Annotated in this window: 47 protein-coding genes (2 of these 47 cut by a window edge); 19 read left to right on the top strand and 28 right to left on the bottom strand. The window is 69.7% G+C overall.

Annotation, left to right across the window (positions count from 1 at the left end):
* From DVW87_RS06155 to DVW87_RS06130, 6 genes are all read right to left on the bottom strand, one after another.
* On the bottom strand, positions 1-138 hold the start of the coding sequence (locus tag DVW87_RS06155) for a glycoside hydrolase family 35 protein (protein WP_114686797.1). Its footprint begins 2,886 nt before the window's first position; the window shows 138 of its 3,024 coding nt (coding positions 1-138); the start codon lies at positions 136-138; its stop codon lies beyond the left edge, outside the window.
* Positions 131-442, bottom strand: a complete 312-nt coding sequence (locus tag DVW87_RS06150) for an L-rhamnose mutarotase (RefSeq protein WP_420822319.1) — start codon at positions 440-442, stop codon at positions 131-133. The genes DVW87_RS06155 and DVW87_RS06150 overlap by 8 nt, the downstream gene beginning before the upstream one ends.
* Before the next feature lie 77 nt (positions 443-519).
* Complete coding sequence (locus DVW87_RS06145) at positions 520-2,031, bottom strand: rhamnogalacturonidase (RefSeq protein WP_114686795.1); 1,512 nt, start codon at positions 2,029-2,031, stop codon at positions 520-522.
* Position 2,032: 1 nt separating this feature from the next.
* Positions 2,033-2,794: an L-rhamnose 1-dehydrogenase Lra1 gene (locus DVW87_RS06140; RefSeq protein ID WP_114686794.1), complete on the bottom strand. Its 762-nt coding sequence runs from the start codon at positions 2,792-2,794 to the stop codon at positions 2,033-2,035.
* 27 nt (positions 2,795-2,821) lie between these two features.
* Positions 2,822-3,637, bottom strand: coding sequence for an IclR family transcriptional regulator (locus DVW87_RS06135; protein WP_114686793.1), 816 nt, complete (start codon positions 3,635-3,637; stop codon positions 2,822-2,824).
* Positions 3,638-3,786: 149 nt separating this feature from the next.
* Entirely contained in the window at positions 3,787-7,089 is a 3,303-nt protein-coding gene (locus DVW87_RS06130) for a TonB-dependent receptor (protein WP_239017778.1), read from the bottom strand.
* Positions 7,090-7,092: 3 nt separating this feature from the next.
* Here DVW87_RS06130 and DVW87_RS06125 point away from each other — a divergent pair, with 3 nt between their 5' ends.
* The 3 genes from DVW87_RS06125 to DVW87_RS06115 are packed head-to-tail and all read left to right on the top strand — an operon-like array spanning position 7,093 to position 10,215.
* Positions 7,093-7,353 carry a hypothetical protein gene (locus tag DVW87_RS06125; RefSeq protein WP_114686792.1) on the top strand — a complete coding sequence of 87 codons (261 nt, stop codon included), beginning with the start codon at positions 7,093-7,095 and terminating at the stop codon, positions 7,351-7,353.
* Positions 7,354-7,413: 60 nt separating this feature from the next.
* Positions 7,414-9,339 (top strand): rhamnogalacturonan lyase, encoded by a 1,926-nt coding sequence (locus tag DVW87_RS06120; protein WP_476712793.1) that lies wholly within the window; start codon positions 7,414-7,416, stop codon positions 9,337-9,339.
* 54 nt (positions 9,340-9,393) lie between these two features.
* A complete protein-coding gene (locus tag DVW87_RS06115; protein WP_114686791.1) occupies positions 9,394-10,215 on the top strand; it encodes a hypothetical protein in 822 nt (273 codons plus the stop codon).
* A 3-nt stretch (positions 10,216-10,218) separates the two neighbouring features.
* Here DVW87_RS06115 and DVW87_RS06110 read toward each other — a convergent pair whose 3' ends face one another.
* The 5 genes from DVW87_RS06110 to DVW87_RS06090 all read right to left on the bottom strand — a co-directional run bounded on the left by DVW87_RS06110 (position 10,219) and on the right by DVW87_RS06090 (position 16,970).
* Positions 10,219-12,567: a glycoside hydrolase family 2 TIM barrel-domain containing protein gene (locus tag DVW87_RS06110; protein ID WP_114686790.1), complete on the bottom strand. Its 2,349-nt coding sequence runs from the start codon at positions 12,565-12,567 to the stop codon at positions 10,219-10,221.
* Between the two features lie 95 nt (positions 12,568-12,662).
* Positions 12,663-13,964, bottom strand: a complete 1,302-nt coding sequence (locus DVW87_RS06105) for an oligogalacturonate lyase family protein (RefSeq protein WP_181814732.1) — start codon at positions 13,962-13,964, stop codon at positions 12,663-12,665.
* Positions 13,965-13,981: 17 nt separating this feature from the next.
* Positions 13,982-14,965, bottom strand: a complete 984-nt coding sequence (locus DVW87_RS06100; protein WP_114686789.1) for an alpha/beta hydrolase — start codon at positions 14,963-14,965, stop codon at positions 13,982-13,984.
* A gap of 2 nt (positions 14,966-14,967) precedes the next feature.
* Entirely contained in the window at positions 14,968-16,179 is a 1,212-nt protein-coding gene (locus tag DVW87_RS06095) for a rhamnogalacturonan acetylesterase (protein ID WP_114686788.1), read from the bottom strand.
* Positions 16,170-16,970: a rhamnogalacturonan acetylesterase gene (locus tag DVW87_RS06090; RefSeq protein WP_114686787.1), complete on the bottom strand. Its 801-nt coding sequence runs from the start codon at positions 16,968-16,970 to the stop codon at positions 16,170-16,172. The genes DVW87_RS06095 and DVW87_RS06090 overlap by 10 nt, the downstream gene beginning before the upstream one ends.
* 168 nt (positions 16,971-17,138) lie before the next feature.
* Between DVW87_RS06090 and DVW87_RS06085 the strand changes: the two genes are divergently transcribed.
* Positions 17,139-17,768, top strand: a complete 630-nt coding sequence (locus tag DVW87_RS06085) for a DUF6250 domain-containing protein (RefSeq protein ID WP_114687106.1) — start codon at positions 17,139-17,141, stop codon at positions 17,766-17,768.
* Between the two features lie 11 nt (positions 17,769-17,779).
* Positions 17,780-20,500, top strand: coding sequence for an exo-rhamnogalacturonan lyase family protein (locus tag DVW87_RS06080; protein WP_239017777.1), 2,721 nt, complete (start codon positions 17,780-17,782; stop codon positions 20,498-20,500).
* A gap of 3 nt (positions 20,501-20,503) precedes the next feature.
* Here the strand turns inward: DVW87_RS06080 and DVW87_RS06075 are convergent, their stop codons facing one another.
* Positions 20,504-22,918, bottom strand: a complete 2,415-nt coding sequence (locus DVW87_RS06075; RefSeq protein ID WP_181814731.1) for a glycosyl hydrolase 115 family protein — start codon at positions 22,916-22,918, stop codon at positions 20,504-20,506.
* Positions 22,919-23,017: 99 nt separating this feature from the next.
* Between DVW87_RS06075 and DVW87_RS06070 the strand changes: the two genes are divergently transcribed.
* From DVW87_RS06070 to DVW87_RS06055, 4 genes are read left to right on the top strand one after another with little or no spacing between them, the layout of a single operon-like run.
* Positions 23,018-24,028: an alpha/beta hydrolase fold domain-containing protein gene (locus DVW87_RS06070; RefSeq protein WP_239017776.1), complete on the top strand. Its 1,011-nt coding sequence runs from the start codon at positions 23,018-23,020 to the stop codon at positions 24,026-24,028.
* A 49-nt stretch (positions 24,029-24,077) separates the two neighbouring features.
* On the top strand, positions 24,078-24,836 hold the full coding sequence (gene modA / locus DVW87_RS06065) for a molybdate ABC transporter substrate-binding protein (RefSeq protein ID WP_114686784.1): 759 nt from the start codon (positions 24,078-24,080) through the stop codon (positions 24,834-24,836).
* On the top strand, positions 24,833-25,513 hold the full coding sequence (gene modB / locus DVW87_RS06060) for a molybdate ABC transporter permease subunit (protein WP_114686783.1): 681 nt from the start codon (positions 24,833-24,835) through the stop codon (positions 25,511-25,513). Before modA ends, modB begins: the two co-directional genes overlap by 4 nt.
* Entirely contained in the window at positions 25,510-26,286 is a 777-nt protein-coding gene (locus tag DVW87_RS06055) for an ATP-binding cassette domain-containing protein (protein WP_114686782.1), read from the top strand. The genes modB and DVW87_RS06055 overlap by 4 nt, the downstream gene beginning before the upstream one ends.
* A gap of 107 nt (positions 26,287-26,393) precedes the next feature.
* On the opposite strand, the gene DVW87_RS06050 is transcribed toward DVW87_RS06055, so the two are convergent.
* Both DVW87_RS06050 and DVW87_RS06045 read right to left on the bottom strand, forming a co-directional pair.
* The gene (locus tag DVW87_RS06050; RefSeq protein WP_114686781.1) at positions 26,394-26,987 is read right to left on the bottom strand and encodes an exopolysaccharide biosynthesis protein; all 594 of its coding nucleotides are present in this window, start codon (positions 26,985-26,987) and stop codon (positions 26,394-26,396) included.
* A gap of 63 nt (positions 26,988-27,050) precedes the next feature.
* Positions 27,051-27,608: a TlpA family protein disulfide reductase gene (locus DVW87_RS06045; protein ID WP_114686780.1), complete on the bottom strand. Its 558-nt coding sequence runs from the start codon at positions 27,606-27,608 to the stop codon at positions 27,051-27,053.
* A gap of 19 nt (positions 27,609-27,627) precedes the next feature.
* Here DVW87_RS06045 and argH point away from each other — a divergent pair, with 19 nt between their 5' ends.
* From argH to DVW87_RS06025, 4 genes are read left to right on the top strand one after another with little or no spacing between them, the layout of a single operon-like run.
* Positions 27,628-28,992, top strand: coding sequence for an argininosuccinate lyase (gene argH, locus DVW87_RS06040; protein WP_181814758.1), 1,365 nt, complete (start codon positions 27,628-27,630; stop codon positions 28,990-28,992).
* Positions 28,992-29,234: a hypothetical protein gene (locus DVW87_RS06035; protein WP_114686778.1), complete on the top strand. Its 243-nt coding sequence runs from the start codon at positions 28,992-28,994 to the stop codon at positions 29,232-29,234. The genes argH and DVW87_RS06035 overlap by 1 nt, the downstream gene beginning before the upstream one ends.
* Before the next feature lie 5 nt (positions 29,235-29,239).
* Complete coding sequence (lysA, locus tag DVW87_RS06030) at positions 29,240-30,535, top strand: diaminopimelate decarboxylase (RefSeq protein ID WP_114687104.1); 1,296 nt, start codon at positions 29,240-29,242, stop codon at positions 30,533-30,535.
* Positions 30,532-31,284, top strand: a complete 753-nt coding sequence (locus DVW87_RS06025) for a precorrin-2 dehydrogenase/sirohydrochlorin ferrochelatase family protein (RefSeq protein ID WP_114686777.1) — start codon at positions 30,532-30,534, stop codon at positions 31,282-31,284. Before lysA ends, DVW87_RS06025 begins: the two co-directional genes overlap by 4 nt.
* Before the next feature lie 820 nt (positions 31,285-32,104).
* On the opposite strand, the gene DVW87_RS06020 is transcribed toward DVW87_RS06025, so the two are convergent.
* The 7 genes from DVW87_RS06020 to DVW87_RS05990 all read right to left on the bottom strand — a co-directional run bounded on the left by DVW87_RS06020 (position 32,105) and on the right by DVW87_RS05990 (position 40,959).
* Positions 32,105-32,884, bottom strand: a complete 780-nt coding sequence (locus DVW87_RS06020; protein WP_114686776.1) for a 3'(2'),5'-bisphosphate nucleotidase CysQ — start codon at positions 32,882-32,884, stop codon at positions 32,105-32,107.
* Complete coding sequence (locus DVW87_RS06015) at positions 32,877-34,223, bottom strand: TldD/PmbA family protein (RefSeq protein ID WP_114686775.1); 1,347 nt, start codon at positions 34,221-34,223, stop codon at positions 32,877-32,879. Before DVW87_RS06015 ends, DVW87_RS06020 begins: the two co-directional genes overlap by 8 nt.
* Positions 34,224-34,254: 31 nt before the next feature.
* The gene (ubiA, locus tag DVW87_RS06010) at positions 34,255-35,178 is read right to left on the bottom strand and encodes a 4-hydroxybenzoate octaprenyltransferase (protein ID WP_114686774.1); all 924 of its coding nucleotides are present in this window, start codon (positions 35,176-35,178) and stop codon (positions 34,255-34,257) included.
* A gap of 81 nt (positions 35,179-35,259) precedes the next feature.
* Positions 35,260-36,579, bottom strand: coding sequence for a methyltransferase family protein (locus DVW87_RS06005; RefSeq protein ID WP_114686773.1), 1,320 nt, complete (start codon positions 36,577-36,579; stop codon positions 35,260-35,262).
* 908 nt (positions 36,580-37,487) lie between these two features.
* Entirely contained in the window at positions 37,488-38,780 is a 1,293-nt protein-coding gene (locus tag DVW87_RS06000; RefSeq protein ID WP_114686772.1) for a PQQ-dependent sugar dehydrogenase, read from the bottom strand.
* Positions 38,780-39,247 (bottom strand): DUF2231 domain-containing protein, encoded by a 468-nt coding sequence (locus tag DVW87_RS05995; protein WP_114686771.1) that lies wholly within the window; start codon positions 39,245-39,247, stop codon positions 38,780-38,782. Before DVW87_RS05995 ends, DVW87_RS06000 begins: the two co-directional genes overlap by 1 nt.
* 71 nt (positions 39,248-39,318) lie before the next feature.
* Complete coding sequence (locus DVW87_RS05990; protein WP_114686770.1) at positions 39,319-40,959, bottom strand: inorganic phosphate transporter; 1,641 nt, start codon at positions 40,957-40,959, stop codon at positions 39,319-39,321.
* Positions 40,960-41,090: 131 nt separating this feature from the next.
* Between DVW87_RS05990 and DVW87_RS05985 the strand changes: the two genes are divergently transcribed.
* Entirely contained in the window at positions 41,091-44,180 is a 3,090-nt protein-coding gene (locus tag DVW87_RS05985; protein WP_114686769.1) for an autotransporter outer membrane beta-barrel domain-containing protein, read from the top strand.
* Here the strand turns inward: DVW87_RS05985 and DVW87_RS05980 are convergent.
* The 4 genes from DVW87_RS05980 to DVW87_RS05970 all read right to left on the bottom strand — a co-directional run bounded on the left by DVW87_RS05980 (position 44,111) and on the right by DVW87_RS05970 (position 48,238).
* Positions 44,111-44,380 (bottom strand): hypothetical protein, encoded by a 270-nt coding sequence (locus DVW87_RS05980; protein ID WP_114686768.1) that lies wholly within the window; start codon positions 44,378-44,380, stop codon positions 44,111-44,113. The genes DVW87_RS05985 and DVW87_RS05980 overlap by 70 nt on opposite strands.
* Positions 44,381-44,665: 285 nt before the next feature.
* Positions 44,666-44,803 (bottom strand): hypothetical protein, encoded by a 138-nt coding sequence (locus DVW87_RS18030; RefSeq protein WP_181814730.1) that lies wholly within the window; start codon positions 44,801-44,803, stop codon positions 44,666-44,668.
* Positions 44,804-45,306: 503 nt separating this feature from the next.
* Positions 45,307-47,142, bottom strand: a complete 1,836-nt coding sequence (gene typA / locus DVW87_RS05975; protein WP_114686767.1) for a translational GTPase TypA — start codon at positions 47,140-47,142, stop codon at positions 45,307-45,309.
* Between the two features lie 82 nt (positions 47,143-47,224).
* Entirely contained in the window at positions 47,225-48,238 is a 1,014-nt protein-coding gene (locus tag DVW87_RS05970; protein ID WP_114686766.1) for a zinc-binding alcohol dehydrogenase family protein, read from the bottom strand.
* A gap of 143 nt (positions 48,239-48,381) precedes the next feature.
* On the opposite strand from DVW87_RS05970, the gene DVW87_RS05965 reads away from it, so the two are divergent.
* Both DVW87_RS05965 and DVW87_RS05960 read left to right on the top strand, forming a co-directional pair.
* On the top strand, positions 48,382-49,593 hold the full coding sequence (locus DVW87_RS05965) for a toxic anion resistance protein (protein WP_114686765.1): 1,212 nt from the start codon (positions 48,382-48,384) through the stop codon (positions 49,591-49,593).
* Between the two features lie 3 nt (positions 49,594-49,596).
* Positions 49,597-50,301, top strand: coding sequence for a hypothetical protein (locus DVW87_RS05960; RefSeq protein WP_114686764.1), 705 nt, complete (start codon positions 49,597-49,599; stop codon positions 50,299-50,301).
* Between the two features lie 120 nt (positions 50,302-50,421).
* On the opposite strand, the gene DVW87_RS05955 is transcribed toward DVW87_RS05960, so the two are convergent.
* Entirely contained in the window at positions 50,422-51,009 is a 588-nt protein-coding gene (locus tag DVW87_RS05955) for an NADPH-dependent FMN reductase (RefSeq protein ID WP_114686763.1), read from the bottom strand.
* Between the two features lie 150 nt (positions 51,010-51,159).
* On the opposite strand from DVW87_RS05955, the gene DVW87_RS05950 reads away from it, so the two are divergent.
* The 3 genes from DVW87_RS05950 (at position 51,160) to DVW87_RS05940 (ending at position 54,796) form a co-directional block, all read left to right on the top strand.
* Complete coding sequence (locus DVW87_RS05950) at positions 51,160-53,274, top strand: transglycosylase domain-containing protein (RefSeq protein ID WP_114686762.1); 2,115 nt, start codon at positions 51,160-51,162, stop codon at positions 53,272-53,274.
* A 13-nt stretch (positions 53,275-53,287) separates the two neighbouring features.
* The gene (locus DVW87_RS05945) at positions 53,288-54,298 is read left to right on the top strand and encodes a threonine aldolase family protein (protein WP_114686761.1); all 1,011 of its coding nucleotides are present in this window, start codon (positions 53,288-53,290) and stop codon (positions 54,296-54,298) included.
* Positions 54,299-54,415: 117 nt separating this feature from the next.
* Positions 54,416-54,796, top strand: a complete 381-nt coding sequence (locus tag DVW87_RS05940; RefSeq protein ID WP_114686760.1) for an endonuclease domain-containing protein — start codon at positions 54,416-54,418, stop codon at positions 54,794-54,796.
* Positions 54,797-54,907: 111 nt separating this feature from the next.
* Here DVW87_RS05940 and DVW87_RS05935 read toward each other — a convergent pair whose 3' ends face one another.
* Both DVW87_RS05935 and DVW87_RS05930 read right to left on the bottom strand, forming a co-directional pair.
* A complete protein-coding gene (locus DVW87_RS05935) occupies positions 54,908-57,070 on the bottom strand; it encodes a TonB-dependent receptor (protein WP_181814729.1) in 2,163 nt (720 codons plus the stop codon).
* Positions 57,071-57,152: 82 nt separating this feature from the next.
* A protein-coding gene (locus DVW87_RS05930; protein WP_114686759.1) for a phosphatase PAP2 family protein crosses the window boundary here: on the bottom strand, positions 57,153-57,534 show its 3' portion. 311 nt of this gene lie beyond the right edge of the window; the window shows 382 of its 693 coding nt (coding positions 312-693); its start codon lies off the right edge, out of view; it ends in the stop codon at positions 57,153-57,155.

Below are 57,534 nucleotides of genomic sequence, written 5' to 3'. Positions count from 1 at the left end.
CAGCGAGCGCGCATCGTAGCTGACGCGGCCGAACGTCTTCACCGGCGCCTGCAGGTTCTGCGTGACGCGGGCCACCTGCGCCGATGCCGGGATAGCAAGCGCGCTGGCGAGAATCGCGGCGAGCGCGATCCTACGCATGGTGGAAGATCATCGGCAGCGGGATCTCGACCGGGCGGTTGTCCGCCTGCACTTCCATCAGCGGCGCCATGTGATCCCACCAGCGCTTCATCACGGGATGGTCGGGCAGCTGGTCGCGCGTGCTGTTCTCGTCGGCCTTGAGCACGGCGAACAGCGACAGCGTATCCTCGTCCAGGAAGATCGAATAATCATGGATGCCCGCCTCGGTCAGCAGGGCGGAGAGTTCGGGCCAGATCTCGTCATGGCGGCGGCGATACTCGTCCACGACGCCGGGCTTCAGCTGCATCTTGAATGCATGGATCATCACGGCAGCCCCTCCCGACCATTATGTGATACTTGGTCGGAAAATGTGGTACTAGCGTGCGGTCGTCAGGTCAAATCCTAAGCGCGCCAGTGCGGCGTGTCGCGTACCCGGATGTCGGCCACATCCTGCGCGACGAACGGCGGCCGCGCGTCCGGCGCGGCGGCGGTCAGGCGCAGGCCGTCGATCGTCACGCCGCGCGCATGGCGCATCCACAATCCCCAGGCGGGCAGGGTGCCGAACATGCTGGGTTCGGGATAGGCGGAGGCGAGTTCCTCCGGCCGGCGGGCGGCATCCTCGGCCGTGCCGCCGCCCCGATAGACAAGGCGGATGTCGCGCAGGACCACCTGTTCGATCGGGTGATCGGGCAGGCCGGCGATCGCCGCAGGATAGCGATGGTCGATGCCGCTCGCCTCCACATCCTCGATCGCCACGCCGCGGATCGCGCCTATGCCGGTGCCGGGCGGGCCACGCCGGCGGTCGCCCAGCCGCAGGAAGATCGGCGCGGTGGTCACGTCCGTCATGCGCAGCCGGCGCACGCGCACATTCTCCATCGCGCCGCCGTCCACCGTCTCCAGCGCGAGGCCGCGGCAGTGCGTGAAGGTGCAGTCCTCGATCAGGATGTTGCGATAACCGCCATTGCTCTCGGTGCCGAGCTTGATGCGGCCGGTCACGCGGTCACGGTCGGGGGCGAGGGCTTGCGTGGTGCGGCGGGTGCCGTCGAGCATGGTGCCGAGATCGAAGCCGGACACCGCGCATTGCCGGATCACGATATTTTCCGCCGCGACCGCACGGCCGAGCGCGAAGCTGCTCTTCACCACGATGGCGTCGTCGTTGGGCGTGTTCACGCGGCAACGTTCGACCAGCACGTCGCGAACGCAGTCCAGGTCGATGCCGTCGCGGTCGCTGTCGATGGCGAGGTCGCGGATCACCATGTCCCGCGTGCCGGTCGCGAGAATGGCGAAATGCCCGCATTTCAGCACGGAAAAGCCGGACAGCACGATGTTGCGGCCGTTCTTCAACGCGATGGCCTTGTTGCCCAGGCCGTCCATCGCGCGGGTCGCGGGCTCGAGTTCGTCGATCTGGCGCTGGCTCATGCCCTGCATCGACAAGGGCCGCTCGCCCGTTTGCGCCTTCCAGCGCGCGCCGGGGCCGTTGCGGGTGAGGCCCGCCCCATGGATCAGGCCGGGGCCGGTGATCGCCACGTCCTCCACGCCGTCGCCCCAGATCAGGCTGTTGCGCCAGTGGCTGTGCCCGAAATCCTGGTAGAGTTGTTCAACTCCGCTTTCGGGAAGGTCGTAGCGACCGCCGTGGCGAGCCGGGTCCGCCGCCTCGATCACCGCGCCCGTGGCGAGCTGGATCGTCACGCCGCTTTGCAGGCGGATGGAAAAGCACAGGTACCGCCCGGCCGGCACGATCACCGTGCCGCCGCCGGCCGCCGCGGCGATGGCGGCGTTGAGTGCATCGGTGTCCAGCGTGCGGCCGTCGCCCCGCGCGCCGTGGTCACGCACGTTCACCAGCCGCGCGGCATGGGCGGGGAAGGGCAGCGCGGCGGCCATCAGGCCCAGCCCGACCTGCCGCCGCGTCCACATCCTATTGCAGGTTCACGTACGCGCCGCCATCGACCAGCAGCGAGGCGCCGGTGACGTACTGCGCGAGGTCGGAGGCCAGGAACACGGTCGGGCCGACGAGATCTTCCGGCTGGCCGAGGCGGCCGAGCGGGATGCGGCCTTCCATATATTCGCGCTTCTTCGTGTCGGCGAGATCCTCCTTGTTGATGTCGGTGAGGATGGTGCCGGGAAACAGCGAGTTGCAGCGGATCTTGTGCTTGCCGAGCGCGATCGCGACCGATTGCATCAGCGAGTGGAGGCCCGCCTTGGTGGGCGTGTAGTGCGTCTGATACTCGCCGCCGACCAGCGCCGAGATCGAGGACATGGCGATGATCGAGCCGCCGTCCCCCTGCTCGACCATCTGGTTCGCCGCCGCCTGCACCATGAAATAGGCGCCGTGCAGGTTCACCTGCATTGTCCGCTCGAACGTCTCCACCGGCATGTCGAGAAAGGCATGGAACGGGCAGATGCCGGCATTGTTGACGAACACGTCCACCCGGCCGAGCGCGTCCACGGCCTTTGCCACGAAGTCCTTGGCGGTTTGCGGATCGGCGACGTCGCCCTGAATGGCGACGCCCTTGCGGCCGAGCTTCTCGATCTCCGCCACCGCGCTTTCCGCCCCGGCCACGTCGCGCGCGAAGTTCAGCGCCACGTTCGCGCCGTGCCAGGCGCAGCCGATCGCCACCGCGCGGCCGATGCCGGCGGAGGCGCCGGTCACGAGCACGGTCTTGCCGTCGAGAAGCATGGGTTCAGTCTCCTGGGGAAGGGATGGTCAGTTGGCCGCCGGCTCGAAGCCGAGCTCGCGGCTGATCGCGTTGGCGGTGGCGCGCACGTCGTCCGACAGGGTCGTCATGCGATCGTCGCTCATATATTGCGCCGCGCTCGACACGCTGATCGCGCCCACCACATGGCCGCCGGCATCGCGCACGGGGGCGGCGACGCAGCGCACCTGATCCTGGTTCTCCTCCAGGTCGTAGGCGCGCCCGGCCCTGGCATAGGCGACCATGCGGCTTTGCCACACGTCCGGATCGGCGGCGGGCGCGCCGGCCTGCTGGTCGGCGACGAACCTCCGGTGCCAATAGTCGGCATCGAGATCGAGCATCAGCGCCTTGCCGAGCCCGGTGCAGGTAAGCGGCTGGCGATCGCCCACCCGGCTGGAAATGGTGATGCGGCGGCGGCCGGGCACCTTGTCGAGATACAGCGCGCTGTCGCCGTCGAGAATGCCGAGATGCACCGTATCCTCGGTGGCGGCGGCGAGTTCCTCCAGATAGGGGCGCGCGACCTGCACGAGATCGGCCTGGGCCTGCGCCAGCGTGCCCAGCAGCAGCAGCTTGGGGCCGAGGCGATAGCCCGCGCGCGGAGTGAAGGCGAGATAGCCACGATCCACCAGCGCGGACAGCAGCCGGTGCGTGGTGCTCTTGGTGAGGTCGAGCTTCTGCGCCAGCTCGGACAGGGTCAGCACCTCCTGGCTCACCGCCTCGATGAGGTCGAGTCCGCGCATCAGCGTCTGGCTGCCGGCGCCCACGGCCGCCCCTGCGATATCGGGCTTGCTGATGTCCGGCGGGGAGGCGGCGGCGGTGGCGCTCATGTCCGTCCTTCTAAGATGTAATATACGTGGCTGGCAATCGACCGCGGCCACTTCCCGAAACAAGCGGCCGCAGAAACAAGCGGCCGGCCATTCGCAGCGAAATGGCCGGCCAGGGGAGGAGGCGGTGCGGCGCTACCGGCGCCGGATGCTCAGAACTTGAACTGCACGCCCGCGAAGAAGCGCTGGCCCGGATAATAGACTTCCGAAGTCGCCAGTCCCTTCACGTAGGAGCGCGAATATTCTTTGCCGATATTCTGCATCTCCATGAACAGGCTGTAATGCCATTCCGGGAAGCGGAAGGTGATCTTGCCGTCCAGATAGCCTTCGCCCTGCCGGTAAATCGGCAGGTTGCCGTTTGTCGAGTCGGCGATCGTCACCAGCCAGTCGGAACGATAATTGTAGCTCAGGCGGGCATTCAGGAAGCCCTTGTCGTAGAAGATGGAGGCATTGTACGTCCACTTGGACAGGCCGGGATACTCGTCCAGCGGCGCGCCCGTCGCGGCATTGGTCAGGTTGGTGCGGATCGCCCGGGCCCAGGTGACGTTGCCCGAGGCGCCAAGGCCATCGAACGGCTTGGGCAGCCAGGTGAAAGCGGTCTGCGCGCTCGCCTCCACGCCGTCCAGCAGCGCGCCGAAGCCGTTGATCGCCTGGCGCACGGTGAACAGGTTGCCGTCGCGGAACAGGTCGACGTTCGAGCGGGTGACGTTGTTCACGACGAAGCTCGACTCGTACTTCTTGTAATACCCCAGGCTGACCAGCGTATCCTTGTTCGGATACCAGGAGAGGTTCGCTTCCCACTGATCGGCCCGGTACGGCACGAGGTCCGGGTTGCCTGCGGTGCAGACCTGCTCGCCGGCGACGGCCAGCGTCTGGTCGTCCACGCAGTTGATGTTGGGCACCAGATCGGTCGGGCGCGGGCGGGCAAGGTTCTTCGCCCAATTGCCGCGCAGGACGAGGTCCGGCGTGATCTCCAGCGCAAGGTTGAAGGCCGGCAGCCAGTCCGTGTAGCTGTTCTTCAGCGACAGCTGCTGCGCGGCGAGCACCACCGTCTCGTTGCCGGTGTTCGCGGCATTGCGGCGCGTCACGCGGCTGATGTTGGTCCCGGTGCCCTCGTCAGTGGTGTGCAGGTAGCGCACGCCGCCATTGCCGGTCAGGCGCATGCCGAGCACTTCGGTGTCGAGGTTGAACTTCAGATAGGCCGCGGCGACCGTTTCGTTGATCCTGACGTTGGGGATCTGCGGCAGGCCGTCCGAAAAGCGGATCAGATCCTGGTTGAAGCGTGACAGATCGTAATATTGACCGAGCACGGATTCGTCGAAGTTCGGGACCGCGATGCGGCTGGGTGCGTTCGCCGGGACCACGCTGAGTCCGGTGAACAGCGGTGCGCCGCCCGAGATGCCGGTGTTGCTCGCGATGAGCGACTGATACTCTGCAGGGGTCAGGTAGAAGGTGTTGCCGACCCGCCGGTTCGTGACCGTTGGCTGGATGACAGTAGTGAAGGATTGATTGTTGTCGGTTTGATAAACGAGCGGGGTGACGCCCGGTGCCGACAGCAGGCGCGAGCCGCCGTTCAGGTAATTGAGGAACTTCTGCTCGCGATATTGGCCGCCATATTCGATGCTCTTGAGCGGACCGTAATCCATCTCCCAATCGACATCGAGCTTGAGCTGGTTCTCGGTGTTGTTGAGATCGGACGGGCGATACTGCACCGTCGGTCCCGACGGTACGAGCAGCTGGCCATCCGCGCCGCGACGTGTCAGGTTCGAATAGATGCCGGGATCGGCGGGGTCGATGCTGCCGGGATAGACGAATACCGGCAGGCCGAGATCGTTGCGACGGTCAACGCCGATGCCCGACACGCCCGTCGAATAGGAAACGAGGTTGGTGTTGTTGATCGTCCGCGCAGTGGCGTGGCTGGCGAGGAACTTCACCTGCACCCGATCGAGATCCCAGTCGAACCCGCCGAGGAAGTACTTGGACTTCTGATCGTAGTCGAAGTCGCGGCGCTGCACGCCCAGGATGTTGCTGGCGCCGTTATAGTTGGGGGCAGCCGCGCTGCCGATGTTCACGGTGTTGAGCGCGTTGGTCCAGCTCGTCACCACATGGTTGCCATCCACCGTCGCGGTGCCCGGCAGGATCTGCGGGCGGGAAGTCGCACCGTTCGCAGCGGCGGCGAGTGCCGGGCTGGTCTGGAACCGCTCGAACCGCGACGTGTCGATCGAATAGTTGGTGTCCGACAGGTTCTGGTTGCGATTGTTGATCTGCGCTTCGGCGAAGGCCCGGAAATTATGCGCGAACTCATACTGGACGGTGAAGTCACCGGACAGGCGCTTGTCGCGGCGCACAAGGTTGCGATAGCGCACCGACGTCGGGATCCAGTCGAAGAACTGGGTTTCGCAGGCGAGGCGATTGGCGGTGGCGTTGGCGGCGTTGTTGCCGGTGACGCCCGCGCAGCTCGCATAGGTGTTGAAGTTGGCATAGGTCGGGTTGACGACCGTCTTGCTGTCCGAGCGATCGAAATCGGCAAAGCGGTTGAACTGCGTGTTGCTGATGTAATCCTGACGCGTCGTCTTGTCGTCATAGGTGACGTTCAGCAGCACGCCGAGACCGTCGATCAGGAACTTGGGCGTACCCAGCACCACCGTCGCGCGCGGACGCCAGTCCCGCGTGGTGTCGAGATGCTGTTCGGAGAAGACAAGGGTGCCCAGCGCTTTCTTCAGCTCCAGCGGCTTGCGCGTTTCGACCGAGACCGTGCCGCCCAGGCCGCCTTCGGTAAGGTCCACGGCATAACCCTTGTAGACGTCGATCGATTTCACGAGCTCGGTCGCGAGCTCGCGGAAGTCGCCCGAACGCTCGCCGGTGGCGGAGGTCTGGCTGACGCCGTTGATCTCGACGCGATTCAGGTCCGGTTCGACGCCGCGGATCGACACCTTGGTGCCTTCGCCGAAGTCGCGCGACAGCTGCACGCCGGTCACGCGGGCAAGCGAGTCGCCGACGTTCTTGTCGGGGAAGCTGGCGATGTCGTCGGCGACGATCGAGTCGACCACGGTGCCGGCGTTGCGCTTGCGGTTGATCGCCGACTGGAGCGACGCGCGGGTGCCGACCACGACGACGTCCTGGTCGCTCGCGCTGGCCGGGGCTTCGGCAGCGGCGGCGGCCTGTTCCGGCGGCGTGGCGCCGGCGCCCTGGCCCATGGCGGGGGCGGGCTGCGCGTTGTCGCTGGCCGGCGGCGTCTCGGCCGGAACCTTGGGCTCGACGGTGGCGGAGGAGGGCGCGATGTTCTGGTCGTTCTGCGGCGCGGTTTCCGGCTGCGGCTGCACGCTCGGATTGGGCGTCGCGCGGTCCGCCGGCTGCGTCTGCGCGGAGGCCGGCATGGCCAGGCCGAGGCTCAGCGCCAGCGCGGAAGTGGTGAGGGCAAGCTGGCGGCCCAGCGTCGGACGGTTGGCGGTCATTGGATGTCTCCCCTTGGCAGCGCCGGCGTGAACCCCGTGGGGCCTGCGGCGTCGATCTTGTTGGCGATGGGCGGTCAGGCGATCGGACAGGCGGGCGCGATCGCAGCCGCGCACGGGCGCGGGAGCCGCTGGAATGCCGAAATGCTGCAGTTCACGTTCATCCCCTCCCAGAAGGCGCGGCTCTTACCGTCGCCGTTCGACCATGCGGCCGATCAAACATCCACATTGTGGAGTGCTGTTCCGTTCTATGTTGCCATTTTCTGAAATGCAATCATATTTGTGGGACAAGAAGCGCGCAGCACAGCGCGCAAAAGGGAGAGCGACGTGAGGGCATACCGGATCATGCTGGCGGCAACGGCCGCGTCGGCCGCCATGCTGGCGGGGGCAGCGCCCGCGGCGCCGCGGCAGGCAGCGGAGCGGCTCGACCGCGGCGTCGTGGCGGGTCCGGCGAACGGCGGCGGCTGGCTGGTGAGCTGGCGGCTGCTCCCGGCCGATGCCAGGAGCGTGCGCTTCGACGTGTACCGCGACGGGCGCAAGATCACGCCGCAGCCGATCGCGGCGGCGACCTCGTTCGTCGATCGCGATGGCTCGGCAACGGCGCGCTACACCGTGCGCGCGATCGCCGGCGGCAAGGCGGGTGTGCCCAGCGCCCCGGCGCTGATCGCGGCCAAGGGCTATCTCTCGATCCCGCTCACCCCGCCGCCCGGCGGCACGGCGCCGGACGGCGTTGCCTATACCTACAACGCCAACGATGCGAGTGCGGGCGATCTCGACGGTGACGGGCAGATGGAGCTGATCCTGAAATGGGACCCGACCAACAGCCATGACAACAGCCAGGCGGGCTATACCGGCGACGTCTTCATCGACGCCTACAAGCTGGACGGCACGCGGCTGTGGCGGATCGATCTGGGCAGGAACATCCGCGCCGGGGCGCACTACACCCAGTTCCAGGTGTTCGACTATGACGGCGACGGGCGCGCCGAAGTGGCGATGAAGACCGCCGACGGCACGCTGGACGGCGTTGGCAAGGCGATCGGCGATGCCAAGGCGGATTGGCGCTCAACGAGCGGCGAAGTGCCGCAGCCCGACAAGACCGGCGCCAAGATACTGGCGGACGGCACCAAGGTTGCCCCGCTCGCCGGGCGAATCCTGAAGGGGCCGGAATATCTCACCGTGTTCGACGGGCGCACCGGCCGCGCGCTGGCCACCGCGCCCTACGATCCGCCGCGCTATCCGGGCGGCAATCCGACGTTCGAGCAGATGCGCGACACCTGGGGCGACGGCTATGGCAACCGTTCCGACCGCTTCCTGGCCGGCACTGCCTATCTCGACGGGCGGCATCCCAGCATGATCTTCGGCCGCGGCTATTATGCGCGCACGGTGATCGCGGCCTGGGACTATCGCGCGGGCAAGCTGACCAAGCGCTGGACCTTTGACAGCGCCGCACCCGGCAACGCGGAGTATGCCGGCCGCGGCAACCACCAGCTCTCGATCGCCGATGTCGACGGCGACGGGCGGGACGAGGTGGTCTACGGCTCCATGGCGGTGGACGACAACGGCAAGGGCCTGTGGACACAGCCGCTGCACCATGGCGACACCATGCATGTCGGCGATCTCGATCCGCTTCATCCCGGCCTGGAGAAATGGGGCGTGTTCGAGGAAGTGAAGCGCAACGGCGGCATCGGCTCGGCGCTGCTCGATGCGCGCACCGGCGAGGTTCTGTGGAAGAAGCCGGCCGACACCGACACCGGCCGCGGCCTCGCCGCCGATATCGACCCGCGCCATGTCGGCGACGAATATTGGGGCTCCAACAGCCGCGAGCTGTTCGACGGCAAGGGCCAGGCGATCGGCCCCGCGCCGCGCCAGACCAACTTCGCGCTCTATTGGGACGGCGACCTGCTGCACGAGCTGCTGGACGGCACGACGATCAGCAAATGGGACTGGAAGACGGGCACGGCGGTGCCGCTGCTCCACGCGGCCGATGTCGCCTCCGGCAACGGCACCAAGGCGAACCCGGCGCTCCAGGCGGACCTGCTCGGCGACTGGCGCGAGGAGGTGGTGTGGCGCTCGGCCGACAATCGCGAGCTGCGCGTGTATGTGACGCCGTATCCGACTACGCACCGGATGGTGACGCTGCTGGCCGATCCGATCTACCGCGCGGGCGTTGCCTGGCAGAACACCGCCTACAACCAGCCGCCGCACCTATCCTTCTTTCCCGGCCCGAAGTTCCCGTCCGAAACGGCGGAGTGACCGGCTTGCATCGTGGCGGCGCGCCCGCCACGATGCGCCCTGGCGGGAGGGTGGATGCGGTCGGCGGGAAAGGCGATGGCGTGCCTGCTGGCGCTGGCCGGGATCGGCGCGCAGGACGTGCCGGCCGGCAAGCTGCCGCGGCAGGATGAGGACATCGTCGTCTCCGGCGAGGTGACGCGCATCGAGCCCGGCCTGTGGACGCTCGAGCGCCGTCCGACCCGCGTGGTGGTGACGCCTATATCGCCGCCAGCCGCGCGCTCCTTTTCGACCTGTCCCGGCAGCGAGGCGAAGCTGTGCGTCGCCGACGATGCGCTGCCCGATGCGGTGCGCCCGCTGCTCGGCGCGGGCAAGGACCGACCGCCACAACCGGGCTGTTCGCGCATGAAGATCGAGGTGGGGCAGGCGCCGGTCGCGGGGCGGCGGATCGGCGCCTGCGCAGGGCAGGCCGTGCCTGTGAAACCGGCGCCCATCGCGTCACCGGCCCCTCGGCTTGTGCCGGCTGCCCCCGTGACGACGCCACCGCCGCGACCCACCCTTGTCCGTTCCGAGGACGACCATGACTACGAGGTCGCCCGGCGACCGCCTCCGCCGCCGGTTGCGGGCGAGGCGGAGGACGTGGTGGTGGTCGCGCGCAAGCTGCGCCGGATGCGGTTGCATTACAGCTCGGACGGCAAGATCATGCGCTTCTGCCATGCGGACATCTCCAGCGGCGACCCGCGCATCGATCGCATCGGCTGTGCCATGCTGCGCCTGTGCGTGCGTGAGGGATATGACGACAAGCCGTCGGCGCTCGCCTGCCTGAACCGGCGGATCGACTTCGTGGACGCGCCGGAACGGGGCGGCGCTCCCCCTGCCGCGCCGCCGCCGCGCCGGTGAGCGTCAGCGCTGGCGCTTGAACGTCACGGCGGCGGGCCGCAGCTGCTCGCCGCTGACCCGCACCGTCACCGGCCCGGTGCCGCCTGCACGGACCATGACCAGCGCGCGACCCGCCTCGGCATGGCGGGTGGGGCTGGCAAAGGCGGTGTGATCGGTCACGCTGCCATTGTCGAACGCCGCGAGGGTGCCGTTCTCCACCGTGACGGTGAGCGCCGTTGCCGCGTCCGGCACCGGATTGCCCTTGGCGTCGACCACTTCCACCTCGACGAAGCCGACATCGTCGAACCCGCCACCGGGCGTGCCGCGCGGGGTGAGGCGCAGCGCTGCGGGTGCGCCGGCGGTGACCAGCCGGTCGCGGCCCACCACGCGCTTGCCGTTATAGCCGATCGCGCGCACGGTGCCGGGCGCGAACGGCACCGTCCACGACCGCGCACTGTCGTCGGCGTTGCGGGCTTTGCGGCCCAGCGAGCGGCCGTTGGCGATCAACTCCACTTCCTGGGCGTTGCTGTAGACCTCGACGGTCTCGTCGTGCGGCGCGCGGTTGGTCGGCGACCAGTCCGCGAGCACGCCCGGCCCCTTGGGCTGCGGCATGGCCACGCCGACCATGGTCGGCAGCTCGCTGGTGTCCACCACCTTTGTCACGCGGCGCGCGATCTTCACCACCGGCTTGTCCGACCACCAGCTCGCGCGCTCCCAGCCGATCGGCTTCACCGCATCGGTGCGGGTGACGAGGCCGGACGGGTTGCTGATCGCCGGCCAGCCGATCCGGTCCGCCTCGCCGAGATAATCGGCGCCGGTCCACAGGAACATGCCAGCATAGGCCGGGTCGTCGCGCAACACGAGCCAGCTTTCCCGGTTCTTGCTGTTCTCCGTGCCGATGATCGCGCGGGTCGGCTTGTCGGCATGCGCCTTGGCCAGTTCCTTCTCGCGATAGTTCTGGCCGACCACGTCGAGCAGGTCGGCGGTGCCGTTCTCGTAATCGTGCGTGGTGTTGGGCCGGAACAGCGCCATGGTGACCGGGCGGGTGGGATCCTCCTTGTGGAAGATGGTCGTCAGGCGCTTGATGATGTCCTGCGCCACCAGCGGATAGGGCGTGTCGTGGATCTCGTTGCCGATCGACCAGATGACGACGGACGGATGATTGCGGTCGCGGCGGACGAACTCCGTTGCATCCCGGGTCGACCAGTCGGTGAAGAACAGGTGATAGTCCTCAGGGTTCTTGGCCACCGTCCACATGTCGAACGGCTCATCCATGACGAGCAGGCCGAGCCGGTCGCACAGGTCCAGGAACTCCGGCGGGAAGGGATTGTGCGCGGTGCGGATCGCGTTGACGCCCAGCGCCATGAGGCCGCGCAATCGCCGCTCGTAAAAGGCGAGCGGCACGGCATTGCCGAACGCGCCGCCGTCCTGGTGGATGGCGACGCCTTTCAGCTTGATGTTACGGCCGTTCAGCCAAAAGCCGGTTGCGGGAACGAACTTCGCCTCACGGATGCCGAACGCCACGTCCTCGCTGTCGAGCTCCGCGCCCGATGCGTCGAGCAGGCGGACGCGGGCGGTGTACAGCGCAGGGTCGCCGATGTCCCAGCGGCGGGGGTGCAACACGGAAAGCGGGACGGTGGCGGGCAGCTGGCGTTCGGACAGCGCGTCGAGCGGCGCGCTCATCTGGCGTGCGGCGACGCGGCCGGCAGGGTCGAGCAGCGTCACCTCGACCTTCGCGGCCTGTGCAGCCGCGGCCTTGCTGTGGACGCCGGTGGTGACGGTTACCTGCGCGGCGGCAGCGGTGATCGCGCCGGTGCGCACGGTTGTGCTGTCGCGTTCGATGTGCACGTTGTCGGTGACGATCACGCGCACGTGGCGGTTGATCCCGCTGCCGGCATACCAGCGCGAGGCTGGCTGGCTGGACGTGTCCGCGCGCACCGCGATGACGTTGTCCCCGCCGGCCTTCAGGAACGGGGTGAGATTGTAGCGCAGCGTCAGATAGCCGGTGGGGCGGTGGCCGAGATGGTGGCCGTTGATCCACACGCCGGAGCGCTCGGTCACACCGTCGAACTCGACGATCACCTGTTTGCCGGCCCAGGAGGTAGGCGCGGTGAAATGCTTGCGGTACCAGGCGACGCCCGTCGGCAGGAAAGCGCCCGAACCGGTCGCGCGGGCGTGCTCGTCGAACGGGCCGGCGATCGCCCAGTCATGGGGGAGGTTTACCGGCGTCCAGGCGGTGTCGGCGAAGCCCTGTGTTTCCGCCTTTGCCACGTCGCCGCGGGTGAAGCGCCAGTCGGCGTCGAAGGACACCGTTTCGCGGGCGAGGGCGGGAGTGCTGGCGAGGAGCGCGGCGGCGATCCCTGTCATGGTCATGCCGGGCCTGTTCCGGCATCCACGACGCCGCAAGGGCCCCTCTTGCGGGGGAGTGGACCCCGGCACGAGGCCGGGGTGACGGGTGGGGAGCAGGCTCACTTCGCCTTCTCCGTCGCGACCGCGTAGATCGCCGGCGCGCCTTCGATGTTGGCGCGGAAGAACAGCCAGCGGCCGTCCGGCGAGAAGCGGCCGTTCGGCTCCAGCTTGTAGTCCTGCTTGCCCATGTCGACGAGCTTCTCCGCCGCGAAGGTGCCCGGCGCGATCAGCGCCTCGGCGTTGTCGGCATGGATGCCGGCGACATCCGGAATGTCGTGCGGGCGGAACAGGTACATGTATTTGCCGTCCGGCGCATGGGCGACCATCTCCGGGTCGCCGCCATCGCCGGAGAACAGCCGGCCATCGTCCGACACGTTGTAGTGCACCGACCATTCGTTGCGCTCGAGATGGTACCAGCGGCGCTTGCCCGTGTTCACGTCATAGCCGGCCAGCCAGAAATCCTGCCCGCGCGGGGTTTGCAGATCGTACCAGATGGTGCGGCCGTCGGGGGACCAGAATTCATGCCCGGCAATCTCCATGTTCATGGTGCGCGCATGGATCTTCGTGTTCTGCGTGCCGTCGGTGCGCACCGTCCAGATCCGGTCCACCTTGTGCCAGGGGCCTTCGTGGCAATACATCAGCAAGGTCGGATCGGCCGGCGAAAACTGCAGGTGGTTCAGCCAGTCGGTGGATTTCACGATCGTGCGCCGCTCGCCGGTCTTCACGTTCACCGTGAAGATCTCCATCGGAATTTTCGCTTCCAGCCGCTCGTTGAGGCGCACCTCCTTGGCCTCGGCATAGGGAAGCGGCCTGCCGTCCGGGCCGTTGGCGGCATAGGCGGCCTGGTCGGTCTTCGGATCGCGGCCGCGCGTGCCGGGTTGCAGCTCCCTCTGCTCCAGCGCGATCTGGCCGGCGAGCAAGGTCTCGTCCGCGTTGATCGTGTCGATCTGGCTGCCGGCGGGCACGTCGGCGATCTTGCGGACGCGGCCCGTGTCGATGTCGGCGGCCCAGATCGAAACGGTGCCCCCGGAGCGTTCGCCTTGTGCGAAATAGGCGCTGCGAGTCTTGTGGCCGGCGAACAGCAGGCGGATACCCCGCCGCCTGAGCACGGGGCGGATCTTCCACGTCTTCATGTCCATCGCCTGGATGCCCTGGGCGGTGGAGAAGATCATCGTGTCGCCGTTGGGCGTATAGGCGTTGTAGTTGAAGTAGAGCGCGTAATTGCCCGGCGCGTCCGACACGCGCACCACCTTGTGGCCGGTCTTCGCATCGACCCAGGTCTTCATGTCCGCGGTCTGCGCGGCGGCGGGCGCGGCGATCAGGCTGAGCGGCAGCAGCGCCGCGGCGGCGAGTTTCAACATCCTCTTTCCCTTTGTTCTCAGGCCGGCCAACCGTGATCGCCGGCCCAGTCCGTGAACATCTGCTGCCAGGGCACCGCTGCGCCGCTGGTGCGCCTGGGCGGTCCGTGGCCGCCTTTCTCGAATACGTGAAGCTCCGCTGGCACCCTGGCTGCACGCAGCGCCTCCGCCATCAGCACGCTGTTCCTGAACGGCACCACCGGGTCGTCGGCGTTGCAGGCGACAAAGGTGGGCGGCATGTCGGCGGGCAGATCGACCTGCGCGGAATAACGGCGTTGCCAGTCCGGATCGGCGGCATGCGTCCCCAGCAGCTCGCGGCGCGACTGTGCATGAACGCCGTCGTCGAACATGGTGATGACCGGATAGAACAGGCCGGCGACGATGGGCGCCGCGGAAAGCCGGTCGGCGGCGTCGGTGGGCGCGTAGACGACCTGGGTGGAGCGCGCCGCGAGGCGGGCGGCGACATGGCCGCCGGCGGAGAAGCCGGTGATCGCCACGCGGGCGGGGTCGACGCTCCAGCGCTTGCCGGCGCCGGCGCGGATCAGCCGCATGGCGCGCTGCGCGTCCTGCAGGGCGACGTCGGCGCCCGCCGGCCAGCGGTCGTGCGGCAGGCGGTAGAGCAGCTCGAACGCAGTGACGCCGCGGTCCGCGAACCAGCGCGAGATGCCGCCGGGATTGCGCCCGACCGCAACGCGCACATAGCCGCCGCCCGGACAGATCAGCACCGCGGCGCCGTTGGGCCGGGCGGGCTTCAGCACGCTCAGCATCGGCACGCCGACATGCGGCCAGGCGATGTCGTCCGGCCCGCCGGTGGGCGAGCGCTTGACCCATTTGTCGGAGACCTTCGCGCGGTCGGCGCCCGGCGGCGCCTTGGGCCAGAGCGGAAAGCGATCGGAGGCGGCGGCTCCCGCGCCCGCGCCGATGCCCGGGTCCTGCTGCGCCAGCGCGGGCAGCGGCAGCGCGGCGGCGAGCGAACCGGTGAGAAAGGTGCGTCGCGTGGTCATGGTCAGCTGCCGTCCGGTCGGGTGGAATCGTGCGCGAGGCTGGGCGCGAGACGAAAGGTTTCGGGCGCGGGCGGATGCGAAGGGTCGAAGGCGGGCAGGTCCGCCTTCAGGTGCTGCGCCAGCGGCAGCCTGGCGGCCGCCATGCCCTTGGCCACGCTGCGCGCGAGCACCCAGGCGCCGTAATTGTCGTGGTGCGTCGCATCCTTCCCGCCGTCGTTGAAGGCGAGCGGCGCGCGGATCGGCCCCAGCGCCTCGTAAAAGGCGATGCTGGCGGCGTTGAGGTCGATCACCGGCACGCTCGTCTCCGCACCCACCGCCTTCACCGCGGCGACATAATCGGCGAGGGTGGAGCGGATCCTCGCCCCCGTCCAGTTGCGGCGATCGGGCGAGGTGACGAGCACCGGGGTCACGCCGCGGCGGCGGAACTCGGCGATCCAGGTGCGCAGGTAGTCGCGATAGGTCGTCTCGGCCGCGGCATAGGTCTGCGGCCAATTGGCCTTCTGGTCGTTGTGGCCGAACTGGATGAACGCCCAGTCGCCGGGCTTCACCGATTCCAGCACCTTGGCGAAGCGCAGCTCGCTGAGGAAGCTTTTCAGCGTTTCTCCGGACTCGGCATGGTTGGCGATCGCCACGTCGGGTTTGAAAAAGGCGGGGAACATCTGCCCCCAGCTTGCCGCCGGCTCCGCGCCCTGATCGGTGACGGTGGAATCGCCCAGCAGGAAGACGGTGGGCACCGCCACCGGCTTGATCGTGACCGCCGAGACGCCGGGCTGGTCGCCCAGGATCTCCAGCGTCAGCTTGTCGTCCCAGCTGAACGAGCCCTGCTCGCGCGGCTTCAGCGCCACGCGCGTGCCGTCCGGCGCATTGAGCGGCGGCGGCGTGAGGGCCGCATTGCGGACGTTGACGATGAAGCTTGCCGTGACGCGCCTGCCGGCGGGCACGCGCACCGCATCCAGCATGAGCCGGCGGGACTCGGCCTTGATGGTCGTCTCCGTTGCGCGCTTCGGGTCGCCCAGCGTGACGGTGACGCGGTAATTGCCCGGCGCCGCCGCAACGGAGAACAATCGTGTCGAGCCGGCCTCCCAGCCGAACCCGTCGGCATAGGCGCGGCTGGTCGGCACCGCGCCGACGCCCGCAAGCACGAAACGGCGGACCTGTGCTTCCGCAGGTGCAGCCATGGCGAGGGTGAACGCCAGCGCGGCGATCAGGCGCATGTCGGCCCGCCGGCCGGCGTGGTGCGGGTGAGGGCGGGAACGTGCGGGGTGACGTATTTCGAAACCGGCAGCTTCAGCGCCTTGAGATCGACCGCGATCAGGTCCGCCACATGGCGCGCGCCCAGCTCGCTGAAATGCGTGTTGTCGTGCACGCCGTTCGGGAAGCCGGGTGCGCCCGCCGCGCCTTCATAGTGCAGGTAATAGGCCGCAGCCCTTTCCTCGCCCAGCGCCTGCACCATCGCTTCCGAACGCTTGCCGAGATCGATCAGCGGCGTTCTCGTCTCCCGCGCGACGGCCCGCGCGGCGTTGGCGTAGAGCGGGTAGGTCTGCTGCTCGACGCCGTCCTTGAAGTCGCGCCGGGCGACCGGGGTGAGGATCACCGCGCGCGCACCGGCCTTCTTCGCCACGTCGAGGAAGCGGTGGAGATTGGCGAGGTATTGCTCCACCGTGGTGTAGCGCTCGGGCTTGTCGATGCTCTGGTCGTTATGGCCGAACTGGATGAGCAGCGTGTCGCCGGCGCGCAGGTCCGCGGCGATCTTGTCCAGCCGGCCCTCGCGGATGAAGCTGTTGGTGCTGCGCCCGCCGATCGCGCGATTCTCCACGGTGACGTTGGGCTTCAGCGCACAGCGCAGCATCGTGCCCCAGCCGGACTGCGGATATTTGTCCGCCTTGTAGTCCTGCGCGGTGGAGTCGCTGGCGATGAAGAGGCGCAGCGGCGGGGGCGCCTCCGCACCGATTGCGGGCACCGCCGCTACTGCCAGTGCCGCACACAGCCACGCCTTTGCGCGCATTGCCCTCTCCCAGGAGTTCATCTCGCGTGCCGACCCGCCCGGATCGGCCGTTCATTCCACTTTGTGGCATGATTGGTGACAGTACGGGACGGACTTGGCAAGCGCTCGATGATGCGCCTATGCTGGCGGCCAAGACGCGGGCGACCGTGCGGGGAGGATGCCGGTTTGGTGCGCAAGGTGATCGTCAGCCTGGTTCTGCTCGCGCTGGTCGGCGCGGCCCCTTCGTCGCGCTGGCGGATCGAGGCGGAATCGCCCGATGCCCGCGTGTCCGAGCGCGGCGGCACGATCGACATCGACACGCCCAAGGGCTTGACCCTGTGGTGGAAGCAGCCGGTCGGCTCTCCCGTGACGATCAGCTTCGAGGCGATGGCGGTTTCGGCCGGCGGCGCGAACGACAGGGTCAGCGACCTCAACGCCTTTTGGATGGCGACGGACAAGGATGGATCGCCCGTTCACGCACGATCGGGCGCGTTCGCCGACTATGACGACATGCGCGCTTATTATGTCGGCATCGGCGGCAACCGGAACACCACCACCCGCTTTCGCCGCTATATCGGGGAGCGCGGCAATCGGCCGATCCTGCCCGAGCATGACAAGGCAGGGGCGTCGGACATGCTGGTACCGAACCGCTGGACGCGCATCCGCCTGATCGCGGACGGGCGCACGATCGCGGTGGACCGCGACGGCAGGCGGCTGTTCACGCTCGACGATCCCCACCCTTACACGCGCGGCCATTGGGGGCTGCGCACCACCTGGAGCCACCTGCGCATCCGCCGCGTGCGGGTGGAGCAGCGTTGATGGAGTTTGCCATGATTTCTCGTCGCGATACGTTGAAGGCGGCGCTGCTGGGCGGCGGCGTGGCGATGCTGCCGGTGCGGCTGGAGGCGGCGCCGGTCGCCCCGTTCCAGCCGGCTGGCGTGCGCTGGATCGACGGCGCGGCGCCCGCGCTTCATGCCGGGCAGACGTTCGGTGTCGCCTGGCCGCGTGGCCTGCTGAAGCGGAGCACCGCGCTGACGGTCACGGCGCGCGACGGCAAGCCGGTGCCCTCGCAGGGCTGGACCACCGCGACATGGCCGGACGGATCGATCAAGTGGAGCGCGCATGCAATCCCCGCGAATGTGGTGCCAGACGGGCTGGTAGTGACGCGGGGGCGGCCGATCGCTCCGGCGAAGCCGGTGCGCGTTGCCGAGGCCGCCGATGCGGTGACGATCAGCGTCTGCGAGACGCGCTGGGAGATCGGGAAGACCGGTGCGGCGCTGATACGCCAGGCGAGCGTGGACGGCCGCGCGGTGCTCGGCCCCGTGACGTTGGTCGGCGCGTCGCGCACCGAGCCGCTGCATGGCGCGGACACGGCGTTCGAAAGCCGCATCGAGAAGGTGACGGTGGAACAGCGCGGACCGGTGCGCGCGGTGGTGAAGATCGAGGGCGCGCACATGGCCGGTGCGCGGCGCTGGCTGCCGTTCTCGGTGCGGCTCTATGCATATGCCGGCTCGCCAGGCCTGCGCGTGGTGCACAGCTTCGTGTTCGACGGCAACGCTTCGCAGGATTTTCTCTCCGCGCTGGGCGTACGCGCGAGCGTTCCGCTGAAGGGGGCCGAGTTGTACGATCGCCATGTGCGCTTCGCCACCGATGGCCAGATGTTCGCCGAAGGAGTGCGACCGCTTACCGGCCTGCGTCGCGATCCGGGCGGCGCGTTCAAGGCGGCGCAGGTCGCCGGCCAGGCCGTGCCGCCGCTGGCGCAGATGGCCAAGCCGGTGCGCGACACGCTGGAGCGCATTCCGGCCTGGGGCGAGTTCCGGCTCGAGCAGCCGACCGCCAACGGCTGGGCGATCACCAAACGCACCGCGCCCGCACAGGGCTGGATCGATGCCGACGAGGGGCACCGCGCGCCGGGGCTTGCCTATGTCGGCTCGCCCTCCGGAGGCGCGGCGCTCGGCGTGCGCTATTTCTGGCAGCGGCACCCGACCGCGCTGCACATCACCGGCGCGACCGGCGATGCCGCGCAGCTCACCGCCTGGCTGTGGTCGCCGGATGCGCCGGCGATGGACATGCGTCCCTACCATGGCACGATGGGGATGGAGAGCTTCGACGCGCAGAACGAGGGGCTCTCGATCACCTATGAGGATTACGAGCCCGGTTGGGACGATGCGAGCGGCATCGCGCGGACGGCCGAGCTGATGCTGTGGGCGTTCCCGGCGACGCCCGCTTCCGACCAGTTGAAGGCGCTCGCCACCATGCAGGCGACCCCGCCGCAATTGATGGCGGAGCCGGCGCACCTCCACGCCGCGCAGGTGTTCGGCGACTGGAACCTCGTCGATCGCTCCACGCCGAACCGCACCGCGATCGAGAACCAGCTCGCCAACCTGATCGACTTCTATGCCGGCGAGGTGGACCGCCGCGCGTGGTACGGTTTCTGGAATCACGGCGACGTGATGCACACCTATGACAGCGACCGGCAGCGCTGGCGCTACGATATCGGCGGCTTCGCATGGGACAATAGCGAGCTGTCGCCCGACCTGTGGCTGTGGACGCAGGTGCTGCGCACGGGCGATGCCAGGACCTGGCGCTTCGCCGAGGCGATGACGCGGCATACCGGCGAGGTGGACGTCTACCATCTCGGCCGGTTCAAGGGCATGGGCACGCGCCACGCGGTGCAGCATTGGGGCGACAGCTCGAAACAGCCGCGCGTCAGCAATGCGAATTATCGCCGCATCTTCTATTACCTGACCGCCGACGAGCGGGTCGGCGACCTGCTGCGCGATCTCGTTACCTCCGACCAGACGCTGACCAATGTGGAGATCGGCCGCAAGGTGCCGAGCCGTGCGAAGCAGCCGGTGCTGCCGGCGGGCACGATCGAGATGACGTTCGGCACCACCTGGTGCCCGCTCGCCGCCGCCTGGCTGACCGAGTGGGAGCGGACCGGCGACGTGCGCTGGCGCGACCGGATCGTGGCCGGGCTCGACAGCATCGGCCGGCTGCCGCACGGCTGGCTGACCGGCAGCGCGCCGTTCGACATGAAGTCCGGCCGATTCATCGATCAGGGCCGCGGCATCTCCGTGAGCCATCTCAATGCGGTGTTCGGCGCGGTGGAGGTGAGTTCGGAGCTGATCCGCCTGTTCGACGTGCCCCGCTATCGGGCGGCGTGGCTCGATTACTGCCGCTGGTACAATGCGCCGGCGGGCGAATGGACGGCCAAGTTCGGCACGCCTTCGGCCGGACGCAATCTGCGCGAAGGGCATTCGCGGCTGACGGCCTATGCGGCGTTCCAGACGAAGGATGCGACGCTGGCAACGCGCGCCGCGGCCGAGTTCCTGTCGGGCGACGCCGGGCTCGGCACCTGGCCCGGCGATCCGCGCCATGTGGTGAACGGCGTGCTGGAATGGCCGGGCGTCTCCACCAATGCCTCGGCGCAATGGGGCCTGGCGGCGATCCAGAACCTGGCGCTGGTGCCCGAGGCACTCGACCGGGCGACGATCGTCGCGCCGGACACGCCGGGGCGGCGGCGCGGCCGGGATCTGGGGCGCGACTGAAGCTCAGCGCGCGGTCAGGATCAGCCGGTCGAGCGCGACGCCGCTGCTGCGCGCGGTGATCGTCAGCCGGTGCGCGCCGGCCGGGAGCGGCGGGCCGAGCGGCACGCGCAGGAGATTGTCGAGCACGGCCCGGCTCCAGGCCTTGTCGCCGGCCGTGCGGGGCAGGTCGATGCGGCTGGGCGGGGCGCCGTCCAGCGCCACATCGAGGTGCAGCGCGCCATCGCCATCGTGCGGGAAGAGCGGCACCAGCCCGAGGTCCAGGCCGGTGGTGGCGGTTGTGGTGAAGCGCAGGGTGAGCGACGCGCCCGGCTGCGCCATCAGCGAGCCCGTGCCGCGACCCAGACCTTCGACCAGCCGCCAGCCGGGCGAAGCGGGCGCGCTCTCCGCTTCCACGAACTGCGGCGCGGGCGGCCCCGGCGGCGCGGGGGGCATGGGGCCGTCCCCCGCGAGGCTGGCGGCGGGCAGCACCACCGGGCTGAGGCGAAAGCCGCGCCATTGATTGTCGGCGGGCTCCTCGGCCAGGATGCCGCGCCATTTGCCGCCGGCGATCTCGTCATTGTAGCGGCGGGTAAGTGCCTTGATCTCGGCGTCGGCGGCGCGGGCGATGCCGGCGGCGGCGCGGGCGCTGTGCGGGTCGTGCTCGATCACCTGGGCGTAGCGTTCCGCGGCAAAGGCGCGGCGGTTGGCGGCGGCGGCGGCCAGCACGGGATAGTCGACCAGTTCGAACCAGGCATCGCGTTGAGCGCCCGCGATGCTCGCGCCGGCGCGCGTGGTCGCGTCCGCCAGCGCGGCAAAGCGGGCGAGCCGCGCGTCGATCTCCGCCCCGCTCCAGGTGCTCGGCCGCGGCTTCTCGCCGGGCAGCCACCATTGCAGATGTTCCGGCCGGCGCTCGAAATTGAGCCGGAAATGCTCGTCCAGCAGTGCGCCGGCGGCCGGCGTGCCGAAGGTGCGCGTCGCCCAGCGATCAAGCCATTGCCGCTGCGTCAGCCGGCGCTCCGCAGGCATGTTCCAGGCGAGATCGAAGAACCGCTCCAGCCCGATCTCGCCCGGCTTGATGTCGCCGGCATTGACCATCCAGAAGCGCCGGGCGCCCGCGTCGAAGGCGCGGGTCATCTCCTCCTGGATCAGGGCGGGCGGCGTGGTGCCGAGCCACAGATAGGACAGGGGAGCGCCGAGATAGGAGAGGTGGTAATAAACGCCGTTGCCCCCGCCCCGCGCGCGCTCGGCAGGGCCGGGGAACTGGCGCAGATAGCCGAAATTGTCGTCCGGCCAGACGAGCGTCACGTCGTCCGGCACCCGCAGCCCGGCGCGGTAGACGTCGAGCACTTCCTTGTAGGGCGTGAACAGCTGCGGCACCCGGGTCACATCCGGGTTCGCCGCGCGCAGCAGGTCGCGCTGGTCGGCGATCACCTTGTTCAGCAATGCCTGGCGTCCGGGCAAGGTGGTCGCGCCCAGCATGCCGCTGTCGTGGATGCCGCGCATGCCGAGCGGCCAGACATTCTCGTAGGCGCCATTGCTCGCCACACGCTCGCGCCAGTAGGCGGCGACGCCTTCGGGGTTGGTGGCGTAGTTGAACGCATCGGGCGCGCCGTGCCACTCGCCGACATTGTTGCGCAGCATCGGCTCGGCATGGCTGGCGCTCATCACCATGCCATGTTCGTCGGCAAGCCGGGCATTGGCGGGATCGGCGTTGAAGGGGGCCGACACCTTGTGCATCGCCGGCCACAGCGTGTTGGCGCGCAGCCGCAGGAGCAGCTGGAAGATACGGCGATAGCTTTCCGGACCGAGATTGCCGCGGGCCGGATCGAGCGTGCGGGCGGCCCAGGGTTGCAGCCCCCAATCCTCGTCGTTGAGGAACAGCCCGCGATAGCGCACCGAGGGCGGGCCGAAGCGGCGGGTGCCGGCGGGGACGACGAGCATGCCGTGCCGCGCGGGGGCCACGTCCGCCCACCAGACCCAGGGCGAAACGCCGATCGCCCGGCTCAGCTCATAGGCGCCGAACGCGGTGCCGCGCCGGTCGCTGCCGACAATGGCGAGCGCGCGTCGCCGGTCGGGCAGGCGGACGGTGGCGATCACGAAGCTCTCCCACGCGCCACTCAGGTGCGACACGTCGAGCTGCCCGCCCGCGGCCAGCGCATCCAGCAGCCGGTGATGCCCCAGCGTGCCGATCAGCACGACCGGGCCGCCGGCGGGCAGGCGGGTGGCGATGGCGGGCCGCGCGCCGGAGACGGCGGCGAGGTCGCCGGCCAGATCGTCGGCGGCATGGGCGACGGCCGGCGCGTCCGCCGGATCGAGCAGCAGGGTGGCCGCGCGCCCGCTCTGCGCCAGCACGACGCCGCCGGCGCGCGGCGCAAAGGCGACGAGCGGCGCGGCCTCCCGCGCCTGGGCCGGCAGCGCGAGCAGGGCGGCGAACAGCACAAGGAGCAGGCGAATGGCATCTCTCCCGGCCGAACGGTTGCCGGCGACGGCGGGCAGGCTATTGTCTGACCAAAGCGAAGACAAGGCGGGAGCGGCGACATGACAAGCAGGCGCGCGGTGTTGGGCGGGATGGCAAGCGGGCTGGTGATGGCCGGCCTGCCGGCGCGGGCGTTTTCGCGGAGCGTCGCGCCCGGTCCCCTCTCCCTCGTCGATCCGGAAATGCGGGCAGGGCTGGCGGGCCACCAAACGCTGGATTTCACCGCCGCGCTGCTGCCGAGCGTCCGCCGCCCGCCGGCGAGAGTGGCGCCGCCGCTCGCCGAGCGCATGCTGCCGGGATTGCCCGGGCAGCCGCCGGTGCGCACGGTTCAGTTCGATGGTGCCCCGGGCCGCAAGGGGCGGGGCGCGCTGGTGTGGATCCATGGCGGCGGCTTTGTCTCCGGCACGGCCGGTATCAATGCGGGCCTGCAGCGGCTGGCGGCGGAGAAGGGCTGGCTGGTCGTGTCGGTGGAATACCGGCTGGCGCCCGAGGCGCGGATCGAGGCGTCGCTGGCGGACAATTATGCGGCGCTGCGCTGGGTGCACGACAATGCCGACGCGCTGGGCGTGGACCGGCGGCGGATCGCGGCGGGCGGCAGCAGCGCGGGCGGCGGCCATGCCGCGATGCTGGCGCTCGCCGCGCGTGACCGTCGCGAGGTGCCGCTGGCCTATCAGGTGCTGATCTATCCGATGCTGGACGATCGCACCGGCAGCACGCGGCCGGCCAGGCCCGGCACCGGCGACTTCATCTGGACGGCGGCCTCCAACCGCTTCGGCTGGACCTCGCTGCTGGGCGTGCCCGCGGGCGAAGCGAAAGTGCCGGCGCGCACCGTGCCGGGCCGGCGCAGCGATCTCGCCGGCCTGCCCCCTGCCTTTGTGGGCGTCGGCACGCTGGACCTCTTCCTGGACGAGGACATCGCCTATGCCGGGGCGCTGGCCGCCGCGGGCGTGCCGGTGGATCTCGCCGTGGTGCCCGGCGCCTATCATTCGTTCGACGGCATCGCCGCGCAGAGCCAGGCAAGCCGGGCGTTCACCGGACGGTGGATGGCCGACCTCGCGGCCGCGCTCGGCTGAGCCGCCGTTATATCTGGCGGAATATGGCAGCGGGCGGCATAAGCGCGCCATGCGCCGCCGCCTCTTCCTGCTCGCCTGTTCGGCCATGCTGCTGGGCGCGGCGCCCCCGCCGGCCGGCATCACGGTGTTCGCCGCCGCCTCGCTGACGGATGCGCTGGGCGCGCTGGGCCGCGCCTATACGCAGGCCACGGGCGTGCCGGTGCGCTTCTCCTTCGCCTCCTCCTCGCAGGTCGCGCGGCAGATCAACGGCGGGGCGCGGGCGGACCTGTTCGTGTCGGCCGACAGCGCGTGGATGGACGAGGTGCAGCGCGCCGGTCGCGTGCAGCCCGGCACGCGCGCGACCCTGCTGCGCGGGCGGCTGGTGCTGGTGGCGGCGCGCGGCACTGCGACGCGGCTGGCGATCCGGCCCGGCTTTCCGCTGGCGCAGGCGCTCGGCGCAAGGGGGCGGCTGGCGGTCGGCGACCCGGCGTTCGTGCCGGCCGGCCGCTATGCGCAGGCCGCGCTGACGCGGCTCGGCGTGTGGCCGAGCGTTGCCGGCCGGCTGGCGCGCGCCGAGAATGTGCGGGTGGCGCTCGCCTATGTCGCCCGCGGGGAGGCGCCGCTCGGCATCGTCTACGGATCGGATGCCAAGGTGGAGCGCGGCGTGCGCGTGGTCGGCGTCTTCCCGGCCGCGAGCCATCCGCCGATCGTCTATCCCGCCGCGCTGGTGAAGGGCGCGGCGCCGCAAGCGGCCGGTTTCCTGCGCTTCCTCCAGGGCGCGCACGCCCAGGCGGCCTTTGCGCGCTTCGGCTTCCTGCCCGCCCGGTGACCGGCAACGAGCTCGCCATTGTCGCGCTGAGCCTCGGCATCGCCGCGCGGGCAGTGGCGGTGGGTCTGCCGCTGGCGGTGGTGGCCGGGTGGATCATGGCGCGGCGGCGCTTTCCGGGGCGCGTGCTGGTGGATGCGGCGCTGCACAGTTCGCTGTTCCTGCCGCCGGTGGTGGTCGGCTTCGTGCTGATCCTGCTGTTCGGCGCGCAGGGGCCGATCGGGCGGCTGCTGGACGCGGCGGGCGTGCGGTTGATCTTCACCACGGGCGGCGCGGCGCTGGCCGCCGGGGTGATGGCGTTTCCGCTGATGCTGCGCGCCGCCCGCGAAGCGATCGCGGCGGTGGACCCGAAGCTGGAGGCGGCGGCGGCCGGGCTCGGCGCCGGCTTCTGGGACCGGACCTTCACCGTCACCCTGCCGCTCGCGCTGCCGGGGCTGGTGGCGGCGGGCGTGATCGGCTTTGCCGCCGCGCTCGGCGAGTTCGGGGCGGTTATCACCTTTGCCGCGAACATCCCGGGCGAGACGCAGACGCTGGCGCTGGCGATCTACTCCGCGTTGCAGGTGCCGGGCAGCGAGGCGGAGGCGTTGCGGCTGGCCGGCTTCTCCTTTGCCAGCGCGATCGGCGCGCTGCTGCTGTCGGAAGCGCTGCTTGCCTGGGGCCGGCGGCGGGCGGGCACATGACGCTGGCGGTGGCGGTGCGGCGGCGCCTCGGCGCGCTGGATCTCGACGTGGCGTTCGAGGGCCCGGAACAGGGCGTCACCGCCCTGTTCGGCCCGTCCGGCGCCGGCAAGTCGGCCACGCTGGCGGCGATCGGCGGCGTGGCGCGCGACGGAAGCGTGCGGGTGGCACTTGGCGGGGAAGTGCTGACCGACACGGCCGTCCGCGCCTTCGTGCCGCCGGAGCGGCGCGGCATCGGCTGGGTGTACCAGGACGCGCGGCTGTTCCCGCACCTGCCGGTGCGCGCGAACCTGCTCTACGGCAAGCGGCGCGCCGGGATCGATCGCGGGATCGGCGAGGCGGAGGTCGTGCAGGTGCTGGGCATCGAGGCGCTGCTGCCGCGCCGGGTGGCGGAGCTTTCCGGCGGCGAGCGCCAGCGAGTGGCGCTGGGCCGCGCGCTGCTCAGCCAGCCGCGCCTGCTGCTGCTGGACGAGCCGCTCGCGGCTCTGGACGGCGCGCGGCGGGCGGAAATCCTCGACTTCATCGTGGCGCTGAAGGCCCGCTTCGCGCTGCCGATGGTCTATGTCACCCACAGCCCGGCCGAGGTCGCCGCGCTGGCGGACCATGTGGTGCGGATCGAGGGCGGCCGCGTGGTGGCGCAAGGCGCGCCCGCCGCTCTGGGCTTTGCCGGCGAGGAGACGGCGGAGGTGGTGGAGGTTGCCGGCGCCGCCGTGGTGCTGCGCGGCCTTGGCGGAGGGTTGCGGCCCGGCGACCGGGTGCGGGTGGTGCGGGGCTGAGCGCCGGCAGGTGACCGGCGATGGAGGGCGGCGTTCACCCTGCACGTTCCCCGACTGCGCGCCCGCCTGCGCCGGGGAACGGACAGGCGTGGTGCGGGGCCAGGCGCTCACCCCTTCGAGAAGAGGAAGCCGAACCCGGCGGCAACCGCCACGCCCGCCAGGAGGATGGCGACGATCATCACCGCGCCGTCGCGCACCATCAGCGCCAGGCCGAAGGTGGCGATCGCCGCCATCGGCGCCGTGGTGGCGAAGGGAAACAGCTCCAGCGGCGGAACGGTGCAGGCGAGGAGGATGCAGGCAACCGCCGCGATCCGCACGAAGATGCCCTGGGTCAGCGCGGGCAGGCGGCCGTGGAACCAGCGATCGGCCCGACCCGCCGGCTTGCGCGCCTTTTCGGTGGCCTTGCAGACCTTCCTGCTCGAAATCGACCGCCGCTTGAGGAAACCGGGCAGCCAGAGGTGCTTGCGGCCGAACGCAAGCTGCACCGCGACCAGCACGATCACCACCGCCAGCGCCGAGGGCAGGCCCGGGATGGAGCCGACCGGCGAGATGTCGATCAGCGACGGCAGGAGGAGGAAGGGCCCGAACGACCGGCTGCCGAACGCTTCCAGCACATCGCCCAGCACGACCCGTTCGTCCTTCTCCGCCAGCTCCTCCAACGTGTCGAGGATCTCGCCGAGGCTGTTGGGTCCATCTGCCATGAACGGGCAAACGGCAGGTGCCCGGACGGGTTCCTTGCCCGGGTTCCTTGCCCGGGTTCCCGCCTAGGCCGCCTCGGAAAGCAGCTTCCTGGCCTCGGCCGAGGTCCAGTCGAGCGCGCCCGTCACGCGCCAGACTTCCTTGCCGCGGGCGTCGTACAGGATGCTGGTCGGCAGGCTGGCCTGAAAGGCGATGCTCAGGCTGGTCTGCGGATCGACATAGGGCACGAGGCGCGCGGCCTTGTGCGCCCGGAGGAAGGGCGCGACCTTGGCGCCGTCGAGATCCTGCGCGATCGCCATCACCCGCATCGTTCCCGCGAGCCGGTCCAGCGTGGGCAGCTCGCCGATGCACGGGCCGCACCACGTCGCCCACAGGTTCACCAGCACCGGCTTGCCGGCGGCATCGGCGATCCGCGCATGCTTGCCGCCGGGCGCATCGAAGCGGATGTCGGGAGCCTGCTCGCCCTTGTGGCTGCGGTCGATCACATGCGCTTCCTTGCCCGGCGCGACGGCGGGCGGGGTGGCGCGCGCCTTTGCTTGCTCCGCGCCCGGGCTTTGCCTATCGCAACCGGCAAGCAGGACGCTGCCCGCCAGGAGACACGTGATCGTCGAGCGCAAGGACATGTCGGACCAATCCAATGCCATGTGGGGCGGGCGCTTCGCCGAAGGCCCCGCCGCGGTGATGCGCGAGATAAACGCGTCCATCCCCTTCGACAAGCGACTGTGGCGGCAGGACGTGGCCGGCAGCAAGGCGCATGTCGCGATGCTGGGGCGACAGGGCATCGTCTCGGCGGCGGACGCGGCGGCGATCGGCGCGGGGCTGGACCAAGTGGCCGCGCAGTATCAGGCCGACGGGCCGGCCGAGGATCTGGCGCTCGAGGATATCCACATGCAGACCGAGGCGCGCCTGTCGGCCGCCATCGGGGAGGCCGCCGGGCGCCTGCACACCGCGCGCAGCCGCAACGACCAGGTGGCGACCGACTTCAAGCTGTGGGTGCGCGACGCCATCGATGAGGTCGATGCCGCACTGGCCGGGTTCCAGCGCGCGCTGCTGGCGCGGGCGGAGGAGCATGCGGCCAGCGTGATGCCTGGCTTCACCCACCTGCAAAGCGCCCAGCCGGTGACGCTCGGCCATCACCTGATGGCGTATCACGAGATGATCGCGCGCGATCGCGGCCGGTTCGCCGACGCGCGCGCCCGCGCGAACCTTTGCCCGCTGGGCTCGGCCGCGCTGGCGGGGACGGGTTTCCCGATCGACCGCGAGATGACGGCGGCGGCGCTCGGTTTCGACGGGCCGACGCGCAACTCGCTGGATGCGGTGTCCGACCGCGACTTCGCGATCGAATATCTGACAAGCGCGGTGCAATGTTCGCTGCACCTGTCGCGGCTGGCGGAGGAGATCGTGCTGTGGGCGTCGCAGCCGTTCGGCTTCGTGTCGCTCTCCGATCAATGGTCGACCGGCTCCTCGATCATGCCGCAGAAGCGCAACCCCGACGCGGCCGAGCTGGTGCGCGGCCATTCCGGACGCATCCTCGGCTGCCTGACGTCGCTGATGGTGACGATGAAGGGCCTGCCGCTGGCCTATTCCAAGGACATGCAGGACGACAAGCCGCCGGTGTTCGAGGCGCACGACCTGCTCGGCCTGGCGGTCGCGGCGATGACCGGCATGGTGGAAAGCACCCTGTTCCGCACCGACCGCATGCGCGCGGCGGCCGAGGCGGGCTTCGCCACCGCGACCGACCTTGCCGACTGGCTGGTGCGGGTGGCCGACATTCCGTTCCGCGAGGCGCACCACATCACCGGGAAGGTGGTGCGGCTGGCGGAAGCGCAGGGCGTCGCGCTCGACCGGTTGGCATTGGCCGACATGCGCGCGATCGACGAGCGGATCGACGAGCGGGTGTTCGACGTGCTGTCGGTGGATGCGTCGGTGGCGGCGCGGGCGAGCTTCGGCGGTACCGCGCCCGAGCGGGTACGCGCGGCGATTGCCGCGGCACGGGAGAGCATGTGATGCGGATCGGTGGCCTGCTTCTGGGCGCAGCGGTGCTGCTGGGCGGCTGCGGCGCGGCGCGCGACCTCAAACCCGCGCCGGGCGAGCAGCTGCCGGTCGCCCCGCGCGGCGCGACCGCCACGCCCACCGCCGGGCAGCTGACCCAGCCCACCACCCAGCAGCGGCCCGAACGGTCCGATGACCTGATCTACCGTTCGGAGCAGCGCCGCACCGACGGCTTCGACCTGCCTCCTTCCGAATGAACGCCATGAACCCCGATTTTCCGATCCTCGACGGCGTGATGCATGCCGAGAGCGTGCCGCTGCCGCGCATCGCCGCGGAAGTGGGCACGCCCGTCTACATCTACTCCACCGCAGCGATCGAGCGGCAGGCGCAGGCGTTCCGCGCCGGGCTGAAGCCGGCCGGCCGCACGCATCTGGCGTTTGCCATCAAGTCCAACCCCAATCTTGCCGTGCTGCGGGTGCTCGCCAATCAGGGCTATGGCGCCGACGTGGTGTCGGGCGGCGAGTTCCTGCGCGCGCTGGCGGCGGGCATGCCGGCGCAGGACGTGGTGTTTTCCGGCGTGGGCAAGACGCGCGCCGAGCTCGGGCTCGCGCTCGATCGCGGCCTCGGCCAGTTCAACCTGGAGCTGGAGGAGGAAGGGCATGTGCTCGCCGCGATGGCGGCGGAGCGCGGGCTGGTCGCGCAGGCGGTGCTGCGCGTGAACCCCAATGTGGATGCCGGCACGCACGCCAAGATCTCCACCGGCCGCGCGGAGAACAAGTTCGGCGTTCCGATCAGCGAGGCGGGGGCGATCTTCTCCCGTCTGGCCGGGCTGCCGGGGCTGAAGCTCACCGGCGTGGCCTGCCATATCGGCAGCCAGCTGCTCGACATCGCGCCGCTGGAGGTGACCTACGCGCGGATGGGGCAGCTCGTCGCCGAGCTGCGGGCGGCGGGCTACACGATCGACCGGGTCGATCTGGGCGGCGGCGTCGGCGTGCCCTACCGGCCGGGCGAGGTGCCGCCGAGCCTGGACGAGTACGGCGCCATGGTCGCCCGCGTGACCCGCGACTGGGACGTCACCCTGATGTTCGAGCCCGGGCGCGTGCTGGTCGGCAATGCCGGCGTGCTGCTGACGGAGGTGATCTGGGTGAAGCCGGGCGTGGTGAATCCCTATGTGATCGTCGATGCCGCGATGAACGACCTTGCCCGCCCGGCCCTGTACGACGCATTTCACGATTTCGCGGCGGTGCGGCCGACGGGCGCGCGGATGACGGCGAACATCGCCGGTCCGGTGTGCGAGACGGGCGACACGTTCGCGATGGGGCGCGACATCGATGCGGTGGCATCGGGCGATCTTGCCGTGCTTCGCACCGCCGGCGCGTATGGCGCCACCATGGCGTCCACCTATAACAGCCGTGCGCTGGTGCCGGAGGTGCTGGTTTCGGGCGATCGCTACGCCGTGGTCGCCGACCGCATCCTGCCGGAGACGATCTTCGCTGCCGAGCGCGTGCCGGACTGGCTGGCCCCGGCCGCGTCCGCGCCGAAGACCCGGGACGCGTGACGCTGCACAGCCTGCCGCTGTTCGTTCGGCTGGCGGGCCGCCCGGTGATCCTGCTGGGCGAGGGCGAGGCGGCGGACGCCAAGCGCCGGCTGCTGGAGCGCGCGGGGGCGCGGATCGTCGGCGAGGAGGCGGATGCGTCGCTCGCGATCGTGGCGCTGGAGGACGAGGCGGCGGCAACGGCGGCGGTGGCGCGGCTGAAGGCGCGGGGCGTGCTGGTGAATGCGGTGGACCGCCCGGCTTTGTGCGACTTCACGCTGCCCGCCATCATCGATCGCGCGCCCGTGATCGTGGCGATCGGCACCGGCGGGGTTTCGGCGGGGCTGGCCGGCGCGCTGCGGCAGCGGCTGGAGGCCATGCTGCCCGCCGCGCTCGGCCGCCTGGCGGAGGCGCTGCACGGCGCCCGTGCGGATTTGCGGGCGCGCTGGCCGGACAGCGGCGACCGGCGGCGCGCGCTGGGCGCCGCGCTGAACGGCGGCCCGCTCGATCCGCTGACGGCGGCGCCGGAGGCGGTGGCGGCGTGGCTGGGCGGCAGCGAGGCGCCGGAAGCGCGGCGGGTCGTCATCACCCTGCGCAGCGACGATCCGGACGATCTGACGCTGCGGGAAGCGCGGTGGCTAGGGCAGGCGGACGTGGTTTCCTTCGCCGCCGATGTGCCGGTAGCGTTGCTGGACCGAGCGCGGGCCGATGCGGTGCGGGTCGAGGGGCAGCCGCAGGTCGTCGAGGGGCTGCACGTGCATCTGCGCCGGTAATCGGAGGCGGCAGGCAGAACGTTTCCAAATGCCGCTTCGTCCGCTTTCGCCCACTTGCGGACATCGAGCGCAAGTTGCAGACTTCCCGAAAGCGGACGGGAACAACATGCGGAAACCTATGGCGGCATTGATGCTGCTCACCGAGTTGGCGGCGGTGCAAACGCCAATCGGATCCGCTAGCAAACGTACTGCCATACCGGTGTTGATAGACGCGAGTGACTATCCTTACGCCACCGATAAGCTGTCGGACGCGATCTTCTTCAAGGTCATGAACTCCAAGCTCATCACGCCCAACGTTGACGCTCCCGACGCGATGATCGTCAGATTACTTGCACCTAGAACATCGCCGAGAAAGGGGCGCGTCCATGTTCTATATACATGGCACGGCCGAACTATTGCTAAGGCCACCTTCCCGTGTGCTGCGGCACAGGTGGGTTTCTGTAGCACGGCGATAGTCAGGGGAGCCGAAAGGGCGTCACGCGCAATATAGTAATCTCGTAGCCGTTTGTCCGACTACGGCCGAGCAATACCGTAAGCTGCCTGTCCGCTTCTCATCCAATAGCGGACGATCGGCTTCCTCTGTCGTTCTGATGAGAGCCGCTGGAGAAAGCGGGGTTCCGGATCGACTTTGGGATGACGGGAGCTTCCACCCCGGCAGAGCCGAGGTACCAGATGGGGAGGTCTGGGCGGTAAGATGCGACATGCACCATGCGCCGCCCCCAACCGGACCTCGGCCCTAGCCCGAGTGGTCGGGAGAATGAGGCAGGGCGTCTCCCCCGCGCTTCCGGCCTTCACCGGGTGGGAGGGGCGAGGCGGCGGCCTAGCCGCGCTCGATCGCCGCCCGCGCGCGATCGGACAGGCGGGCGACGGCGGCGTCGTGGATGCCCGGCGCGCTGGTGATGATGCCGAACAGGCGCGCCTCGGCATTGTTGAAGGCGAGCGGGCGGCCGAGCGCGTCCGTCACTGCGGCGCCCGCTTCCGTCGCGATCAGCGCGGCGGCGGCGATGTCCCATTCGTTGCCCCAGCGCAGGGTGGCGACCAGATCGGCGCGGTTCGCCGCCACCATCGCCATGCGCAGCGCGATCGAGTTCGGCTTCTCCACCGGCAGGAGATCGCGATCGGCCTTGGGCAGCGCATCGGTGGGCACGCGCGCCCCGGCGAGGTCGGTGCGACCGCCCGCCCGGATGGCCACCCCGTTCAGCGTCGCGCCGCGCCCCGCCTCGGCGCGCCACAACTCACCTCGTGCAGGGGCGGAAAGCACCCCGTGGACCAGCCGCCCCGCCTCCACCAAGGCGACCGAGACGCACCAGCCTTCCCGCCCGCGGATGTAGTCGCGGGTGCCGTCGATCGGGTCGACCACCCACAGATACCGCCGCGCGAGCCGATCGCGATTGTCGGCGGTTTCCTCGGACAGCCAGCCCGCCTCCGGCAGCAGCGCGGACAGCCGCTGATGCAGGAAGGCGTCGATTTCGAGGTCCACCTCGCACACCGGGCTGCCCGGCGTCTTCTCCCAGCGGCGGAAATCGGTGCGCCACCTGGCCAGCGCGAGGGCGCCGGCTTTCTCGACGATCGCCGTCAGGGACTGGGGCAGCTCAGGCACCCGCGATCGTCATCCCGTCGATGCGGATGGTCGGCACGTTGCTGCCATAGCGGAAGACCAGATCGTTGGCCGGGGTGAGCGCGCGGAACATGTCCTTGAGGTTGCCGGCGATCGTGAACTCGGACACGGGGCCAGCGATCCGCCCGCCCTCAATGCGGAAACCCGCGGCGCCGCGGCTGTAATCGCCCGTCACGCCGTTCACGCCCATGCCGATCAGCTCGGTGACGTAGACGCCGTGCTCGATCTCGCCGATCAGCGTTTCGGGCGGGACGGTGCCGGCGGCCATGTACAGGTTGCTGGTCGAGACCGACGGGCTGCCGTTGATGCCGCGCGAGGCATGGCCGGTCGGCTCCAGCCCGAGCTGGCGGGCAGAGGCGCTGTCGAGCAGCCAGGTTTCCAGCAGGCCGGCGGACACGAACTCGGTCGGCGAGACGGGCAGCCCCTCGCCGTCGAACGGGCGCGAGCGCAGCCCGTGGGGGCGATGCGGGTCGTCGGCGATCGTCACGCCGGGGGCGAACACTTCCGTGCCGAGCGCGTCCTGGAGGAAGGAGGTGCCGCGGGTGATCGCGGGCCCGGCGATCGCGCCGATGAGGTGCCCGACAAGGGAGGAACCGACCCGCGGCTCGAACACGACCGGCATCGCGCCGCTGGCCAGCGTGCCGGCGCCCGCCCGCGCCGCGGCACGTTCCCCGGCGCGCCGGCCGATGGTCGCGGGATCGTCCAGCAGGCGGCGATGGCGCGCGGCATGGTGGTCGTAATCGCGCTGCATCGCGCCGCCTTCCCCGGCAAGCACGCTGGCGGAACAGCCATAGCCGGTGGCGGTATAGGCGGCGGCGAAGCCGTGGCTGGTGGCCAGCGCCCAGAGCGACCGCGAGGCCGACGCGCCGCCGCCCTCCGAGTTCGTCACGCCGGGCACCGCGCGCGCGGCGTCCTCGGCGGCCAGCGCCATTTCCCTGAGCTCGGCGGGGCTCGCCTCGCCGCCATCGTCCAGGTCGAGCTGCGGCGGCGCGCCGTGCAGCAGGCGCTCGGCCGGGGCAAGGCCGGCATACGCGTCCTCCGGCGCCTCACGCGCCATGGCCACGGCGCGCTCGACCAGCGCGCCCAGCGCGTCCTCGGAGAGATCGGACGAGGAAACGCTGGCGGTGCGCTTGCCCACGAACACGCGCAGGCCAAGCTCCGCGCTTTCGGAGCGGCCGACATCCTCCAGCGCGCCGAGGCGGACCGACACGTCCAGCGCGGTGTCGGCGGCATAAACGGCATCGGCGGCGTCCGCGCCGGTGCGGCGCGCGCGCTCGATCGCCTGAACGGCCAGATCCTGCGCCTGTTGGTTGGTCAGCATTCCCGCGACTTAGGTACGGCGAGGCGCAACGTCAAAGCGGGGTTGCCGTGCCGACCACGAAACACGCGGCAAAGACGAGCAGCCCTGTCAGCCGGTTGCTGCGGAACCGGTGCAGCGCGCCGGCGCCGTCCTCGACGCGCAGGGTCGCCACCTGCCACAGGAGATGCAGCGCGGCAGGCAGCAGCGCGACGGGCGCGAGCGGTTCCGGGCGCAGCGTCCAGAGCGCCGCAGACCACAAAACGAGCGCGAGCAGGTAGAACAAGGCCACGCCGCCGCGCACATGCGCGCCCAACGCGCGGGCCGAGGAGCGGACGCCGACCATCGCGTCGTCCTCGATATCCTGCAGCGCGTAGATCGTGTCGTAGCCGATTACCCAGCAGACCGAGCCGGCATATAGCAGCAGACCGGGCAGCGTCAGCGCGCCGGCAATGTCGCTCCACCCGACCAGGGCCGCCCAGGAAAAGACCAGGCCCAGCCACGCCTGCGGCCACCAGGTGATGCGCTTCATGAAGGGGTAGGCGGCCACCAGCGCCAGGCTGAGCAGCGCGATCACCGCGGCGTAGAGCGTGAGCTGGACGAGGACGACCAGGCCGACCAGGCTCAACGCCGCCAGCCAGGCCCAGGCGATCTTCAGGCCGACGGCGCCGCTGGCCAGCGGGCGGCTGGCGGTGCGCGCCACCTGCCGGTCGAGATCGCGGTCGACGATGTCGTTGTAGACGCAGCCGGCGCCGCGCATGGCGATGCTGCCGACGAGCAGCCACAGCAGCATGTCCCACCGCGCGATCGCTCCTCCCGCGAGCGCCACGCCCCAGGCGCCGGGCCAGAACAGCAGCCACCAGCCGATCGGCCGGTCGAACCGTGCGAGCAGTGCCAGCGCGCGGGGTGTGGGCGGCAGCGCCGCGACCCAGCCGCGATGCTCGGAATCGGGAACGGCGGCGGGAAGGGGAGCGGGCATGGCGGCGCTGTGCCACAATCCTCCGCCCCCGTCATTCCTGCGTGGCGGGTGGCCCTTGCTGCGTGGCGGGGCCGACCGCTGCTACCGCGCCTCGGCCTCCGTGCGCGCCACCGGCGCCGGCCTGCCCGTCAGCCACGCGAAGAAGCGGGGAACGGCGCCGTGGCGGTCCATCCACGCGCTGTACGCGCGATAGGCGGGGTCGAGCGACAGGTGGCGCTCCTCCGTCTTCGCCCGCCAGTAATAGACGCCGGCCACCGCGCCCATCAGCAGGCAGGCGCGGCCTGCGTCCGTCACGCTGCCGGTGGTGAACCAGGGCATGCATTCCAGCAGCCAGAACAGGTTCTTCGACAGGTACGCCGGGTGACGCGACCAGCGATACGGCCCGTGGGTGATGATGCCGCGATGCGTGAGGTTGGAAAAGCGCAGTCCGAACGCGACGGTCGCCCAGGCGTAGATCGCGGTCAGCACCACCAGCAGCGCGCCCCAGGCCGCCAGCAGCACCGGCTGGCCCCACAGCCAGTGCGTCCAGTTCGACGTGCCGACATGATAGTCGAGCGGCCCGCCATCGGCCATCAGCACGAACGGCGGGTAGCAGATCAGCGCCGCCATCCACGCCGCGGCGAACGGATTGGCGGTGCGGATGTGCGTGTCGAGCGGCTTGAGCGCCAGGAGATAGCCGGCGGTCGCGAAGCCGACATCCACCACGAACATGAAGGTGATGAGCCATTGCGCGAGCTTCACCGGGTCGGCGAACAGTCGGCTGGTGTCGGTGGCGACGAACTCGGCGAAGCCCGGCGGCACGATGGCGAGCATGAAGGCGGTGAAGAACATCTTCACCCCCCAGCTGCGCAGATGGTTGAAGATCGCCTCGCGCTCGATCGCCACGTCCAGCCCCATCGCCCAGGCGCCGAGCATCCAGCAGCCGTCGCGCGGCTCGCGGGCATAGCGGTCGAGCACCACGATGTAGGGCACGGACAGCACCAGCAGCACCGGCGCGAGCCCGGTCAGCACCCACATGGAGAAGGCGAAATTGTCCCGCCACCAGAAACGCCCGGCGGCATAGATCAGCGCGATCCCGCCCCAGGTGAGCCACAGCCCGGCCAGCTTCGTGAGGCTCGTCTCGCGCGTTTCGCGCCACGGCTTCGGGTGCGACCAGTCGAACCCGGCCGAGGGGTTGCGGTGCACCTTGTCGACCAGCACCGACCACAACACCATCGGCAGCGCGCAGGCGGCGACGTTGACCAGCGCCGCATAGGGCCCGTCCATGCCGAAGTGCAGGCACACGGCCACCCAGGCGATCAGCCCGGCCAGCCCGGCCCAGCCCGTCCCGGCGCTCACCGCCGAACGCGGGCAGGGGTCGGCAGCGGCGGCGGCGCGCGCGAGGGAGCGGTCGTGAAACATCGCCGCGGGCGTAGCGCGGCATTGGTTAGGGCGGAGTGAAGGGTTCGGGTGGGCGGCGGCGCCTCCCCTTCCGTTACGAGGGTTGAGGTCAGGGTCCATGGCTCCGCGGGGGTGGGGCTGGCGGTTGGACGGAGCGCTTGCGGCGGCATGTATCCCGCCCTGGGTCGGGATGACGAAGATCTGTAAAGTGCGTCCGGCTGCCACTCTCATACCGTCACCCCGGCGGAGGCCGGGGTCCATGGCTCCGCAGGCGCGCAGATTAAGGATCGGGCGGCGCGCTTGCCGCACGGTGGATCCCGGCCTGCGCCGGGATGACGGAAAGTGTTGAGGGGAGAGGGTGCCGCCGCAACGACGAACGCCGGGCGCGCGCGTACGCGGCCCGTGAACACGAGGGAAAGGGATCGACCGGCGCGTCCCAGCCACGGTTTTGCACCCGGGGCTCGACGACTTTTGAGACACTCGCTGAACTACGAAGCGTCGAGACTTCTTGTGTCTGCCGGGTATCGGCGACGCCCCCGGTACTCTGCCGCACCGGCTCTGGCATGGAGATCGAGTTGAACCGCTGTCACCGGTTCCGCTCGCCCTCCGGACGTCTTCAAACCTTCCCCGACCCTGATGAACGGACATCCGACTTTAGTCCCGGATGGCTCCGCGCCGGTCGATCGCCGGGCATGGTGCTTGTGACGGCACCACCACCGGCTGCTTTCGTCCAACCCCGCCGCAGGCCCTTACCGCGGTTCTGAACTGCTGCGGCGTATAGCCATATGGGTTCATTATGTCAAGAGAATTGTTCCCCGCCGAGGCCGGGGTCCAGTTGGACGAGGTTTTCTGAGAAGCGTTGCGCGTCGTCACCGAAGCCTTCCCAACTGGGCCCCGGCTTTCGCCGGGGTGGAGAGAAGGGGGGCTCGTCAGGCGCCGGAGACGCGCCAGACGGTGTTCGACAGATCGTCCGCGATCAGCAGCGCGCCGCTGCGGTCGAGCGCCAGGCCGACGGGGCGGCCGCGGGCATGGCCCTCCTTGTCGAGAAAGCCGGTGACGAGATCCTGCGCCTTGCCGGACGGGCGGCCGTTGGCGAAGGGCACGAACACCACCTTGTAGCCGTTGAAATGGCCGCGATCCCAGCTGCCATGCTCGCCGACCAGTGCGCCGCCGGTGAACCGCGCGGGCAGGCTGCCGCCGCGCGCGAACACCATGCCGAGGGGAGCGACATGGCTGCTGAGCGAGAAGTCGGGCAGGATCGCCTGTGCGACCTTTTCCGGCCGCGCCGGCTTCACGCGCGGATCGACATGCTGGCCCCAATAGCTCCACGGCCAGCCGTAAAAGGCGCCCGGCCGCACCGAGGTGAGATAATCGGGCACGAGATCGGGGCCGAGCTCGTCGCGCTCGTTGACCACCGTCCACAGCTGGCCGGTCGCCGGATTGAACTGCAGCCCGTTGGGGTTGCGCAGGCCGGTGGCATAGGGGCGGTGCGCGCCGGTGGCACGGTCGACCTCCCAGATCATCGCCCGGTCCTTTTCGGCTTCCATCCCCTTCTCGGTGATGTTGGAGTTGGAGCCGATGCCGACATAGAGCTTGCTGCCGTCCGGGCTGGCGACGAGGTCCTTGGTCCAGTGATGGTTGATCGGGCCGCCGGGCAACTCCGTCAGGATCGTCGGCCTGGCGGTGATCCGCGTCTGGCCGGTCTGGTACGGCACGCGGATGATCGCGTCGGTGTTGGCGATGTAGAGGTCGCTGCCGACTAGCGCCATGCCGAAGGGCGAGACGAGATGGTCGAGGAACACCGTCTTCACGTCCGCCCGCCCATCGCCGTTCGTGTCGCGCAGCAGGGTGATGCGGTTCTCGCCTTTGGTCTTGCTGTGGCCGAAGCCCTGCACGAAGTTGACGATGATGTCCTTGGGCCGGGCGATCGGCTCGCTCGGGCCCTTGGGCTCGGTGGCGAGCACGTCGCCGTTGGGCAGCACGAACAGCGAGCGGACATTCTTCATGTCCGTCGCGAACGCCTCCACCTTCATGCCGGCGGGAACGGTCGGCCTGGCCGCGCCCCAGGGGGCCGGCGTGGCGATGCGCATCGGCGGCAGCAGATACTGGTTCTGCTCGGGCAGGGTCGGGTTCGGGCCGGTATGATCGTTCGGCTGCGGGACGCCGCCGCCACTGCAAGCGGCGAGACCGAGGGCAGCGGCGAGAGGAGCGAGAAAGCGCATCAGCGGACCTCCCGGACGGAAGCTTCCTGGCGGGCTTCGAGCGAATAGCCCATCCAGCTCGTCACGATCGCCAGCACGGCAACGATCGCCGACAGGAGAAGGCCGGTCGGCACCACCGAGGTCCAGGCGTCGCGGCTGTGGATGAAGCCGTTGATCACGGCGAGCACCATCATCGCCAGCGTGCCGAGGCTATGCGGCCAGGGGCGGCGGGGCCGCATTCCGCGGCGGCGGTTCACCAGTGCATCGACGATCCCGGCCAAGGCGGCGAGCACGCCCATGACGACGCCCGCGGCGATCAGCCAGACCGAGAAGTTGGCCCACTGCATTTCGGCGGTGGCCGCATATGCAAGGTCGGTGACCAGCGCCCCGACGAAGAAGGCGAGCGGAAAGGCGGAAAGCAGCCCGTGCACCGGATGGGTGCGCGCCGGGGCGGCGCTTGCCCGTGCGGCCGGATAGGTGGTGGCCATGGTTCGCAAAAATCCTGCCCTGTTGTCGGGGCAGAGACGTTCGAGGCCGTGTTGCTGTTCCGTTGCCGCGATCAGATACCCAGCGCGCGGACCAGCTCCAGCAGCAGCCAGTAGAGCACGCCCGACAGCAGCATCGCGACCGGCAGCGTCAGCACCCAGGCGGCGACCATGTTGCGGATGGTCCGCCGCTGCAGCCCCGCGCCGTTGGCGACGGACGCGCCGGCCACGCCGGAGGACAGGATGTGCGTGGTGGACACCGGCATGCCGAACTTCTCGGCGAGCAGGATGGTGGATGCGGCGACCAGTTCGGCCGAAGCGCCCATGCCGTAGGTGAGATGCGTCTTGCCGATCTTCTCGCCCACCGTCACCACGATGCGCTTCCAGCCGACCATGGTGCCCAGGCCCAGCGCCAGCGCGACGGCGACCTTTACCCAGTCGGGGATGTAGCGCGTGCCCTGTTGCAGGCGCTTGGAGTGGGCCTCCACCGCCTCGACATCGGCCGCGCTCATCCGCTCGCGCACGGCTTCGTCCTTGGTGGCGAGCAGCGAGGTGTCGAGGACAAGGTACATGTCGGAACGCAGGTTGGGCGTCTGCGCGGCGGGCACCTTGCCGAGCGAGCCATAGGCGGCGATCCGCTGCGACACGTCGCGCGACAGGGTGGACAGCGCCGCAAAGGTGGCGGGGGCGTTGACCTTGCGGTCGCGCAGCGCCTGGGTGAGCTGGCCGCGTGCCTGGTCCGGCGTCACGGTGACGCCCGGCGCCTGGCGCGAGAAGGCGGCGCCGGCGGCCCGTGCGGACTGGACGAAGGACGGCGTCGCGCTTTCCGGCACGGTGCGGTTCAGCGCATAAGCGGTGGGCGCGCAGCCGATCAGGATCAGCATGATCAGCCCCATGCCCTTCTGCCCGTCATTGCCGCCATGCGCGAAGCTGACGGCGGTGCAGGTGAAGATCAGGAGGGCGCGGACGCCGCGCGGCGGCGGCTCGTTCCCGCGCGGTTCACGGTACAGCTCGGGCGAGGGGAACAGGCGCTTCATCACCAGCAGCAGCACGAACGCAGCGGCGAACCCCAGCAGCGGGCTGAACAGCAAGGCCGCGAGCACCTTTTGTGCCTGGCCCCAATCGACGCCTGCCGTGCCGGCCGGGCCGGTGGAGAGAAGCTGGTTGGCCAGACCCACGCCCAGGATCGAGCCGATCAGCGCATGGCTGGAGGAATTGGGCAGACCCACCGCCCAGGTCGCCAGGTTCCACATCACCGCGGCGAGCAGCAGCGCGAAGATCATCGCATAGCCGCCGGCACTGCCGACATGCAGGATGAGGTCGACCGGCAGCAGCGTGACGATCGAATAGGCCACCGCGCCCGACGACAGCAGCACGCCCAGGAAGTTGAAGAAGCCGGACCAGACCACCGCCAGCGGCGCCGGCATGGAATGGGTGTAGATCACGGTGGCAACCGCGTTGGCGGTGTCGTGAAAGCCGTTCACGAACTCGAAGCCGAGCGCGATGATCAGCGCCAGGCCGAGGAACAGGAAGGCGCCCAGCGCAAGCTGCTCGCCGACCCGCGCGGTGTCCCACAGGATGCTGATCCCCGCATAAGCGAGCCCGCCGACGAGCAGCGCCAGGAAGATCCAGCGACCGGACGGGTGCAGCTGCGCGTCGAGTCGCGGCCCGTGGCGGTGCGAAGGCGAGGCGGCGTCGGGGGCGAGGGAAGCCATGGCCCGGCTCTTGCGCCAAGCATGCGACAATATGGTGACAGGTCGCGCCATATCGGCGGGACTGTCACAGAAGCATCTTATTGGGTGCCTAGGCCCGTTTCGGGGCGGCAAAACGGAACAGGGACAACGGCATGACCGGATTTAAGGGCGGATCGAGCGCGATCGCCATGGCTTTCGCAAGCCTGGCGGCAGCAACGCCGGCAGCGGCGCAGCAGGCTATCACCGTCCGCCAGGGCACCACCGACACCACGCCAAAGACGGTGGGCGGCGCCGATCGGGTGACGGTGGAGGCAGGCGGCACGCTGTCCGCGGCCAGCAATCCGGCGATCAGCTGGTCCACCACGTCGACGGACCTGCGCATCACCAATTCCGGCACGATCCGCACCACGGCGAGCGGTGGCCGCGCGATCAATGCGTCCGGCGGCAACAACCCGCGCACGGTGACGCTGACCAACAATGCCGGCGCGGTGATCGAGTCTCAGGACGACGCTTTCCGCATCAACGTCGCGCCGAGCGCGGGCGCGGTCCGAGTCGACAATTTCGGCATCCTCCGCACCACGAACGGCGGGCAGGCGCTCGACTTCGACGCCGTGGCCGGCGGCGCGACCGTGGTCATCAACAATTATGCCGGGGCGGAACTGCGCTCGTTCGGGCAGGACGGCATCCGTCCGGGCCAGAACGCGGTCGTCACCAATGCCGGGCTGATCTATTCGGACGGTCCTGCGAACAACAATTATGACGGCGTCGACTGGCAGCAGAAGAACGGCGTTGTGGTGAACCAGGCGACCGGCACCATCTCCGGCCTGCGCCACGGCATCACCAGCGACGTGGACGTGAACGTCACCAATGCCGGCACGATCCTCGGCCGCAACGGCTCCGGGATCGGCTCGGACGGGACCGGCACCGTGGTCAACACCGGCACGATCACCGGCCAGTGGGACGGCGTTGCCACCAACGGCGACGGCGACGGCGTGGACATCGACTTCATCGGCGCCGTCATCAACTCGGGCACGATCCAGGGCGTCAGCGCGACGGGCGTGGACTCCGGCGGCCGGCCGAACAGCGCCGAGGGTGTGGCGATGGGCGGCGGCACGATCGTCAACAATGCCGGCGCCACGATCTTCGGCGCGGGCAATGCCGTGCTCATCAACCATGACACCAATCCGGGCGGCGTGGCGGACGGCGCGACGACGCTGACCAATGCCGGCACGATCCGCGCCACCACCGGCCGCGCGGTGCAGTTCGTCGGCGCCTTTGCCGACACCGTCACCAACTCGGGCACGATCACCGGCGGCACGGCCGGCGCGATCGACATGGGTGCGGGCGACGACACGCTGAACCTGGTTTCCGGATCGGTCGTCACCGGCGCCGTGGACGGCGGCGCGGGGGTAGACCGGGTGATCCTGTCGGGCACGGGCGCCGGCCTGTTCGCCGGTGCCGCGAACTTCGAGGCGCTGTCGGTGACCGGCGGCACCTGGTCGCTGAACAGCGCGCTGAACTTCTCGGGCGGCACGACGGTGGGCGCCGGCGCCGCGCTGACCGGCACTGCCGGAACTCTGGTCGGCGGCATCGTGGCGGCCAATGGCGGGCGGGTGATCGTCGACCAGGCGATGGCGGGCACCTTTGCCGGCACGCTCGTGGGCGGCGGCATGCTGATGAAGACGGGCGCGGGCGCGCTGACGGTGGGCAACCAGACCGGCTTCACCGGAACCGCGCAGGTGGCGGCGGGGCAGCTGATCCTGGCCGGCACGCTGCCGGCGCAGGTGACGGTCGGCAACGGCGCCAGCCTGGCGGGCACGGGCACCGTGGCCGGCCTTGCCGCGGTGACCGGGGCGACGATCGCGCCGGGCGTAGGCGGCGTCGGGACGCTGACCGTGACCGGGGCCTTCTCCCAGGCGCAGAACTCGATCTACGCCGCGGACGTGGGCGCCGGCGGCGTGTCCGACCGCATCGCCGTGGGCGGGGCGGCGACGCTGGCGCCAGGCGCGCAGCTGTCCGTCACGCGCGCGGCCGGCAGCGACACGCCGGGCACCCGCTACACGCTGCTGACCGCGGCGGGCGGGGTGAACGGCAGCTACACGCTGGTGCAGGCGACCGGCGGCACCACCGAGCTGCGCCTCGGCCAGACGGGCAATGCGGTGTACGTCGATGTCGCGCGCAGCGCGCTCGGCCTCCGCGGGGTGGGTGCCAGCCCCAACCAGGGCGCGGTGGCCAATGCGGTGGCGGCGTTCGGCGTCGCCAACCCGATCTATGCCGCGATCACGCTGCTGCCGACCGATGCCGGCGTGCAGGCCGGGCTCGATACGTTGTCCGGCGAGATCCACGCTTCGCTGCACACCACCATGCTGAAGGACGCCCAGGCCGGCGAGGACGCGGTGCGTTCGCGCCTGCTGGCGCCGGCCACCACCGGTTTGAGGATCTGGGGCCAGGGCGCCGGCCGCTCGGGCCGGGACGATGGCGAGGCCGGCGTCGCGTCGCTCGACCGGCGCGGCTGGCTGGGCATCGGCGGCGTGGAACTGGGCCTGGAGGGCGCGCGGTTCGGCGTGGCCGGCGGCTATGGTCGCACCCGCGTCACGTCCGACGCGCGCCTGTCCCGCGCGACGGTGAAGGGCACGCAGCTGATCGGCTATGCCGGCGGTGCGCTCGGCCCGGTGAACATCCGCACCGCGGTGGGCTATACCTGGAACGACCTGGAGGTGCGCCGCGGCGCGGGCTTCCCCGGCTTCGGCGCGAACCTTGCCGCCGATTATGACGGCAACGTGCTGCACGGTTTCGTCGAGGCGGGCCTGCCGGCGCCGATGCTCGGCGGCGTGGTGGAGCCGTTCGTCGGCGTGGAAAGCTACCGCGTCGATACCGACGCCTTCACCGAAAGCGGCGGCGTGGCGGCGCTGACCGGCAGCAACCGTCGCGAGACGTTCACGCTGTCCACGCTGGGCATCCGCGGCGAAACGCCGATCACCGAGGGCATCAGCGCCCGCTCGCGGCTCGGCTGGCGCCACGTGCTGGGCGATGTGCGGCCGGAAACCGACCTGCGCTTCAGCAACGGTGCGGTGCCGTTCGCCGTCACCGGCACGCCCTTGTCGCGCGATGCGGCGGTGGTCTCGCTCGACCTCGCCTGGTCGCCGAGCGAGAACTTCACGCTGACCTCCGGCTATTCCGGCGCGATCGGCGGCCGCGACGACGACAACACATTGCGGGTGATGCTCTCGCTCGGCTTCTGAGCCGCCGGGGTCACCAGCAACGGAGCCTCCTCCTGCCGCGACAGCAGCAGGAGGAGGCCTTCCAGCTTGTGATGGTTGGCGAGTTGCAGGTGCACGTCCCGGCTGCGCTGGTCGCTGGCCTTGTGCGCCATGCGCCGCTCCCGCTGTTCGCGGGCATGATGGTAGGCGAGCCGCGCGGCGCGATCAGGCGGCGCGATCAAGACCGATACCCGATCCCGCGCGTGGCCAGGCCGGGCGCGAACGGGCCGGCAGGTACCATCGAAACAGCAGAACAGACAAGCAGATGACATGTGTTGCGCGTCATGGGCGAGAACATCCCCTCTTGAGCAGCCAGCGAACGCGGCCATGCTCAAACATTGCACCCGTTCTTCTAAGGCTATTGCTTCAGAAGAACAGTTAAGGCCGGCGCAAATTACGCATCCGCAGCGGCGCGATGTTGCTCAGGAACAGTGCAGGCGGGCGAAGATGAACGTGAAGCGTCCCGCCTACGCCAGCAACGGTGCAGGCTTCCGCCGGATCGGCTGGAGATCAAGCGCGGTGCGCAGCGCGACCAGCGGTGCCTCGCGGTTCACGCCCGTCCTGGCATGGATCGCCTCGATCTGCCGACGCAGCGTGCCGGGCAAGGCACCGCGCCGCTCCGCGATCCCGGCCCCGGCGGCGGTGAGGCCATAAGGGCGGAACAGCAGCTGCCCGGCCTACCACCCCGCGCTGCCGAACGGTGACGCAACAGAACAAGGGCACGCGGCCCGAAGCCGAAACTCCATTCCACCGCTTCCAGCGGGTACAGCGACACTCCAACGGCAGCGCCGCGGGCGCCTGCAACATCCCTTACGCCCGCGGCGCCAGCACGTCGGCCAAGGCGTCGCTGGTGAGCGCTGCGCCACCGCTTTCGACCGCGATCTGCAGGTCAACCGCTGCTCCGACGTGCGGCGCCAGGGCGGCGAACGTGCCTGCTGTTCCTGCGTGGTCTCGCCGTCCTGCCGGCTGCGCAGCAGCGCCAGGCCGATCATCGCGTCGTCTTCCCGCCGCAGCGCCGTCCGGCAGCCGAGCGATGCCTGGGTTGGAGTGCCGAGTGAATAGCCGGCGGCGCAACGAAAAAGGGGCGGGTTTCCCCGCCCCTTGTATCTTACGCCGCCTGCTTGGAGCGGCTGGCGCGCTTGCGCTCGTTGGGGTCGAGGTGGCGCTTGCGCAGCCGGATCGTCTTGGGCGTGACCTCCACCATCTCGTCATCGTCGATATAGGCGATCGCCTGCTCCAGCGTCATCTTGCGCGGGGGCGTGAGGCGGATCGCGTCGTCCTTGCCGGACGAGCGGATGTTGGTCAGCTGCTTGGCCTTCATCGGATTGACCTCGAGGTCATCCGTCTTGGCGTTCTCGCCGATGATCATGCCTTCGTACAGCGCCTCGCCGTGCCCGACGAACAGGGTGCCGCGCTCTTCCAGCGAGTTCAGCGAATAGGCGTTCGCCTCGCCGGTGCCGTTGGAGATGAGCACGCCGTTCTTGCGGCCCTCGATCGTGCCCTTGTACGGCCCGTACTTCTCGAACAGGCGGTTCATGATGCCGGTGCCGCGCGTGTCCGACAGGAACTCGCCGTGATAGCCGATCAGCCCGCGCGACGGGGCCGAGAAGGTGATGCGGGTCTTGCCGCCACCCGACGGGCGCATGTCCGTCATCTCCGCCTTGCGCAGGTTCATCTTCTCGACGACCGTGCCCGAGAACTCCTCGTCCACGTCGATCACGACCGTCTCGTACGGCTCCTCGCGGCCACCGCCCTCGCCATCACGGAACAGCACGCGCGGGCGGCTGATGCCCAGCTCGAAGCCTTCGCGGCGCATCGTCTCGATCAGCACGCCCAGCTGAAGCTCGCCGCGGCCGGCGACCTCGAAGCTGTCCTTGTCGGCGCTTTCGGTCACCTTGATGGCGACGTTGGACTCCGCTTCGCGCAGCAGGCGGTCGCGGATCATGCGGCTGGTCACCTTGCTGCCCTCGCGGCCCGCCATCGGCGAGTCGTTCACGGCGAAGCGCATGGACAGCGTGGGCGGGTCGATCGGCTGCGCCTGGATCGGCTCGGACACGGAGGTGTCGGCGATGGTGTTGGCCACGGTGGCGACGGTCAGGCCGGCCAGGCTGATGATGTCGCCGGCGCGGGCCTCGTCCACCGGCACACGATCGAGACCGCGGAACGACATGATCTTGGACGCGCGGCCCGCTTCGATGACGTTGCCGTCCATGTCGAGCGCGTGGATCGCCTGGTTGGTCTTCACCACGCCCGAGTTCACGCGGCCGGTGAGGATGCGACCGAGGAAGTTGTCGCGATCCAGCAGGGTCACGAGGAAGGTGAACGGCGCGTCCTGGTCGAGCGCGGGCGGCGGCACATGGTCGACGATCTTCTGGAACAGCGGGATCAGCGTGCCCTCGCGCGCGTCCATGTCGTCGCTGGCATAGCCGTTGCGGCCCGAGGCGTAGAGGACGGGGAAGTCGAGCTGCTCGTCGGTCGCGTCCAGCGTGACGAACAGGTCGAACACTTCGTCCAGCACTTCCTGGATGCGCGCGTCGGGACGGTCCACCTTGTTCACGACCACGATCGGGCGCAGGCCCAGCGCCAGCGCCTTGCCGGTGACGAACTTCGTCTGCGGCATGGCGCCTTCGGACGAATCGACCAGCAGGACGACGCCGTCGACCATGGAGAGGATGCGCTCCACCTCGCCGCCGAAATCGGCATGGCCGGGCGTGTCGACGATGTTGATGCGCACGCTCTCGCCGCCCTCAGGGGCCCAGTCGATCGAGGTCGGCTTGGCGAGAATGGTGATCCCGCGCTCCTTTTCGAGATCGTTCGAGTCCATCGCGCGCTCTTCCACGCGCTGGTTGTCGCGGAAGGTGCCCGATTGGCGGAACAGCTGGTCGACAAGCGTGGTCTTGCCGTGATCGACGTGGGCGATGATCGCCACGTTGCGCAGGTTCATGCGATATCCTGAAAAAGACCGCGGGAGCGCGGCTATCGGGCGGGCGCATAGCGGAAATTGTGCGTTGCGGGAAGGGGGCGGCTCAGAACCCCTCCAGCACGACCTTGCCCCGGGCCTTGCCGGACTCGATCAGGCGATGCGCGCGCAGCAGGTTCTCCGCGCCGATGGTGCCGAAATGCTCCGCTGCCGTCGTGCGGATCGTGCCGGCGTCGACCAGCGCCGCCACCTCGTTCAGGATCTCGCCCTGGCGGGCCATGTCGGCGGTTTCGAACAGCGGCCGGGTGAACATCAGCTCCCAGTGGATCGAGACCGCCTTTTGCTTGAAGGGGATGATGTCGAAGCTCGCCGGGTCGTCGATCAGCGCGAGCCGCCCCTGCGGCGCGATCAGCGCGGCGATGTCCTCCCGGTGGACGTCGCTGTGCGTGGTGGAGAAGACGAACCCGGGCTGGCCGAGGCCGGCCGCCTCGAGCTGCGGCGCCATCGGCTGGCGGTGGTCGAGCACATGGTGTGCGCCGAGCGCCCGGACCCACTCGCGCGTTTCGTCGCGGGAGGCGGTGGCGATCACCGTCAGGTCGGTGCGCGCGCGGGCGAGCTGCACGGTCATGGAAGCGACGCCGCCGGCGCCGCCGATCACCAGCAGGGCGGGAGGGGCGCCGGGAACGGCGCGGCTCACTTCCAGCCGGTCGAACAGCGCCTCCCACGCGGTCACCGACGTGAGCGGAAGCGCGGCGGCATCGGCAAAGCCGAGCGACGCGGGCTTGCTGCCGACGATCCGTTCGTCGACCAGGTGGAACTCGGCATTGGTGCCCGGACGGTTGATGACGCCGGCGTAGAAGACCTCGTCGCCGGGGCAAAAGCCGGTAACCTCCGCGCCGACCTCGACCACCACGCCCGCCGCGTCATAGCCGAGCACGGTCCATTCACCCCCGGTCGGGCGCAGGCCGCCGCGGACCTTGGCATCGACCGGGTTCACCGACACGGCGCGCACCTCGACCAGCAGATCGCGCGGGCCGGGCGCGGGGCGGGGCAGGTCGAGGTCGACCAGCGCCTCAGCGGCATCGACGGGACCGGGGGTGCGAAAGGCAATGGCGCGCATGGGGATCTCCTTGGCGTGGCCGAGCGACAGTTGGGCGACAGATGGGCGTGTTGCGTGCTCCCGCAACCGTCTTATATGAGTGACACACTTGAACGCGGCGGCGAACCGGGTCATCTTCGCCTCCGCACCAGGAAGGGACGCGCATGGCCAGCACTGCCACCGATACTCTCACCGCCGAAAAGGAGCTGGTGCTCACCCCGCCCGATCCCGTGCCGCAGGTCGCGCCGGAAAAGGCGGTCGGGCTCGTGCCGGTGGATGATGCCAAGCGCACGCAGTTGCAGACCAAGGTGGACGAGTTCGTCGCCGATCTTGTCGCACAGGACACGAACTCGCCGGAATTCGGCAAGCGCGTGGATGCGATCGCGGCGATGGGCCAGAAGGAGATCCGCGACGCGGCGGGCCAGTCCAACCGCTTTCTCGACCGGCCGGTGAAGGCGATGGCGCAGGAGGGCGGCGTCGGCGCCGACCTCGCGCAGCTCCGGCGCACGATCGAGGACCTCGATCCGGGCAAGCAGGGCAATCTGCTGGCGCCCAAGAAGCTGTTCGGGGTGATCCCGTTCGGCAACAAGATGCGCAACTATTTCGACGGCTACAAATCGTCGCAGACGCATATCGCGCAGATCCTGAAGTCGCTCAGTTCCGGCAAGGACGAGCTGCTGATGGACAATGCCGCGATCGACACCGAGCGCGCGAACCTGTGGACGGCGATGGGCCGGCTGGAACAGATGATCGTCCTGTCCAAGGCAATGGACGAACGCCTCGAGGACAAGGCCAACGAGCTGGACCATGTCGATCCGGCCAAGGCCAAGGCGATCCGCGAGACGGCCTTGTTCTACGTCCGCCAGCGCACACAGGACCTGCTGACGCAGATGGCGGTGACAGTGCAGGGCTATCTGGCGCTCGATCTGGTCAAGAAGAACAACGTGGAGCTGGTGAAGGGGGTCGACCGCGCCTCCACCACCACGGTGGCGGCGCTGCGCACGGCGGTGACGGTGGCGCAGGCGCTGGTCGGGCAGAAGCTGGTGCTGGACCAGATCACCGCGCTGAACATGACCACGGCCAACATCATCGATTCGACCGGCAAGCTGCTGCGCACGCAGACCGCGCAGATCCACGAGCAGGCCGCGGCCTCCACCATCCCGGTGGAGACGCTGCAGCGCGCGTTCCAGAACATCTACGACACGATGGACGCGATCGACACCTTCAAGCTGAGGGCGCTGGACAGCATGAAGACCACGGTGAACACGCTGTCGGGCGAGGTGGAGAAGTCCAAGGGCTATATCGCCCGGGCGGAAGGCGCGTCGCAGAATGCGGGTGCGCCGGCGACCGACCAGTTCAAGCTGGAAGCGCTGTAGCCGATGGCCGGTCCGTCCGAGGATACGCTGTCGCAGGCAGGGCAGGCGCTGCGCCTCCAGCGCGAGCGACGCGCGGTGCCGGCGCCGGGGGCCCGCAAGGCGGCGGGCAAGCTCGGCAAGCGGCTGGCGAACATCGCGGTGGCCGATGCCGCGATCCTGATCGCCGCCTTGGTGATCGGCTGGATCGTGCCGATCGGCATGGGCGGGTTCCTGCTGATGATCGCCGCGCTGATCGTCGCCACGGTGGCGCTGGCGATCTTCCCGCGCGAGCCGGTGGTGCGGCTCGAGCAACTGCCCGAGGCGCCGCTCAAGCTCTTGCCGCAGCGCACGGCAAGCTGGCTCCACACCCAGCGCCCCGCTTTGCCGCCCGCGGCGCGCAGCCTGGTGGACGGCATCGGCGTGCGGCTGGAAACGCTGTCGCCGCAACTTGCCGGGCTGGACGAGCGCGAGCCCGCGGCTGCGGAGATCCGCAAGCTGGTGGGCGAGCAATTGCCCGAGCTGCTGAAGGGCTATGAGCGCGTTCCCGCCCCCTTGCGCGGGGTGGCGCGCAACGGCCGCACGCCCGACCAGCAACTCGCCGACGGGCTGGCGGTCATCGAGCAGGAGATCGGCGAGATGAGCACGCAGCTGGCCCAGGGCGACCTCGACAACCTCCAGACGCGGCAGCGTTTCCTGGAGATCCGCTACCGCGACGACGGGCAGGGGTGAGATAGCGGTTCCCCGGCGAAGGCCGGGGTCCAGTTCGGCGGCGTACGGGGTGTGCGTTGCGCGCCTTCGCTCCGACCTTGCCAACTGGGCCCCGGCCTTCGCCGGGGAACAGGCCGTACTTCACCCTCGCGACGGCGCCCGGTTTGCCAGGGGCGCGAAGCGGGCGACCTGCTGCCCGACGCGGCGGAGCTGTTCGAGGACCCCGGGCTCGGTGGCCCCGCCGGCATCGTCGAACTGCACTTCCTGCGTGTTGATCGCGGCCGCGAACGGGGTCGGCCACCCGCGCAGCGCATGGACGATCGAGCGCAGCGCCGCGATGGTCGAGCCCGTCGCCTGCCAGCCATAAGCCGTGGCGATCAGGCCGACCGGCATGTCCTGAAGATAGGGCCGCTCGTCGCGCGCGGTTTCCTCCAGCAGGTCCAGCGCGTTCTTCACCACGCCGGAGATCGACCCGTGATAGCCCGGCGAGGCGATGATCACCGCCTGCGCCTCGCGCACGGCATCCACGAACGCGCGCTCGTCCGGCGTGCGGGCGGTCGCGCGCGGGTCGTAAAGGGGCAGGCGGGCCATGGCATCGCCGCCGAACAATTGCGTGCGAAAGCCTTCCTGCGCGGCGGCATCCAGCGCGATCTTCAACGCGCGTTCGGTGGAGGACAATGCACCGATCGTGCCGCCGATACCGACAACAAGGGGCTGGAAGGCGGACATGCAGCCCTCCTAGCGGGGCCGGGCGCCTGCCGCAAATGCTGGCGCGGCCCGCCGGAGCGCGTATAAGCGCCGGGTGCCAGCGACTTGCCGCCGCTGCTCTAGTGAAGTAATACAGCTCCTCGTTTCTCTCGAAGGTTTCGCGGTTCAAGCGTGCGTCCCTATCCCTTCGCCCCACTCGACAATGCCCCGCTGCCGCCGGAAGAACCGGACGAGCTTGCCTGGGATGCGGCCAACGCGCCGTACGACCGGCCGAGCCGCGGCCGGCTCGTGCGCCGCTGGCTGGTGCGCGGGCTGGCGGCGTTCATCGTGCTGTTCGTGGCCGCTGTCGCCTGGCTGACGTTCACCGCGCCCTTGTCCAAGAGCCTCGAGCCGCCGACGCCGCCATCGATCACCCTGCTGGCGGCGGACGGCACGCCGATCGCCCGGCGCGGCGCGATCATCGGGGCGCCGGTCGATTCGACCCGGCTGCCCGCGCATGTGACGGATGCGTTCCTGGCGATCGAGGACCGTCGCTTCCGCAGCCACTGGGGCGTCGATCCGCGCGGCGTGGCGCGGGCGGTGTTCCACAACGTCTCGTCCGACGGCCGCAGCCAGGGCGCGAGCACCATCACGCAGCAGCTGGCGAAGAACGCGTTCCTCGATTCGGACCGCACCTACACGCGCAAGCTGCGCGAAGTGCTGATCGCCTTCTGGCTGGAGGCGTGGCTGAGCAAGGACCAGATCCTCTCGCGCTACCTGTCCAACGTCTATTTCGGCGACAACGTCTATGGCCTGACCGCGGCGGCCAAGCATTATTTCGACCGCACGCCGCAGCGATTGTCCGTGGCGCAGGCGGCCATGCTGGCGGGCCTGGTCAAGGCGCCGTCCAAGCTCGCGCCGACAAGCAACCTCAAGGGCGCGCGCGAACGGCAGAAGCTGGTCGTCGCAGCGATGGTGGATGCCGGTTTCCTGACCAGGGCGGAAGGCGCGGACGTTTCGCCCGCGCGCATCGTGCCGGACAAGACCGAGCAGCTGCCCGACGGCACCTATTTCGCCGACTGGGTCTTGCCGGAAGCGCGAGAGGCGGCCGGCGAGATCGCCAGCGAGTCGACGGTAAAGACCACGCTGGACCGCGATTTGCAGAAGGCGGCGGAGAAATCGGTGAAGCGCGCCGGGCTGAAGGAAGCGCAGATCGCGCTGGTCGCGATGCGGCCGGACGGGCGCGTGGTCGCGATGGTCGGCGGCAAGGATTACGCGCAGAGCCCGTTCAACCGCGCGACCCAGGCGAAGCGTCAGCCGGGCTCGGCGTTCAAGCTGTTCCTGTATCTCGCCGCCATGCAGAAGGGCTACACGCCGGACACCAGGTTCGACGACAATCCGGTGACCATCGCCGACTGGAGCCCGAAGAACGTCGACGGGCGCTATGAAGGCGAGATCACGTTGCGGCATGCGTTCGCCAAGTCCTCCAACGTGGTGGCGGCGCGGCTGATCCAGGACGTCGGCTACAACACCGTGCGGCGCGTGGCCAAGGAGCTCGGCGTGCAGTCCCCGCTGGCGCAGGAGGCGAGCATCGCGCTCGGCACCTCGGGCATGTCGCTGCTGGAGCTGACCAGCGCCTACGCCTCGATCGCGGCGGGCAGCTATCCGGTGCGGCCGCGCGGGGTGGAGCAGGAGCGCGAGCGCGGCTGGCTGCAGTCGATCGCCGGCGGGCAGCGCACCTATCCCAAGCAGGTGCATGACGAGATGCTGGACCTGCTCTCCGCCTCGGCTGAGGAGGGCACGGGGCGGGAGTCCGCGCTGGAGGTGCCGACCTATGGCAAGACCGGCACCACGCAGGACAGCCGCGACGCGCTGTTCGTCGGCTTCGCCAACGGCCTGGTCTGCGGCGTGTGGGTCGGCAATGACGACAACACCCCCAACGAAGGCCTGCACGGCGGCGGCATTCCCGCGCGCGTGTGGCGCGATTTCATGCAGCAGGCATTGGGCGTCGGGGCCAAGCAGGTGCCCGTGGCCGAGCCGGACAACGTGGTCGATCCCGACGCCGACAACGTGGTGGAGGAGCCTGACGCTCCCGATGCGCAAGGCCTCGAAGGCGAGTTCAACGGCTTCGGCATGAACGTGCGCGTCAACCGCGACGGCTCGATCGAGCTCAACCGCGGCGACCGCGAGCGTGCGCAAGCGATCGAGGACGAGAACGGGGACGAAGAGGACGATCGCCGCCGGGATCGTCGCCGGGAGGAGCGCTTCACGCCCGGTCGCGAGTCCATCACCACCGACGAAGACTGAACCGGGAACATCCATGCGCTTCTTCTCCGACAATGCCGCCGCGGTGCATCCCGCGGTGTTCCAGGCACTGCACGCTGCCGACCGGCTCGACACCGCTTATGACGGCGATGCGTGGAGCAAGCGGTTGGACGGGGCGCTGGGCGACCTGTTCGGCACGGAAGTCCGCGCCTTGTGGGTGCCGAGCGGCACCGCGGCGAACTGCCTGGCGCTCGCCGCGCTCTGCCCGCCTTATGGCGGGGTCGTCTGCCACCGCGACGCGCACATCCAGAACGACGAGGCGGGCGCGCCGGAATTCTATACCCACGGGGCCAAGCTGCTGCTGGGCGAGGGCGACGGCGCGAAGCTGACGCCCGACAGCATCCGCGCGGTGGTCGATGCCATCGCCAACGACGTGCACCGGGTGCAGCCGCACGCGGTGTCGATCACCAACGCGACGGAATATGGCCGCGTCTACACGCCCGCCGAGGTGGCGGCGATCGGCGAGCTGGCGAAGGCGCGCGGGCTCGGCTTCCACATGGACGGCGCGCGGTTCGCCAATGCGGTGGCGACCTTGGGCTGCGCGCCGGCGGACCTGACGTGGCGCGCGGGCGTGGACGTGCTGAGCTTCGGCTTCGTCAAGAACGGTGGGATGAACGCCGAGTGCCTCGTGTTCTTCCGGCCCGAACTGGCGGAGGCGACGCTGATCCGGCGCAAGCGGGCGGGGCTGCTCCTGTCCAAGGGCCGCTATCTCGCGGCGCAGGTGCTGGCGATGCTGGAGGACGACCTGTGGATCGAGAATGCGCGGGCGGCGAATGCGGCGGCTACCCTGCTGGCGCGCGCGGCGGGAGATCGGCAGATCCATGCGGTGGAGGCCAACGAGCTGTTCCTGCGCATGACGCCGGCCGAGGCCGCGACGCTGCGGGCGCAGGGCTTCGACTTCTACGATTGGGCGGAAGGCGAGGTGCGGCTCGTCACTTCGTGGGACCAGAGCGAGGCGGACGTGGCACCGCTCGCGGAGGCGATCGCGGGGTTGCAGGGCCGCTGACTTTGCCAAGAGGCTAAGGATGCCCTCGTTCGGTCAATCGAGGGAAGTCACTCGCCTCCCTGAAAGGGAGGGGTCGGGGGTGGGTGACCCACGCCGGATGCTCGGTAGAGGGAGCCGATGCAACGCACGCCGCCGGAACTGACGCGCAATGCGCGGCGTCTGCGACGAGAGGCGACGGCAGAGGAACGCGCCTTGTGGTCGCTTTTGCGGGAGAGCCGACCGCGGTTGACGCGGCAACTCGTCGCCGGCCACTACATCGTCGATCTTGCATGCCGATCGGCGCGCATTGCCGTCGAACTGGATGGCGGACACCACGCCGATCAGGTGACCCGGGACGAACAGCGCACTGCTTACCTGAACGCCGAAGGCTGGACCGTGTTGCGCTTCTGGAACAGCGAGGTGCGGGAGAACGCTCGCGGAGTGGCGGCGTCGATCCTCGAAGCGATCTCGCAAGCGTCCACCGACCCCCAACCCCTCCCTTCCAGGGAGGGGAGCTAAGGTTCGCCGTCCGGTGATCGCAACAGTCTCGTTATCTCCGCTTCGAGCCGGGATTCCGCCTCTGCCCTTGGCGCAGCAGGTAGCGGGACTCCGGCTTGGTTCGGGGTGACGTCAGAGACTGAAGCGCAAGGACGCGCGGAAGTCGCGGCCGGCCAGCGGGGCGAAATCCTTGAGGAAGCTCGCCGCACGCCGCGCGTTCACGTCGAAGATGTTGTTGGCGCTGAGCGTCAGGATGGTGCCGGGGCTGGACGCGAACGGCTTCAGCTGCACGGAGGCGTTGGTCATGGTGTAGGCGGGCGTTTCCGTCTCGAACGCAGCGATGCGTTCCTGGCGGAAGACGTGCTCCACCTCGACGCGGCCGGTGACGAGATCGGACTGCGCCTCCAGGCCGCCGAGCACGCGGCCCGCCGGGATACGCGGCACCGGGCCCTGATCGACGATGCTGGCGCGCACGTAATCGCCCAGCGCATCGGCGTTGATGCGGAAGGCGCCGGCGCGGAACAGGTTCACCGAGCCTTCCGCCTCGAAGCCCCAATAGCGCGCCTTGCGCTGGATCGACTGGAAGCAGGGCAGGTCCACCTCGCGCCCGGACGGAGCGGCCGCCGCTTCGCACACGCTCGAATCCACCTGGTTCTCGGAAATATAGCCGTCGAACCAGTTGTAGAAAGCGGAGGCATCGAAGCTGTAGCCTTGCCCGTGCGCATGCAGCGTCGCCTCCAGGCCCCAGCTCTTTTCCAGCTCGAAGTTCGGGTTGCCGAGTTCATAGGCCTGGGTGCCGGCATGCGCGCCGTTGGCGAACAGCTCCTCCGCGGAAGGCGCGCGCTCCGTGCGCGAGCCGTTCAGGCCGACGCGGATGCTGTCCGACAGCGCGTAGCTGGCCCCCAGCGAGCCGCTGACCGCATCGAACGAGCGGCGGCCGTCGAAGAAGCGCAGGTCGCCACCTTGCGGCGAGGCCGACAGGTCCGAATGTTCGAACCGCAATCCGCCTTCGGCCTTGAAGCTGCCGGTGCTGTATTGCTGCAGCGTGAAGACGCCGACCTGCTCCGTGGAGTTCTTCGGCAGGAATGCCTCCTCCCCCTCCACGTTGAAGTCGCGGCTGAAATACTGGACGCCGCTGGCGCCCTGCCATGGCCCGCGCTGCGCCTGGACCAGCTCCAGCCGGCCTTCGAGGCCCTTGTTGTAGAAGGCGGTGCCGATCTCGCCGGTGTCCTCCAGTTCGTAGTGGCGGTACGTCGCCTGTCCGGCGCGCAGGCGGATCTGGTCGAAGAAGCCGCCGCCGGTGTTCACCTCGGCGCGCAGGTCGACGCGGTCCTGCGCGATGTCGAGCCGCGGCGCTTCCTGCTCCTGGCCGACGTCGGTGGCGTAGCGGACGGGCACGCCGTAGAGGCTGTCATAATGGCTGTAGCTGACGCCCAGCGAGCTGCCATTGTCGGTGATGATCGAAGCGCCGACGCCGGCCGTCCAGGTTTCCGCGGCGGTGTTGGGCAAACGGTTCCTGATGCGGGCGGAGGCGGCGAAGTCGATCGGCTCCTCGCCGTCCTCCACTTCCTGCGGCTGGCCGGCGGCGGCGAGCGCCTGGCTGCGGCGGAACGGCGTCAACGCATAGCCGCCGATGCGCAGGTCGTCCGCCTTCAGGTAGGAGCCGTCGGCGTGCAGCACGAACTGCTTGCCGATCGCCACGTCGCCCGCGCCGCCGATCGAGCGCTCGTCCGCGGCCGAGCCATAGCCGGCGATGCCGCTCACCCGGTAGCCGTTCTCCGGCACCGAGCGCGGGATGCGGCGGTCGATCACGTTGACCACGCCGCCGATCGCCGAGGAACCGAAGAGGAGCGCGGACGGCCCGCGCAGCACCTCCACCCGCTCGGCGAGCAGCGGGTCGATCACCACCGCATGGTCCACCGAGGTGTTGGACACGTCGATCGCGCCGATGCCGTCGGTCAGCACGCGGATGCGGTCGCCCTGGAAGCCGCGCAGCACGGGCCGCGAGGCGCTGGGGCCGAAGGAGGTGGCGGACACGCCGGGCTGGCGCGCCAGCGTCTCGCCGATGGTCGGCCGCAACTCGCGCGCCAGTTCCTCGCCATGGATCACGGAGGTGCCGGCGAGCACGTCCGTCTCGCTCTGGCGGATCGGCGCGGTGACGATCACGTCGCCCGACTGGTCACGGGTGGAAACGTGCTGGCCGCCGCCGCCGGCTCCCTCCGGCGCGGCTTGCGCCTGGGCGAGGGCGGGCGCGGCGACAAGGATGGAGGTGACGAGCAGCGCAGGCTTCAGCATGGGCGGGGGACTCCGGGAAATGATGCTGCGCTGCGCTATACGTTATGTTACACTGTAACAAGATGTTTGTTACAAAGTCTCCTCAGTGGCGGAGCGCCGCCCGCGCCCGCGCGCCCGCAAGCCACCAGGCGAGCGCCCAGATCGTGCCGAAGCTCCAGCCGGCCATCACGTCGCTCGTCCAGTGCACGCCCAGATAGATGCGGCTGATCCCGATCAGGCCGACCAGCAGCACGGCCAGGACGAAGATATAGGCGCGCACATGACGGCCGGGTGTCGTCTGCGTCAGGAGGGCGGCGACCGTCAGGTAGATGATCGCGCTGTTCGTTGCATGGCCGCTGGGAAAGCTCATGCCGCTTGCCTCGGTAAGGCGGTCGATCAGGTCCGGCCGGGCGCGCGCGACATGGCCTTTCACCAGCGTGACGATCCACGATCCGCTGATCGTGCCGGCTGCCACCAGCGCTGCG

It is taken from the genome of Sphingomonas aracearum, from assembly GCF_003345355.1.
GTDB classification, from domain to species: domain Bacteria; phylum Pseudomonadota; class Alphaproteobacteria; order Sphingomonadales; family Sphingomonadaceae; genus Sphingomonas; species Sphingomonas aracearum.
This window is presented reverse-complemented; position numbering and strand designations above follow the sequence as displayed.

Excerpts from the sequence above, each read along its gene's own strand:
- DVW87_RS06150 (WP_420822319.1), bottom strand. The coding sequence starts at position 442 with ATGATCCATGCATTCAAGATGCAGCTGAAGCCCGGCGTCGTGGACGAG.
- DVW87_RS06145 (WP_114686795.1), bottom strand. The coding sequence starts at position 2,031 with ATGTGGACGCGGCGGCAGGTCGGGCTGGGCCTGATGGCCGCCGCGCTG.
- DVW87_RS06140 (WP_114686794.1), bottom strand. The coding sequence starts at position 2,794 with ATGCTTCTCGACGGCAAGACCGTGCTCGTGACCGGCGCCTCCGCCGGC.
- DVW87_RS06135 (WP_114686793.1), bottom strand. The coding sequence starts at position 3,637 with ATGAGCGCCACCGCCGCCGCCTCCCCGCCGGACATCAGCAAGCCCGAT.
- DVW87_RS06130 (WP_239017778.1), bottom strand. The coding sequence starts at position 7,089 with ATGACCGCCAACCGTCCGACGCTGGGCCGCCAGCTTGCCCTCACCACT.
- DVW87_RS06125 (WP_114686792.1), top strand. The coding sequence starts at position 7,093 with ATGTCTCCCCTTGGCAGCGCCGGCGTGAACCCCGTGGGGCCTGCGGCG.
- DVW87_RS06115 (WP_114686791.1), top strand. The coding sequence starts at position 9,394 with ATGCGGTCGGCGGGAAAGGCGATGGCGTGCCTGCTGGCGCTGGCCGGG.
- DVW87_RS06110 (WP_114686790.1), bottom strand. The coding sequence starts at position 12,567 with ATGACCATGACAGGGATCGCCGCCGCGCTCCTCGCCAGCACTCCCGCC.
- DVW87_RS06105 (WP_181814732.1), bottom strand. The coding sequence starts at position 13,964 with ATGTTGAAACTCGCCGCCGCGGCGCTGCTGCCGCTCAGCCTGATCGCC.
- DVW87_RS06100 (WP_114686789.1), bottom strand. The coding sequence starts at position 14,965 with ATGACCACGCGACGCACCTTTCTCACCGGTTCGCTCGCCGCCGCGCTG.
- DVW87_RS06095 (WP_114686788.1), bottom strand. The coding sequence starts at position 16,179 with ATGCGCCTGATCGCCGCGCTGGCGTTCACCCTCGCCATGGCTGCACCT.
- DVW87_RS06090 (WP_114686787.1), bottom strand. The coding sequence starts at position 16,970 with ATGCGCGCAAAGGCGTGGCTGTGTGCGGCACTGGCAGTAGCGGCGGTG.
- DVW87_RS06080 (WP_239017777.1), top strand. The coding sequence starts at position 17,780 with ATGATTTCTCGTCGCGATACGTTGAAGGCGGCGCTGCTGGGCGGCGGC.
- DVW87_RS06070 (WP_239017776.1), top strand. The coding sequence starts at position 23,018 with ATGACAAGCAGGCGCGCGGTGTTGGGCGGGATGGCAAGCGGGCTGGTG.
- modA (WP_114686784.1), top strand. The coding sequence starts at position 24,078 with ATGCGCCGCCGCCTCTTCCTGCTCGCCTGTTCGGCCATGCTGCTGGGC.
- DVW87_RS06055 (WP_114686782.1), top strand. The coding sequence starts at position 25,510 with ATGACGCTGGCGGTGGCGGTGCGGCGGCGCCTCGGCGCGCTGGATCTC.
- DVW87_RS06050 (WP_114686781.1), bottom strand. The coding sequence starts at position 26,987 with ATGGCAGATGGACCCAACAGCCTCGGCGAGATCCTCGACACGTTGGAG.
- DVW87_RS06045 (WP_114686780.1), bottom strand. The coding sequence starts at position 27,608 with ATGTCCTTGCGCTCGACGATCACGTGTCTCCTGGCGGGCAGCGTCCTG.
- argH (WP_181814758.1), top strand. The coding sequence starts at position 27,628 with ATGTGGGGCGGGCGCTTCGCCGAAGGCCCCGCCGCGGTGATGCGCGAG.
- DVW87_RS06035 (WP_114686778.1), top strand. The coding sequence starts at position 28,992 with ATGCGGATCGGTGGCCTGCTTCTGGGCGCAGCGGTGCTGCTGGGCGGC.
- lysA (WP_114687104.1), top strand. The coding sequence starts at position 29,240 with ATGAACCCCGATTTTCCGATCCTCGACGGCGTGATGCATGCCGAGAGC.
- DVW87_RS06015 (WP_114686775.1), bottom strand. The coding sequence starts at position 34,223 with ATGCTGACCAACCAACAGGCGCAGGATCTGGCCGTTCAGGCGATCGAG.
- ubiA (WP_114686774.1), bottom strand. The coding sequence starts at position 35,178 with ATGCCCGCTCCCCTTCCCGCCGCCGTTCCCGATTCCGAGCATCGCGGC.
- DVW87_RS06005 (WP_114686773.1), bottom strand. The coding sequence starts at position 36,579 with ATGTTTCACGACCGCTCCCTCGCGCGCGCCGCCGCCGCTGCCGACCCC.
- DVW87_RS06000 (WP_114686772.1), bottom strand. The coding sequence starts at position 38,780 with ATGCGCTTTCTCGCTCCTCTCGCCGCTGCCCTCGGTCTCGCCGCTTGC.
- DVW87_RS05995 (WP_114686771.1), bottom strand. The coding sequence starts at position 39,247 with ATGGCCACCACCTATCCGGCCGCACGGGCAAGCGCCGCCCCGGCGCGC.
- DVW87_RS05990 (WP_114686770.1), bottom strand. The coding sequence starts at position 40,959 with ATGGCTTCCCTCGCCCCCGACGCCGCCTCGCCTTCGCACCGCCACGGG.
- DVW87_RS05985 (WP_114686769.1), top strand. The coding sequence starts at position 41,091 with ATGACCGGATTTAAGGGCGGATCGAGCGCGATCGCCATGGCTTTCGCA.
- typA (WP_114686767.1), bottom strand. The coding sequence starts at position 47,142 with ATGAACCTGCGCAACGTGGCGATCATCGCCCACGTCGATCACGGCAAG.
- DVW87_RS05970 (WP_114686766.1), bottom strand. The coding sequence starts at position 48,238 with ATGCGCGCCATTGCCTTTCGCACCCCCGGTCCCGTCGATGCCGCTGAG.
- DVW87_RS05965 (WP_114686765.1), top strand. The coding sequence starts at position 48,382 with ATGGCCAGCACTGCCACCGATACTCTCACCGCCGAAAAGGAGCTGGTG.
- DVW87_RS05960 (WP_114686764.1), top strand. The coding sequence starts at position 49,597 with ATGGCCGGTCCGTCCGAGGATACGCTGTCGCAGGCAGGGCAGGCGCTG.
- DVW87_RS05955 (WP_114686763.1), bottom strand. The coding sequence starts at position 51,009 with ATGTCCGCCTTCCAGCCCCTTGTTGTCGGTATCGGCGGCACGATCGGT.
- DVW87_RS05945 (WP_114686761.1), top strand. The coding sequence starts at position 53,288 with ATGCGCTTCTTCTCCGACAATGCCGCCGCGGTGCATCCCGCGGTGTTC.
- DVW87_RS05940 (WP_114686760.1), top strand. The coding sequence starts at position 54,416 with ATGCAACGCACGCCGCCGGAACTGACGCGCAATGCGCGGCGTCTGCGA.
- DVW87_RS05935 (WP_181814729.1), bottom strand. The coding sequence starts at position 57,070 with ATGCTGAAGCCTGCGCTGCTCGTCACCTCCATCCTTGTCGCCGCGCCC.